At 61.8% G+C, this 55,903-nt stretch carries 52 protein-coding genes, 3 tRNA genes and 3 pseudogenes (1 of these 58 running past the window's edge); 25 read left to right on the top strand and 33 right to left on the bottom strand.

The genetic code is table 11. The features are described 5' to 3' along the window. The first annotated feature begins 82 nt into the window (after positions 1-82). Positions 83-976 carry a LysR family transcriptional regulator gene (locus AC3WJP_RS08780; protein ID WP_493721085.1) on the top strand — a complete coding sequence of 298 codons (894 nt, stop codon included), beginning with the start codon at positions 83-85 and terminating at the stop codon, positions 974-976. Positions 977-979: 3 nt separating this feature from the next. Here the strand turns inward: AC3WJP_RS08780 and AC3WJP_RS08775 are convergent, their stop codons facing one another. The 4 genes from AC3WJP_RS08775 to AC3WJP_RS08760 form a co-directional block, all read right to left on the bottom strand. Further along, positions 980-1,540 (bottom strand): GNAT family N-acetyltransferase, encoded by a 561-nt coding sequence (locus AC3WJP_RS08775; protein WP_493721084.1) that lies wholly within the window; start codon positions 1,538-1,540, stop codon positions 980-982. A gap of 7 nt (positions 1,541-1,547) precedes the next feature. Continuing rightward, positions 1,548-2,297, bottom strand: a complete 750-nt coding sequence (gene dnaQ, locus AC3WJP_RS08770) for a DNA polymerase III subunit epsilon (RefSeq protein ID WP_493721083.1) — start codon at positions 2,295-2,297, stop codon at positions 1,548-1,550. A gap of 94 nt (positions 2,298-2,391) precedes the next feature. Then, positions 2,392-2,847 (bottom strand): ribonuclease HI, encoded by a 456-nt coding sequence (rnhA, locus tag AC3WJP_RS08765; RefSeq protein WP_493721082.1) that lies wholly within the window; start codon positions 2,845-2,847, stop codon positions 2,392-2,394. Positions 2,848-2,886: 39 nt separating this feature from the next. Further along, complete coding sequence (locus AC3WJP_RS08760) at positions 2,887-3,645, bottom strand: class I SAM-dependent methyltransferase (protein ID WP_493721081.1); 759 nt, start codon at positions 3,643-3,645, stop codon at positions 2,887-2,889. Positions 3,646-3,757: 112 nt separating this feature from the next. Here AC3WJP_RS08760 and gloB point away from each other — a divergent pair, with 112 nt between their 5' ends. The 7 genes from gloB (at position 3,758) to AC3WJP_RS08725 (ending at position 11,944) form a co-directional block, all read left to right on the top strand. After that, positions 3,758-4,531 (top strand): hydroxyacylglutathione hydrolase, encoded by a 774-nt coding sequence (gloB, locus tag AC3WJP_RS08755; RefSeq protein WP_493721080.1) that lies wholly within the window; start codon positions 3,758-3,760, stop codon positions 4,529-4,531. A 99-nt stretch (positions 4,532-4,630) separates the two neighbouring features. Then, positions 4,631-6,088, top strand: a complete 1,458-nt coding sequence (locus AC3WJP_RS08750; RefSeq protein WP_493721079.1) for a lytic transglycosylase domain-containing protein — start codon at positions 4,631-4,633, stop codon at positions 6,086-6,088. Positions 6,089-6,108: 20 nt separating this feature from the next. Further along, positions 6,109-6,390, top strand: coding sequence for a hypothetical protein (locus tag AC3WJP_RS08745; protein ID WP_493721078.1), 282 nt, complete (start codon positions 6,109-6,111; stop codon positions 6,388-6,390). Further along, complete coding sequence (locus AC3WJP_RS08740; RefSeq protein ID WP_493721077.1) at positions 6,387-8,231, top strand: extracellular solute-binding protein; 1,845 nt, start codon at positions 6,387-6,389, stop codon at positions 8,229-8,231. The genes AC3WJP_RS08745 and AC3WJP_RS08740 overlap by 4 nt, the downstream gene beginning before the upstream one ends. 3 nt (positions 8,232-8,234) lie before the next feature. Continuing rightward, positions 8,235-9,311: a microcin C ABC transporter permease YejB gene (locus AC3WJP_RS08735; protein ID WP_493721076.1), complete on the top strand. Its 1,077-nt coding sequence runs from the start codon at positions 8,235-8,237 to the stop codon at positions 9,309-9,311. A 1-nt stretch (position 9,312) separates the two neighbouring features. Beyond that, on the top strand, positions 9,313-10,332 hold the full coding sequence (locus AC3WJP_RS08730) for an ABC transporter permease (protein ID WP_493721075.1): 1,020 nt from the start codon (positions 9,313-9,315) through the stop codon (positions 10,330-10,332). A 1-nt stretch (position 10,333) separates the two neighbouring features. Next, on the top strand, positions 10,334-11,944 hold the full coding sequence (locus tag AC3WJP_RS08725; RefSeq protein WP_493721074.1) for an ABC transporter ATP-binding protein: 1,611 nt from the start codon (positions 10,334-10,336) through the stop codon (positions 11,942-11,944). Positions 11,945-12,087: 143 nt separating this feature from the next. On the opposite strand, the gene AC3WJP_RS08720 is transcribed toward AC3WJP_RS08725, so the two are convergent. From AC3WJP_RS08720 to tig, 6 genes are all read right to left on the bottom strand, one after another. Further along, positions 12,088-13,962, bottom strand: coding sequence for a SurA N-terminal domain-containing protein (locus AC3WJP_RS08720; protein WP_493721073.1), 1,875 nt, complete (start codon positions 13,960-13,962; stop codon positions 12,088-12,090). A gap of 221 nt (positions 13,963-14,183) precedes the next feature. Beyond that, positions 14,184-14,456, bottom strand: a complete 273-nt coding sequence (locus AC3WJP_RS08715) for an HU family DNA-binding protein (RefSeq protein WP_493721072.1) — start codon at positions 14,454-14,456, stop codon at positions 14,184-14,186. Positions 14,457-14,608: 152 nt separating this feature from the next. Next, entirely contained in the window at positions 14,609-17,005 is a 2,397-nt protein-coding gene (gene lon, locus AC3WJP_RS08710; RefSeq protein WP_493721071.1) for an endopeptidase La, read from the bottom strand. A 149-nt stretch (positions 17,006-17,154) separates the two neighbouring features. Then, on the bottom strand, positions 17,155-18,438 hold the full coding sequence (clpX, locus tag AC3WJP_RS08705; protein WP_493721070.1) for an ATP-dependent Clp protease ATP-binding subunit ClpX: 1,284 nt from the start codon (positions 18,436-18,438) through the stop codon (positions 17,155-17,157). Between the two features lie 110 nt (positions 18,439-18,548). Continuing rightward, on the bottom strand, positions 18,549-19,184 hold the full coding sequence (gene clpP, locus AC3WJP_RS08700) for an ATP-dependent Clp endopeptidase proteolytic subunit ClpP (RefSeq protein WP_493721069.1): 636 nt from the start codon (positions 19,182-19,184) through the stop codon (positions 18,549-18,551). A 92-nt stretch (positions 19,185-19,276) separates the two neighbouring features. After that, entirely contained in the window at positions 19,277-20,587 is a 1,311-nt protein-coding gene (gene tig / locus AC3WJP_RS08695; RefSeq protein WP_493721068.1) for a trigger factor, read from the bottom strand. Between the two features lie 388 nt (positions 20,588-20,975). Between tig and lpxO the strand changes: the two genes are divergently transcribed. From lpxO to AC3WJP_RS08680, 3 genes are all read left to right on the top strand, one after another. Further along, positions 20,976-21,875, top strand: coding sequence for a lipid A hydroxylase LpxO (gene lpxO / locus AC3WJP_RS08690; protein WP_493721067.1), 900 nt, complete (start codon positions 20,976-20,978; stop codon positions 21,873-21,875). A 142-nt stretch (positions 21,876-22,017) separates the two neighbouring features. Further along, positions 22,018-22,218, top strand: coding sequence for a lipid II-degrading bacteriocin (locus AC3WJP_RS08685; RefSeq protein ID WP_493721066.1), 201 nt, complete (start codon positions 22,018-22,020; stop codon positions 22,216-22,218). 89 nt (positions 22,219-22,307) lie between these two features. Beyond that, positions 22,308-22,607 carry a hypothetical protein gene (locus tag AC3WJP_RS08680; protein ID WP_493721065.1) on the top strand — a complete coding sequence of 100 codons (300 nt, stop codon included), beginning with the start codon at positions 22,308-22,310 and terminating at the stop codon, positions 22,605-22,607. Between the two features lie 156 nt (positions 22,608-22,763). On the opposite strand, the gene AC3WJP_RS08675 is transcribed toward AC3WJP_RS08680, so the two are convergent. The 3 genes from AC3WJP_RS08675 to AC3WJP_RS08665 form a co-directional block, all read right to left on the bottom strand. Further along, positions 22,764-22,848: transfer RNA gene (locus tag AC3WJP_RS08675), tRNA-Leu, on the bottom strand. A gap of 61 nt (positions 22,849-22,909) precedes the next feature. Beyond that, positions 22,910-22,985 (bottom strand) — tRNA-His (locus AC3WJP_RS08670). A 33-nt stretch (positions 22,986-23,018) separates the two neighbouring features. After that, a tRNA-Arg gene (locus AC3WJP_RS08665) sits at positions 23,019-23,095 on the bottom strand. A gap of 283 nt (positions 23,096-23,378) precedes the next feature. Between AC3WJP_RS08665 and folD the strand changes: the two genes are divergently transcribed. Next, the gene (folD, locus tag AC3WJP_RS08660) at positions 23,379-24,236 is read left to right on the top strand and encodes a bifunctional methylenetetrahydrofolate dehydrogenase/methenyltetrahydrofolate cyclohydrolase FolD (protein WP_493721064.1); all 858 of its coding nucleotides are present in this window, start codon (positions 23,379-23,381) and stop codon (positions 24,234-24,236) included. 64 nt (positions 24,237-24,300) lie between these two features. Here folD and AC3WJP_RS08655 read toward each other — a convergent pair whose 3' ends face one another. The 8 genes and pseudogenes from AC3WJP_RS08655 to AC3WJP_RS08620 form a co-directional block, all read right to left on the bottom strand. Continuing rightward, positions 24,301-26,043 carry an ABC transporter substrate-binding protein gene (locus AC3WJP_RS08655; protein ID WP_493721063.1) on the bottom strand — a complete coding sequence of 581 codons (1,743 nt, stop codon included), beginning with the start codon at positions 26,041-26,043 and terminating at the stop codon, positions 24,301-24,303. A 43-nt stretch (positions 26,044-26,086) separates the two neighbouring features. Continuing rightward, entirely contained in the window at positions 26,087-26,359 is a 273-nt protein-coding gene (locus AC3WJP_RS08650) for a DUF2160 domain-containing protein (protein ID WP_493721062.1), read from the bottom strand. A gap of 13 nt (positions 26,360-26,372) precedes the next feature. Then, positions 26,373-27,173, bottom strand: coding sequence for a carbohydrate ABC transporter permease (locus AC3WJP_RS08645; protein WP_493721061.1), 801 nt, complete (start codon positions 27,171-27,173; stop codon positions 26,373-26,375). Positions 27,174-27,182: 9 nt separating this feature from the next. Beyond that, positions 27,183-28,049, bottom strand: a complete 867-nt coding sequence (locus AC3WJP_RS08640) for a carbohydrate ABC transporter permease (RefSeq protein ID WP_493721060.1) — start codon at positions 28,047-28,049, stop codon at positions 27,183-27,185. Then, positions 28,046-28,297 (bottom strand): annotated as a pseudogene (locus tag AC3WJP_RS08635) (TOBE domain-containing protein); the annotation flags it as partial. The pseudogene AC3WJP_RS08635 and the gene AC3WJP_RS08640, both read right to left, overlap by 4 nt. Positions 28,298-28,333: 36 nt before the next feature. Beyond that, a pseudogene (locus tag AC3WJP_RS08630) lies at positions 28,334-28,408 on the bottom strand (hypothetical protein); the annotation flags it as partial. Next, positions 28,387-29,131, bottom strand: a pseudogene (locus AC3WJP_RS08625) (ABC transporter ATP-binding protein); the annotation flags it as partial. The pseudogenes AC3WJP_RS08625 and AC3WJP_RS08630, both read right to left, overlap by 22 nt. After that, the gene (locus AC3WJP_RS08620; protein ID WP_493721059.1) at positions 29,131-30,225 is read right to left on the bottom strand and encodes an ABC transporter ATP-binding protein; all 1,095 of its coding nucleotides are present in this window, start codon (positions 30,223-30,225) and stop codon (positions 29,131-29,133) included. The gene AC3WJP_RS08620 and the pseudogene AC3WJP_RS08625, both read right to left, overlap by 1 nt. A 271-nt stretch (positions 30,226-30,496) precedes the next feature. Here AC3WJP_RS08620 and AC3WJP_RS08615 point away from each other — a divergent pair, with 271 nt between their 5' ends. Next, the gene (locus AC3WJP_RS08615) at positions 30,497-32,284 is read left to right on the top strand and encodes a sigma-54-dependent Fis family transcriptional regulator (protein ID WP_493721058.1); all 1,788 of its coding nucleotides are present in this window, start codon (positions 30,497-30,499) and stop codon (positions 32,282-32,284) included. Between the two features lie 101 nt (positions 32,285-32,385). On the opposite strand, the gene cysS is transcribed toward AC3WJP_RS08615, so the two are convergent. Together cysS and AC3WJP_RS08605 are read right to left on the bottom strand one after the other, a co-directional pair. Next, on the bottom strand, positions 32,386-33,768 hold the full coding sequence (gene cysS, locus AC3WJP_RS08610; RefSeq protein WP_493721057.1) for a cysteine--tRNA ligase: 1,383 nt from the start codon (positions 33,766-33,768) through the stop codon (positions 32,386-32,388). Positions 33,769-33,777: 9 nt separating this feature from the next. Then, positions 33,778-35,484 (bottom strand): glutamine--tRNA ligase/YqeY domain fusion protein, encoded by a 1,707-nt coding sequence (locus tag AC3WJP_RS08605; RefSeq protein WP_493721056.1) that lies wholly within the window; start codon positions 35,482-35,484, stop codon positions 33,778-33,780. Between the two features lie 213 nt (positions 35,485-35,697). Here AC3WJP_RS08605 and AC3WJP_RS08600 point away from each other — a divergent pair, with 213 nt between their 5' ends. Continuing rightward, positions 35,698-36,201 carry a peptidylprolyl isomerase gene (locus tag AC3WJP_RS08600; RefSeq protein ID WP_493721055.1) on the top strand — a complete coding sequence of 168 codons (504 nt, stop codon included), beginning with the start codon at positions 35,698-35,700 and terminating at the stop codon, positions 36,199-36,201. After that, positions 36,198-36,977 (top strand): UDP-2,3-diacylglucosamine diphosphatase, encoded by a 780-nt coding sequence (lpxH, locus tag AC3WJP_RS08595; RefSeq protein ID WP_493721054.1) that lies wholly within the window; start codon positions 36,198-36,200, stop codon positions 36,975-36,977. The genes AC3WJP_RS08600 and lpxH overlap by 4 nt, the downstream gene beginning before the upstream one ends. Here lpxH and AC3WJP_RS08590 read toward each other — a convergent pair. Continuing rightward, complete coding sequence (locus tag AC3WJP_RS08590; protein ID WP_493721053.1) at positions 36,890-37,732, bottom strand: substrate-binding periplasmic protein; 843 nt, start codon at positions 37,730-37,732, stop codon at positions 36,890-36,892. The genes lpxH and AC3WJP_RS08590 overlap by 88 nt on opposite strands. A gap of 267 nt (positions 37,733-37,999) precedes the next feature. On the opposite strand from AC3WJP_RS08590, the gene AC3WJP_RS08585 reads away from it, so the two are divergent. Beyond that, complete coding sequence (locus AC3WJP_RS08585; RefSeq protein ID WP_493721052.1) at positions 38,000-38,557, top strand: 3'-5' exonuclease; 558 nt, start codon at positions 38,000-38,002, stop codon at positions 38,555-38,557. 63 nt (positions 38,558-38,620) lie between these two features. After that, on the top strand, positions 38,621-38,905 hold the full coding sequence (ppnP, locus tag AC3WJP_RS08580) for a pyrimidine/purine nucleoside phosphorylase (RefSeq protein WP_493721051.1): 285 nt from the start codon (positions 38,621-38,623) through the stop codon (positions 38,903-38,905). A 104-nt stretch (positions 38,906-39,009) separates the two neighbouring features. Here ppnP and AC3WJP_RS08575 read toward each other — a convergent pair whose 3' ends face one another. Further along, positions 39,010-40,785, bottom strand: a complete 1,776-nt coding sequence (locus AC3WJP_RS08575; protein WP_493721050.1) for an ABC transporter transmembrane domain-containing protein — start codon at positions 40,783-40,785, stop codon at positions 39,010-39,012. Between the two features lie 279 nt (positions 40,786-41,064). Between AC3WJP_RS08575 and AC3WJP_RS08570 the strand changes: the two genes are divergently transcribed. After that, a complete protein-coding gene (locus AC3WJP_RS08570) occupies positions 41,065-41,238 on the top strand; it encodes a PA1571 family protein (RefSeq protein ID WP_493721049.1) in 174 nt (57 codons plus the stop codon). A 180-nt stretch (positions 41,239-41,418) separates the two neighbouring features. Here the strand turns inward: AC3WJP_RS08570 and pdxB are convergent, their stop codons facing one another. The 3 genes from pdxB to rlmM form a co-directional block, all read right to left on the bottom strand. Beyond that, positions 41,419-42,561, bottom strand: a complete 1,143-nt coding sequence (pdxB, locus tag AC3WJP_RS08565) for a 4-phosphoerythronate dehydrogenase PdxB (protein ID WP_493721048.1) — start codon at positions 42,559-42,561, stop codon at positions 41,419-41,421. A gap of 65 nt (positions 42,562-42,626) precedes the next feature. After that, on the bottom strand, positions 42,627-42,884 hold the full coding sequence (tusA, locus tag AC3WJP_RS08560) for a sulfurtransferase TusA (protein ID WP_493721047.1): 258 nt from the start codon (positions 42,882-42,884) through the stop codon (positions 42,627-42,629). Positions 42,885-42,898: 14 nt separating this feature from the next. Then, positions 42,899-43,963 (bottom strand): 23S rRNA (cytidine(2498)-2'-O)-methyltransferase RlmM, encoded by a 1,065-nt coding sequence (gene rlmM, locus AC3WJP_RS08555; RefSeq protein ID WP_493721046.1) that lies wholly within the window; start codon positions 43,961-43,963, stop codon positions 42,899-42,901. Between the two features lie 177 nt (positions 43,964-44,140). Between rlmM and acnA the strand changes: the two genes are divergently transcribed. The 3 genes from acnA (at position 44,141) to AC3WJP_RS08540 (ending at position 49,198) form a co-directional block, all read left to right on the top strand. Continuing rightward, positions 44,141-46,882: an aconitate hydratase AcnA gene (gene acnA, locus AC3WJP_RS08550; protein ID WP_493721045.1), complete on the top strand. Its 2,742-nt coding sequence runs from the start codon at positions 44,141-44,143 to the stop codon at positions 46,880-46,882. Positions 46,883-47,032: 150 nt separating this feature from the next. Next, positions 47,033-48,598 carry a methyl-accepting chemotaxis protein gene (locus AC3WJP_RS08545; protein WP_493721044.1) on the top strand — a complete coding sequence of 522 codons (1,566 nt, stop codon included), beginning with the start codon at positions 47,033-47,035 and terminating at the stop codon, positions 48,596-48,598. Between the two features lie 129 nt (positions 48,599-48,727). Then, a complete protein-coding gene (locus tag AC3WJP_RS08540) occupies positions 48,728-49,198 on the top strand; it encodes a hypothetical protein (protein WP_493721043.1) in 471 nt (156 codons plus the stop codon). A gap of 34 nt (positions 49,199-49,232) precedes the next feature. On the opposite strand, the gene AC3WJP_RS08535 is transcribed toward AC3WJP_RS08540, so the two are convergent. Continuing rightward, entirely contained in the window at positions 49,233-49,904 is a 672-nt protein-coding gene (locus AC3WJP_RS08535; protein WP_493721042.1) for an alpha/beta family hydrolase, read from the bottom strand. 111 nt (positions 49,905-50,015) lie between these two features. Here AC3WJP_RS08535 and AC3WJP_RS08530 point away from each other — a divergent pair, with 111 nt between their 5' ends. The 4 genes from AC3WJP_RS08530 to fnr all read left to right on the top strand — a co-directional run bounded on the left by AC3WJP_RS08530 (position 50,016) and on the right by fnr (position 53,008). Next, on the top strand, positions 50,016-50,270 hold the full coding sequence (locus AC3WJP_RS08530; protein WP_493721041.1) for a type II toxin-antitoxin system prevent-host-death family antitoxin: 255 nt from the start codon (positions 50,016-50,018) through the stop codon (positions 50,268-50,270). Next, a complete protein-coding gene (locus AC3WJP_RS08525) occupies positions 50,270-50,680 on the top strand; it encodes a type II toxin-antitoxin system VapC family toxin (protein ID WP_493721040.1) in 411 nt (136 codons plus the stop codon). Before AC3WJP_RS08530 ends, AC3WJP_RS08525 begins: the two co-directional genes overlap by 1 nt. 90 nt (positions 50,681-50,770) lie before the next feature. Next, on the top strand, positions 50,771-52,153 hold the full coding sequence (hemN, locus tag AC3WJP_RS08520) for an oxygen-independent coproporphyrinogen III oxidase (protein ID WP_493721039.1): 1,383 nt from the start codon (positions 50,771-50,773) through the stop codon (positions 52,151-52,153). A gap of 75 nt (positions 52,154-52,228) precedes the next feature. Next, positions 52,229-53,008 carry a fumarate/nitrate reduction transcriptional regulator Fnr gene (gene fnr / locus AC3WJP_RS08515; protein ID WP_493721038.1) on the top strand — a complete coding sequence of 260 codons (780 nt, stop codon included), beginning with the start codon at positions 52,229-52,231 and terminating at the stop codon, positions 53,006-53,008. 98 nt (positions 53,009-53,106) lie between these two features. Here fnr and recR read toward each other — a convergent pair whose 3' ends face one another. The 4 genes from recR to dnaX form a co-directional block, all read right to left on the bottom strand. Then, positions 53,107-53,709 carry a recombination mediator RecR gene (gene recR / locus AC3WJP_RS08510; protein ID WP_493721037.1) on the bottom strand — a complete coding sequence of 201 codons (603 nt, stop codon included), beginning with the start codon at positions 53,707-53,709 and terminating at the stop codon, positions 53,107-53,109. A 66-nt stretch (positions 53,710-53,775) separates the two neighbouring features. Further along, entirely contained in the window at positions 53,776-54,810 is a 1,035-nt protein-coding gene (gene curA, locus AC3WJP_RS08505) for an NADPH-dependent curcumin/dihydrocurcumin reductase (RefSeq protein ID WP_493721036.1), read from the bottom strand. Positions 54,811-54,944: 134 nt separating this feature from the next. Then, positions 54,945-55,271, bottom strand: a complete 327-nt coding sequence (locus AC3WJP_RS08500; RefSeq protein ID WP_226503529.1) for a YbaB/EbfC family nucleoid-associated protein — start codon at positions 55,269-55,271, stop codon at positions 54,945-54,947. A 63-nt stretch (positions 55,272-55,334) separates the two neighbouring features. Then, positions 55,335-55,903, bottom strand: partial view of a DNA polymerase III subunit gamma/tau gene (gene dnaX / locus AC3WJP_RS08495; RefSeq protein WP_493721035.1) — the 3' portion only. The gene runs 1,663 nt beyond the window's last position; the window shows 569 of its 2,232 coding nt (coding positions 1,664-2,232); its start codon lies beyond the right edge, outside the window — the gene reads right to left on this strand; the stop codon is at positions 55,335-55,337.

Genomic DNA, 55,903 nt, shown 5'->3' with positions numbered 1-55,903 from the left:
CCTGCTGGCACCTTGCTACTTGAGCCTGCGTTTGCGTTAGGATGCGTCTCGGGCACTCACCTGCTGGAGATGGACGTCACCTATGCGACTACGGCATATCGAAGTGATCGACGCGATCGTGCAGACCGGCAACCTCAACGCCGCTGCCGAATTGCTGCGCCTGCCGCTGGAGACCGTGGCCGCGACCCTGCAAGAGGCCGAGCAACAGCTGGGGTTTCTGCTGTTCGCCAAAGTCCGCGGGCGCTTGCAGGCCACGCGCGAAACCCGCGCGCTACAGCCCGAATTCGCCACGCTGCAGGACAGTGTCGAACGCCTGCGCCGCTTGGCCCACAGCATGCGCCTGCATCAGGAACCGCCGCTGCGTGTCGATTGCACGCCACCACTGGCACAACAGCTGGTGCCCCAGGCAATCGCCGCTCTGCGCCGGCGCTTTCAGGACACCACCTGCAGTCTGGCCGCGCACACCAGCCATGAGATGGTCCGACGGCTGTTGCTGCATGAAAGCGACCTGGGCCTCAGCCTGCACAACCCGGATCACCCGCAGATCACCTGCACGTCCCTGCTCGAAGGCAAAGTGCAGTTGCTTGCGCCGCACGGCTGGCTCGCGCCCCGGCAGAAGTACATCGCCCTGCAAGAGACGGCCGGGCAAAGCATGATCGGCCTCGAACGGCAGGATCCCCTCAGCCAGAATCTGGAAAATCGCCTACAGGGTGTGCGGCCAAGCCCGCGCATTCAAACGCGCGTGCAAACCTATCAGATGATGCGCAGCATGGTCGAAGCGGGCGAAGGCCTGGCGCTGGTCGATCCCTTTACCGCGGCGGGCTCCCAAGCCAGTGGCATCGATCGCTGCCCGGTCTCCCCTGCCATTGCCGTGACGCTCTATTGCCTCACGCTCAATGACCACAAGCCCTCGGCGGCGCAGAAGACATTTCTGGAAATTCTCCAGGAAAAGGCCGAAGCGATGCTCGCGCTGTAGCGCTCAGGAAAACAGCAGGTACCAGAAGATCGCCGCTTCCTGGGTCTGCGGGTCGATGGCCCGGTAACGCCAGTGATCGACCCCGCCCATCACGAAGCCGTATCGCTCGTATAACCGGCAGGCTGCAAGGTTGTTGCTTTGGGTTTCGAGCATGATGCCCGGCAGGTTGTGCTTGCGAGCCCAGAATCCGGCGACATCGATCAACTGCCGTGCCACACCGCGACGGCGGGCGCTGGCATCCACTACCAGCTCCTCGATATGGCCGAACCCATTCCACTTGATGTTGACCACCACGTGACCAACCGCCTGCTCGCCCTGCCAAGCCACGAAGATCGCGCCTCGGGCTGGGTCTTCGCGCAAACCACTGAACTCGTCCGGGTCGATGCCATAGCATTTGCGATAGGGTTCGACGGGGCGCCGCGGCCAGTGCTCGACGCTGACGCCGAACTGCGGATCGGCGTAGGCACTGACGATAAAGCCGAAATCGCCAGCTGCCACGTACGCAGCGAACGCTTCATCCGCCACGCGAATGCAGAGCGCGCCCACCGCTGCTGCGCTGGACAAAATGCGCTTAGCTGGCCGCAGCGCTGTCGAGCAGCTGCGTCCACAGCGCCGGGGCACCGGCTGACTTGCCGATGATTTCCAGGCGCGCGGCGTGGGCCGCCAGTTCATCATCGCTGGCGAGAATGACCCGACTGCGCTCGCGCGTCTGCGGCAGGCGGCGGATCTCGCTGCCTTGATCACCACCTGAGCTTTCACCATCGCTGGCGTTGCCGGCCAGTGAGAGGCTGGTCTGGCCACCGGTCATCGCCAGATAGACGTCTGCCAGCAACTCGGAGTCGAGCAAGGCGCCGTGCAGGTCACGGCCGCTGAGGTCGATACCATAGCGTTTGCACAACGCGTCGAGGCTATTGCGCTGGCCCGGGTGACGGGCACGCGCCATCGCCAGCGAGTCGAGGATCGTGCAGTACTGGCTAAGGTCGGCACGCTCGGGCTGACCGATCAGAGCGAACTCGTTGTTGAGGAAGCCCACGTCGAACGCGGCGTTGTGGATGATCAGCTCGGCGCCCTGGATGAATTCGTAGAACTCATCCGCCACCTCGGCGAACCGCGGCTTGTCGATCAGGAACTCGGTGGTGATACCGTGAACGCCGATGGCACCCTCGTCGCTTTCGCGGTCGGGCTGCAGATAAACGTGAAAATTGCGCCCGGTCAGGCGCCGACCGAGTACCTCGACGCAACCGATCTCGATGACGCGGTGGCCATCGGTGACGGGCATACCGGTGGTTTCAGTGTCGAGGACGACGTACCGTTGAACCATGCTTCGTAAATTTCCGACTGTCGTGTTGATTGTCGCAGCCTAACACAGCCCCTCTAGGGAAGCCTGTCGGGCTATGTCTGTGTTCTGTAACCGATCAGCCGCGCTTGAGCGCACGGACTTCGTCGACACCGCGGTTGGCCAGGTCATCGGCGCGTTCGTTGCCGGCGTGACCATTGTGGCCACGAACCCATTCCCATTTGACCTGATGGCGGTTGACCTGCTCGTCGAGCTGCTGCCACAGATCGGCGTTCTTGACTGGTTGCTTGGCGGCGGTTTTCCAACCGCGTTTCTTCCAGTTGACCATCCATTCCTGGATGCCCTTCATGACATATTCAGAGTCGGTGACCAGCAACACGTTGCATGACCGCTTGAGCTCCTGCAGGCCGCGGATGGCTGCGGTCAGCTCCATGCGATTGTTGGTGGTAGCCGTTTCGCCGCCCCACAATTCCTTTTCAACGCCCTTGCACACCAGCAAGGCACCCCAGCCCCCCGGGCCCGGATTGCCCTTGCAGGCGCCATCGGTGAAGATCTCGACGCTTTCATCGCTCATATCGGTTTTCCGTCAAAGTGCCCGGCCAGAGGCGGGAGGCTAATCCTGGCTGTTGCGCCGATTGACCTTGGCCAGCGGCAACGGCAGCAACTTGCCCATAGGCTCGCGTCGCGCCTCGCGCAACGGCCGCAGACCGACCACCATCTTGCGCGCCACCAACACATAGACGCCACCGCCGATCAACTGCCTGGCACCGGCCAGCCGCTCCCACCCCGCCATACGCGCCTGCCAGGCAGGCGCTTGAAGCGGCGGACAATAGCACCCGTATCGGCGTTTCTCCAGCGCGAAGCCCAGCAGGTTGAGCCAGTCACCGACTCGCGAGGCCGAAATGCAGCGCGCCTTGTTCAGGGCATCCTTGGTGAATGCATGGCGCAGCCCCCACAAGCTCCACGGGTTGATGCCGACCACCAGCAAGTGACCGCCCGGCCGTACGCTGCGCGCCGCCTCCCGCAACAGGCCATGGGGCGACAGGCTGAAATCCAGCCCGTGCTGCAGCACCACGACGTCCGCGGCGTGCTCGCTCAACGGCCACGCCTGCTCTTCGCAGATGATCTCGACGCCCGGCAGCGGCGCCCCCAGACGCACATTGCGCTGCACCTGAGCGGCGACGGGCGGAGCGTCGGCGCCTGGTCCGTAGTGAACCAGATAACCGCCGAAGAAGCGTCCGAGCTCTTCCTCGAGCAAGTGCTGCTCTTCCCGCAGCAACAGTTGCCCCAACGGGCCACTGAACCAGTCTCGGGCCTGATCGATCAGCTCCAGCCATTGCGGATCGGCCTGGGCCACGACTTTTTCGATCATTGCGCTCTCCTGCAGTAAGGTTGGCCAATGGACCGGTGATGTACCGGCGACGCACCTCTTCACTCAGACATGTAAGATGCGGTCATCGACTACAAGTTTAGCGAATCCGACCATGATACAGATCGATGCCCTGCCCGCGTTCACCGATAACTACCTCTGGTTGTTACAAGACACTGCAAACCACCGCTGCGCCGTGGTCGATCCGGGGGATGCCGCGCCAGTGCTGGCCTGGCTGGCGGCCAATCCCGGCTGGCAATTGACCGACATTCTGGTCACCCACCACCACAATGACCATGTCGGCGGTGTCGCCGAACTGAAGCAGGCCACCGGTGCGAAGGTCTACGGGCCGGCAACGGAAAACATTCCCGCGCGCGATATCGCCTTGGGCGACAACGCCAGCATTGAAGTGCTAGGCCTTGAGCTGGCCGTATTGACGGTACCCGGCCACACGCTCGGGCACATTGCTTATTATCAGGAATCGCTAGGACTGCTCTTCTGCGGCGACACCCTGTTCGCCGCTGGTTGCGGTCGCCTGTTCGAGGGCACGCCCGCACAGATGCATTATTCGCTATCGCGCTTCGTCGCGCTGCCCGATGCGACGCTGGTCTACTGTGCACATGAATACACCCTCGGCAATCTGCGTTTCGCCCTGGCAGTGGAGCCCGATAACCAGGATATTGCCCAACGAATGGCGGATGCCCAAGAGCTGCGCGCGCAAAATATCCCCACTGTGCCCTCTACCATCGCGCTGGAAAAGCGTACTAACCCGTTTTTAAGGGTTGATGAAACATCCGTTAAACAAAAAGCGGACGAACGGGATCTAGGTGCCAGCGCCTCTCCAGTGGGCGTGTTCGCTGCCCTGCGGGCTTGGAAAGATAAGTTCTAAACAGCGGCTGGTTGTGTCGAAAAATTCTGAAAGGTTGACCCGCCACCGGTCAGTTTTTAGAATCGCCCGACATTTTCGTGCGGAACTCACCTCCAGCCAATGTCGTCATCTATAAACAGAACCGTAAATTGCGACGCATTGACGCGATTGGCGCAGGCAATCGCGATTGCCGTATCAGCCACGCTTGCCGGTTGCCAGACGTCTGGGCAGCTCCCGGACACCAATACCCAGGCGCAACCACACAACCTTACCGCGCGTATCAAACAGAAGCCGATCTTCCTCAGCGCCAGCCAACGTCACCAGGCACCGCAGGATGTGTGGGAGCGCATGCGCGAAGGGTTCCAGATGCAGGACGGCATCGACGTCAATCCCCGCGTCGAGCAACAACGCCTGTGGTTCGTCAGCAACCCCGCATTCCTTGAAACCGCCGCCGACCGCGGTAGCCTGTACATGCATTACATCGTCGAGCGTCTCGAAGAGCGCGACATGCCGCTGGAACTGGCCCTGCTGCCGGTCATCGAGAGCGCCTACAACCCGATGGCCTACTCCCGGGCCAACGCTACCGGATTGTGGCAGTTCATTCCGTCCACGGGGCGCTACTTCAATCTGCGCCAGACCAACCTCTACGATGGCCGCCGCGACGTCACTGCCTCGACCACCGCAGCGCTGGATTACCTGAGTCGCCTGCACGACATGTTCAACGGCGACTGGCTGCTGGCGCTGGCAGCCTACAATGCTGGCGAGGGCACAGTCACCCGGGCCATCGAACGCAACGTGCGGCTGGGGCTGCCGACCGACTACTGGAACCTGTCCTTGCCGCAAGAGACACGCGACTACGTGCCCAAGTTGCTGGCGTTGTCCGAAGTCGTGGCATCACCCGAGGCGTACGGCGTCAACCTGACGCCCATCGAGAACAAACCTTACTTTCAAGTCGTCGAAGTCAACCAGCGTGTGGACCTGTCCCGCGTCGCGGCGCTGGCCAATATCGACGAAGACGAGATGTACCAGCTCAACCCGGCATTCAAGCAGCGCGTCACTACCGTCGATGGCCCTCAGCGTTTGCTGGTCCCGACGGCCAAGGCGCAACTGCTGACCGCCAGCCTGTCCAGCATGAAGCCTGAAGAACTGCTCAGCCTGCGCCCCACCCGCGCCGTTACCGAGCAGGCCGTAGCAGACGTCACGCCGAGCCAGCGCAAGTCCTATCGCGTGCGCAAAGGCGACAACCTGGCGATGATCGCCAAGGCCAACCGGGTCAGCACCCGCGACCTGCAGCTCTGGAACAAGCTCTCCGGACAACGTTTGAAGGTCGGCCAGACGCTGGTGATGCAGGACACCAGGCGCGCTTCCGTGGCTGCGGCCAGAAACGAAAAACGCGGCACCGTGACCGTAGCCAAGAACGACGCACGCACCACGCGTTACAAGGTGCAAAAGGGTGACTCGCTGTACATCGTTGCCAAGCGCTTCAATGTCGAGATGCAACATCTCAAGAGCTGGAATCCGCGCACCGGCAAGGCACTCAAGCCCGGTCAGACGCTGATCGTCTATCGCGATCGTTGATCCTGTGGGGGAACGGGCAGATGCGTTATCGCATGCAGCCCCTTCCCGCCTGCCGCCAAAGCCGATTTTCCCCCGCCGCGCTGGCCCTTTTTCCTGCGGATACAAGCTGTTACTGTTACGGCAGTAATTTCCATGCCGCCGGGATCGAATTTCTGTCTAGATGTGCCATCTGTGCAATCGGTTTTGCCGGGCATGTCGGCGGCAATCTCCCGGCACGCGTTGAATTCGTCCGGGCCACCGCGCCACGCGGCCAGCAAGCCGTGTACGCCGAGGCCACGCAGTTTTCGGAGACCGCTTCATGATCCCTCTGCGCGCCCTGCTCACGCAGACCAGCGGCCTGTTGTTGGCAGGGTTTGCCTGCCTTGCCAACGCAACACCGCAACACGCTATTACTTTGTATGGCGAGCCGCCCAAGTATCCCGCCAGCTTCCAGTCCTTCGACTACGTCAATCCCGAGGCCCCCAAGGGCGGCACCTTGCGTCTGTCCGACGCGGGCGGCTTCGACAGCCTCAACCCGTTCATCAGCAAGGGGGTGCCCGCCGGCCAGGTCAGCCTGGTCTACGACACGCTGTTGACCCAGAGCCTTGACGAGCCGATGACCGAGTACGGCCTGGTGGCCAGCGGCATCGAGCGCGCGCCGGACAACACCTGGGTGCGCTTCACCCTGCGCCCCGAGGCACGTTTCAACGATGGCCATCCGTTGCGCGCCGAAGACGTGGTGTTCACCTTCCAGACCCTGATCAAGGACGGCTCGCCGTTCTTTCGCAGCTACTACGCCGACGTCGACAAGGTCGTGGCCGAAGACCCGTTGCACGTGCTCTTCACCTTCAAGAGCGGCGGCAACCGCGAGCTGCCGCTGATTCTTGGCCAGTTGCCGGTCCTGCCCAAGCACTGGTGGGCAACCCGCGACTTCACCAAGGGCAATCTGGAAATCCCGCTGGGCAGCGGGCCGTACAAGGTCGCCTCGGTGCAGGCCGGGCGCTCCATCCGCATGGAGCGGGTCAAGGATTACTGGGCCAAGGACCTGCCGGTCAATCGGGGCTTCTACAACTTCGACGCCATCACCAGTGACTCCTACCGGGACAACGGTGTCGCCCTCGAGGCGCTCAAGGCCGGGCAGTTCGACTACTGGCTCGAGACCAGCGCGAAAAACTGGGCCACCGCCTACAACGTCGCCGCGGTGAAGGACGGGCGCCTGATCCGCGAAGAAATCCCCAACGGCAACCCCACCGGCATGCAGGGTTTCGTCTTCAACGAGCGCCGTCCGCTGTTCCAGGACGTGCGGGTGCGTGAGGGCCTGAGCCTGCTGTTCGACTTCGAGTGGACCAACAAGCAGCTGTTCAACAGCGCCTATTCGCGGGTCGGCAGCTTTTTCGAGAACTCCGACATGGCGGCCCACGGCCTGCCCAGCGCAGACGAGCTGAAGATTCTCGAACCCCTGCGCGGCAAGATTCCCGATCGAGTGTTCACCAGCGAATTCAAGAACCCGAAGACCGACGGCAGCGGCATCATCCGCGAGCAACAGCGCCAGGCCTACAAGCTGTTCCTGCAGGCCGGCTGGAAGGTGGTCGATGACCGCATGGTCGACGCCAACGGCAAACCGGTGTCCATCGAGTTTCTGGTGGCGCAGCCGGAGTTCGAACGCATCCTCTTGCCATTCAAGCGCAACCTCGCCGATCTCGGCATCGAACTGGTACTGCGCCGGGTCGACACCTCGCAGTACGTCAACCGCAGGCGTTCGCGGGACTTCGACATGATCATCGCCACGCTGTCGCAGTCCTCCTCGCCGGGCAACGAGCAGCGCGGTTACTGGACCAGCGCCGCGGCGGACAACCCAGGCAGCTTCAACTACATGGGCCTCAAGGACCCGGCCGTGGATACACTAGTCGATGGCCTTATCGGCGCCGATTCGCGCCAGAGTCTGATCAATCATGCCCAGGCGCTGGATCGGGTATTGCTGTGGAATTTCATCGTCATCCCCAACTGGTACATCGCGACCTGGCGCACCGCCTATTCCTCGCGCCTCGGCCACCCGGCGGTACCGCCTAAATACGACCCCGGCCTCTACACCTGGTGGGTCAAGCCTGACGCCGTCGCCGAGCCGGTCGCCGCGCCCCTTCCAGTCGACAAGACGGAGCATTGACCGATGGCGGCTTATATCCTGCGGCGCTTGCTGCTGATCATTCCCACGCTGCTTGGCATCATCATCATCAATTTCGTGATCATCCAGGCCGCGCCCGGCGGACCGGTGGAACAAGCCATCGCCAGGATCGAAGGCTTCAAGGGCGCCACCAGCCGTATCGGCGGCGGTGCCAGTGAGGCGGCCAGCGGCAGCGCCTCGAGCTACCGCGGCGCACAGGGCCTGGACCCGGAACTGGTGAAGGAAATCGAGCACATGTACGGCTTCGACAAATCGGCGCCGGAACGCTTGTGGATCATGATCAAGAACTACGCGCACCTGGATTTCGGCAACAGCTTCTTCCGTGACGCCAAGGTCATCGACCTGATCGCCGAAAAGCTGCCGGTGTCGATCTCGCTGGGGCTGTGGAGCACCTTGATCATGTACCTGGTGTCGATCCCGCTGGGCATCGCCAAGGCCACACGCCACGGCAGCGCGTTCGACGTGTGGACCAGTTCGGCGATCATCGTCGGCTACGCCATTCCGGCCTTCCTGTTCGCCATCCTGCTGATCGTGGTGTTCGCCGGCGGTAGTTACTGGGACTGGTTCCCGCTGCGCGGCCTGACCTCCGACAACTTCGCGCAGCTGAGCTGGGCCGGCAAGGTCGGCGATTACTTCTGGCACCTGGCGTTGCCGATCACGGCGTTGGTGATCGGCAACTTCGCGACCATGACGCTGCTGACCAAGAACAGCTTCCTCGACGAGATCGGCAAGCAATATGTGATCACTGCCAAGGCCAAGGGCCTGAGCAACCGTCGGGTGCTCTACGGCCATGTATTTCGCAATGCCATGTTGCTGGTGATCGCCGGTTTTCCTTCGGCGTTCATCAGCATCTTCTTCACCGGCTCCTTGCTGGTGGAGGTGATCTTCTCGCTCGATGGCCTGGGCCTGATGAGCTTCGAATCGGCGATGAACCGCGATTATCCCGTGGTGTTCGGCAGCCTGTTCATCTTTACCCTGATCGGCCTGCTGGTGAAGCTGATTGGCGACCTCACCTACTCGCTGGTCGACCCCCGCATCGACTTCGACAGCAGGAAGCATTGAGATGACGCTCTCCCCTCTTAATCGCCGCCGCTTCGATCGCTTCAAGGCGCACAAGCGCGGCTGGTGGTCGCTGTGGATCTTCCTGGTGCTGTTCGCGCTCAGCATGGGCGCCGAACTCATCGCCAACGACAAGCCGCTGGCCGTGCACTACGACGGCCAATGGTACTTCCCGGCCCTCAAGCGCTATCCGGAGACCGCCTTCGGTGGCGAATTCCCGCTGGAGCCCAACTACAAGAGCCCGTACATCCAGTCGTTGCTCAAGGCGAAAAACAGCTGGCAGTTGTGGGCACCGGTGCCGTTCAGTTACCAGAGCATCAACTACGACCTGCGCGTACCGGCGCCGGCGCCCCCTTCAGCGGACAACTGGCTGGGCACTGACGACCAGGGCCGCGATGTGCTCGCGCGGGTGATCTATGGCTTCCGGATTTCGGTGCTGTTCGCACTGACGTTGACGGTGGCGAGTTCGATCATCGGTGTCATCGCGGGCGCCTTGCAGGGCTTCTATGGCGGCTGGGTGGACCTGGCCGGGCAGCGATTTCTGGAGATCTGGTCAGGCCTGCCGGTGCTTTATCTGCTGATCATCCTCGGCAGTTTCGTGCAGCCCAACTTCTGGTGGCTGCTGGGCATCATGCTGTTGTTTTCCTGGATGAGCCTGGTGGATGTCGTACGCGCCGAGTTCCTGCGCGGGCGCAACCTGGAATACGTGCGGGCCGCTCGCGCGCTGGGCATGCAGGACGGCGGCATCATGTTCAGGCACATTCTGCCCAACGCCATGGTGTCGACCATGACGTTCATGCCATTCATCCTCACTGGCGCCATCGGCACCCTCACGGCGCTGGACTTTCTAGGCTTCGGCTTGCCGGCCGGAGCACCCTCCCTGGGCGAGCTGGTGGCCCAGGCCAAAGACAACCTGCAAGCCCCTTGGCTGGGCATCAGTGCCTTTACCGTGCTGGCCGTGATGCTGAGCCTGCTGGTATTCATCGGCGAGGCTGCCCGTGACGCCTTCGACCCGAGGAAATGACATGAGCCAGGACAATCTGCTGGAAATACGCGACCTGGCGGTAGAGTTCGTCAACGGCGACGACTGCCATCGAGCCGTCGAGGGCATCAGTTTCGATATCCGTCGCGGCGAAACCCTGGCACTGGTAGGCGAAAGCGGCTCGGGCAAGTCCGTGACCGCACACTCGATCCTGCGCCTGCTGCCCTATCCCCAGGCCCGTCACCCCACGGGCAGCATTCGTTACGCGGGCCAGGACCTGCTGACGCTGGATGAAAAGAAGCTGCAGCACATCCGCGGCAACCGCATCGCCATGATCTTTCAGGAGCCGATGACCTCGCTCAACCCACTGCACACGATCGAAAAGCAGATTGGCGAAGTGCTGGCCTTGCACAAGGGCATCGTTGGCAAGGCAGCCCTGCCACGCACCCTGGAGCTGCTGGAACTGGTGGGCATCGCCGAACCGCATACACGCCTCAAGGCCCTGCCCCACCAGCTGTCCGGTGGTCAGCGGCAGCGGGTGATGATCGCCATGGCGCTGGCCAACGAACCGGAACTGCTGATCGCCGACGAGCCGACCACGGCGCTGGATGTCACCGTGCAGCTGAAGATTCTCGAACTGCTCAAGTCCTTGCAGGCGCGGCTGGGCATGGCCCTGCTGTTGATCAGCCATGACCTCAATCTGGTTCGGCGCGTGGCCCAGCGGGTGTGCGTGATGCAGCGCGGGCACATCGTCGAACAGGCGGAGTGCGAAACGCTGTTCCGCACCCCGCAGCATCCTTACACCTGCGAGCTGCTGGGCGCCGAACCGCGGGGCGAGCCGGCACACAATCCGGTCGGCGCGCCGCTGTTGCAGGTGCGGGATCTGCGGGTGTGGTTCCCGGTCAAGAAAGGCTTTTTCGGTCGCACTACCGAGCATCTCAAGGCCGTGGACGGTATCGATTTCACCCTTAAGCAAGGCCAGACACTGGGTATCGTCGGCGAAAGCGGCTCGGGCAAATCGACTTTGGGCCTGGCGATCCTGCGGCTGATCGCCAGCCAGGGCAGCATTCGCTTCAAGGGCGAGGCGATCGACGGCTTTGACCGGGCGCAGGTACGGCCACTGCGCCGGCAGATTCAGGTGGTCTTCCAAGACCCGTACGGCAGCCTGAGCCCGCGTATGAGCGTGGGGCAGATCGTCGGTGAGGGATTGCGCATCCATGGCGTGGGAACCCCCGAGGAGCAGCAGAAGGCCATTATCGACGTGCTGCGCGAGGTGGGGCTCGACCCTGAGACCCGGCATCGCTATCCCCATGAGTTTTCCGGAGGCCAGCGCCAACGGATTGCCATCGCTCGAGCACTGGTGCTCAAGCCGGAATTGATCTTGCTGGATGAACCGACCTCGGCCCTCGATCGTACCGTGCAACGCCAGGTGGTGGAGTTGCTGCGCAGCCTACAGCAGCGGCACAACCTCACCTACCTGTTCATCAGCCATGACCTGGCGGTGGTCAAGGCGTTGAGCCACCAATTGATGGTGGTCAAGCATGGCAAGGTGGTGGAGCAAGGGGATGCCGAGGCGGTGTTCAGCAACCCGCAACACGCCTATACCCAGCAGTTGCTGGAAGCCGCGTTTTTGTGCGGCCACACCACGCTGTAGCGAGATGGCTTGGCGCCGAATTGCAATGAAGCGTGCGCAACAGAGGGGTAGGAGACCTTTCGCAGGCAAGCCCCTCGCCAGAGGGACGAAAAAAAACCGCCAGGCTTACACCCGGCGGTTTTTTCGTGCGCAGCTGACCGCGCTTAGTAGCGCTTCACGTCAGCCTTGCTTTCCAGCAACTTGCGGTAGGCAGCGAAGTCTTCCTGACCGGCACGGGAGGCGAGGAAGCGACGATACGAGGCTTTCTCTTCATCCGACGGTGCTGCACCCTGGTTGACGCCGCTGAGGCGCAAGACCACGACGCTGCCGTCTGACAGAGTCACGCTGCTGTACACAGGCTTGTCCTTGTCCTTGGGCTTGACCATGCGGAACACCGCCTGCAACTCGACCGGATCGACACCGTCTTGGCTGCGGCTCGCCGCCTCGACGACCCTCCAGGATTGACCATCCTGGGCAGCGTTGGCAGCGATCTTGCCGTCACGCAGACCGGCAATCAGCGCGTCGCTCTTGGCTTTCAGTGCCTCGGTGGCCTGCTGCTTGGCCAGCTCGGCACGAATGCCAGCGGCCACTGCGCTCAGCGGCAGTTGCTCAGGCTTGTGGTGCTCCTTGACGCGGACCACCACGGTGGTTTCCGGATCAAGTTCGATCGCGCTGCTGTTGGCGCCTTCGTCCAGGACTTCCTGGCTGAACGCGGCCTGCATCACCTGACGGCTGGCAGTCACACCTTCACTGCCACCTTCACGCCCTACCGGTTGCGACGTCTGTACCTTCAGACCGAGGTCCGACGCAGGCTGCGCCAGATCGGAGGCTTCATAGGTCGAGTCCTGCAACTTCTTGCTGGCATCGACGTACAGCTGCTCGACCTGCTGGGATTTCAGTTCGTTGGTGAGCTTGTCCTTGAGGCTGGCGAACGTCGGAACATCCGGCGCCTGCACGCCCAGCAACTTGATCAAGTGCCAGCCGAACTGAGTCTTGACCGGTGCCGAGACCTCACCCTGCTTGAGCGAATACAACGACTGCTCGAACGCTGGATCGTAGACACCCTCACCAGCAAAGCCCAGATCGCCACCGTTTTTCGCCGAACCTGGGTCCTGCGAGAACTCCTTGGCCAGTGCGGCGAAATCTTCACCCTTGGCCAGGCGCGCCTGGATATCTTCGATCTTGGCCTTGGCCTGAGCATCAGTCGTCTTGCTGTTGACTTCGATCAGGATGTGCGCGGCGCGGCGCTGTTCGGCCAGATTGGCGGTTTCTTTCTGGTACTGGGCCTGCAACGCACTGTCGTCGACCTTGACCTGATCGAAGAACGCCGACTTCTTCAGCTCCACGTAGTCCAGAACCACTTGATCGGGGCTCATGAACTGCTTGGTGTGCTGATCGTACTGCGCCTTGATTTCATCATCGGTGACCTTGGCGGTCGCCGGGTCTGCCTTGAAGGTCAGGGAAGCGAAATCGCGGGTCTGTTTCTCCAGACGGGCGAACGCCAGTACCTGATCATCGGTGACGAAGCTGCTGCCCGCCAGACCGGCGCGCACCTGACCAATCAGCATCTCGTCGGCCAGCATCTGGCGGAATTGCAGACGGCCGAAGCCCATCTGACGAATCACCTGATCGAAGCGATCAGCGCTGAATTTCCCATCCACCTGAAATTCCGGTGTCTGCAGCATGACCTGGTCAATCGCCGCCTCAGAGAAGGCGAACTTGGAATCAGCGGCACCTTGCAGCAACAGCTTGCGGTCGATCAGGCCTTTGAGGGCCGATTCGCGAAGCATTTTTTCGTCCAGCATCGCTGGGTCGAAATCCTTGCCGAGCTGTTGCAGCAGCTGGCGCCGTTGCATCTCTACGGCCTGGTTGAGGTCTGCGGTGGTGATCGCGTCGCCATTGACCTTGGCCGCATCTTCACTATGACTAGTGGCGCGGAAGATGGCATCGAAGCCCGTCAATGCCATGAGGCAAACGATGACACCGATGATAGTTTTGGCAATCCAGCCTTGTGAATTGTCCCTGATGTTTTGCAGCATGCGTCCCCCAGAAACGGTCGTGCACTATAACCAACCGCGGAGCGTGGGTAGAATCCGGATAGAAGAAAGGCGCATCCGAGGATGCGCCTTCTCGTAACTGGCGAAGCGGATGGTTCAACTGCGAACCCCGGTGTCCGTTGGATCTCACGATCCGCCGACCTACCGCTCCGCTGCCAGGACGGGACTGATCCCGCCCTGGCCAGGCAAGGCGATGAAAAAGCTTAGTTGACGGCTTCTTTCAGTGCTTTACCGGCTTTGAAGCCTGGCTTTTTGGCCGCGGCGATCTGCAGCGTCTTACCGGTTTGCGGGTTACGGCCAGTACGAGCTGGGCGATCGGTTACAGAGAAAGTACCGAAACCAACCAGAACCACCGAGTCGCCACTTTTCAGGGCACCAGTGACGGATTCGATGACTGCATCCAGCGCACGGCCGGCAGCAGCTTTCGGGATATCAGCGGATGCAGCGATAGCATCAATCAGTTCCGACTTGTTCACTCTAAGTCCCCTTATATCTCTATTAAGTTATTTCTAAGTATGTATTCGACACAGAAAAACCGGGTGCCGGGCGGACTCCCCGACACAATAAGAGCCGCTTTATATCAAGGGCTCTAAAAATCTGTCAAGGAAGCCTCCCGGACAAATGCGTGCTAGTGCGTACTGATTCTTTCCTTGGCATCAGAATCGCGCTTTTCATCCTTTGCAACTATCTCGGGAGCCACATCGGGCAAGGGCTCCGGCGCGTATTGCAGCGCAATTTGCAGGACTTCGTCAATCCATTTAACCGGTTTGATCTGAAGATCCTGCTTGATGTTGTCGGGAATCTCTTTCAAGTCGCGCACATTCTCTTCCGGAATGATCACAGTCTTGATGCCGCCACGATGCGCCGCCAGAAGTTTTTCCTTTAGTCCACCGATCGCCAATACCTGCCCGCGCAAAGTGATTTCACCGGTCATCGCCACATCGGCGCGCACCGGGATCTGGGTCAGGGCCGAGACCAGGGCCGTGCACATGCCTACGCCTGCGCTAGGGCCATCTTTGGGCGTCGCCCCTTCCGGCATATGGATGTGCACGTCACGCTTCTCGTGGAAGTCCGCAGGGATGCCCAGGCTGCGGGCACGACTGCGAACCACGGTCAGCGCGGCGGTGATGGATTCGACCATCACATCGCCCAGCGAACCGGTCTTGATCAACTGGCCCTTGCCAGGCACCACCGCTGACTCGATGGTCAGCAATTCACCGCCGACCTGGGTCCAGGCCAGGCCCGTCACCTGTCCGATCTGATCCTGCTGCTCGGCCAGGCCGTAGCGGAATTTACGCACACCGAGCAGGGCTTCCAGCGAGGCGGCACCGACGGTCACGGAGAACTTCCTGGTATTGGAGTGCTCCTTGACCACCTTGCGGCACACCTTGGCGATCTGCCGCTCCAGCCCACGCACGCCGGCTTCGCGGGTGTAGTAGCGGATGATGTCGCGAATCGCCTCGACCTCGATCTCCAGCTCGCCCTTCTTCAGGCCGTTGGTCTGGATCTGCTTGGGCGTCAGGTACTTGGTAGCGATGTTGATCTTTTCGTCTTCGGTATAACCGGGCAGGCGAATCACTTCCATCCGGTCCAGCAGCGCTGGCGGGATGTTCATGGAGTTCGAGGTGCACAGGAACATCACGTCCGACAGGTCGTAGTCGACCTCGAGGTAGTGGTCGTTGAAGTTGTGGTTCTGCTCCGGGTCGAGCACCTCCAGCAACGCCGACGCCGGGTCGCCACGCATGTCGCTGCCCATCTTGTCGATTTCATCGAGCAGGAACAGTGGGTTGCGTACACCCACCTTTGTCATCTTTTGAATCAGTCTTCCCGGCATCGAACCGATGTAGGTCCGGCGATGGCCACGAATTTCAGCCTCATCACGCACACCGCCCAAGGCCATGCGCACAAATTTACGGTTGGTAGCGCTGGCGATCGACTCCGCCAGCGAGGTTTTACCCACACCAGGAGGACCGACAAGGCACAACACCGGGCCGCGAATCTTTTTCACGCGTTTTTGCACGGCGAGGTATTCGAGGATGCGCTCCTTGACCTCTTCCAGACCGTAGTGATCCGAGTCGAGGATCTCTTCGGCCCGGGCCAGATCCAGACGCACCTTGCTCTGTGCCTTCCACGGCACCTGCACAAGCCAGTCGATGTAGGTCCGCACCACGGTGGCCTCGGCCGACATCGGCGACATCTGCTTGAGCTTGTTCAGCTCGGCATTGGCCTTGGTCAGGGCATCCTTGGGCAGGCCGGCGGCGTCGATGCGCTTTTTCAGCTCCTCGACTTCGTTATGACCTTCGTCGCTGTCGCCGAGCTCCTTCTGAATGGCCTTCATCTGCTCATTCAGGTAGTACTCGCGCTGGCTGCGCTCCATTTGTTTCTTGACCCGGCCGCGGATGCGTTTTTCGACCTGCAGCAGGTCGATCTCGCCATCGAGCAACGCCAGAACGTGCTCTACCCGGGCGGGCAGATCGATGATTTCGAGGATTTCCTGCTTCTGCTCGATCTTCAGCGCCATATGCGCCGCCATGGTGTCGACCAGGCGACCCGGCTCATCGATGCTGTTGAGGGAGGACAGGACTTCAGCCGGGACCTTTTTGCCCAGCTGCACATACTGCTCGAACTGCGAGAGCAGGCTGCGTACAAAGACTTCGGATTCGCGGTCAGCGGCGACGGTTTCGTCGATCAGCGCCACTTCGGCGCGGCAATGGCCGTCGACCTCCATGTAACGCTCGACGGTGCCGCGCTGCTCGCCTTCGACCAGCACCTTGACGGTGCCATCGGGCAGCTTGAGCAGTTGCAGGACGGTGGCAACGGTGCCCACGCGATACAGGGCGTCTTCACCCGGATCGTCATCCGCAGGATTGCGCTGTGCCAGCAGCAAAATCTGCTTCTCGCCGGTCATCGCGGCTTCCAGCGCCTCGATCGACTTCTCGCGCCCCACGAACAGTGGGATAACCATATGCGGATATACCACGACATCACGCAACGGCAAGAGAGGCAATTCAATGGTTGTCTTCATGATTTCGCCTCTTCAGCGGCTCAGGGCCGCACACAGATGGAATTGGGTCTGAAACCAATGTGGGGGCATGCCCCAAAAAAAACAAGCGCCGGGAACAGGAAAACGAAAGGGGCCCGAAGGCCCCTTCTGTTTTCCACGCTGTACTGCAGTTACGCGTCAGGTGCTGCCTTGGCGGGCGGCTCACTGTTTTCGTAGATCAGCAGTGGCTTGGAAGTACCGGCGATCACGCTTTCGTCAATGACCACCTTGCTGACGTCGGTTTGCGACGGAATCTCGTACATGGTGTCGAGCAGCACACCTTCGAGAATCGAGCGCAGGCCGCGCGCACCGGTCTTGCGCTCCAGCGCGCGGCGAGCCACGGACTTGAGTGCGTCGGTACGAAACTCGAGGTCGACGCCTTCCATTTCGAACAGCTTGCCGTACTGCTTGGTGAGCGCGTTCTTCGGCTCGGTGAGGATCTGCATCAGCGCAGCCTCATCGAGTTCGTCCAGCGTCGCCAATACTGGCAGACGGCCAACGAATTCCGGGATCAGACCGAACTTGACCAGATCGTCAGGCTCGACTTCACGCAGGGACTCGCCCACCTTCTTACCCTCCTCCTTGCTGCGAACTTCGGCGCCGAAGCCGATGCCGCCCTTGGTGGAGCGATTCTGGATGACCTTTTCGAGGCCCGAGAAGGCGCCACCGCAGATGAACAGGATGTTACGGGTGTCGACCTGCAGGAATTCCTGCTGAGGATGCTTGCGACCGCCTTGTGGAGGCACGGAAGCTACGGTCCCTTCGATCAACTTGAGCAACGCCTGCTGCACGCCTTCGCCCGATACGTCACGGGTGATGGACGGGTTGTCCGATTTGCGCGAGATCTTGTCGATTTCGTCGATGTAGACGATGCCCATCTGGGCTTTCTCGACGTCGTAATCGCACTTCTGCAGCAGCTTCTGAATGATGTTCTCGACGTCCTCACCGACGTAACCTGCCTCTGTAAGCGTAGTGGCGTCAGCAATGGTGAAAGGCACGTTGAGCAGACGAGCGAGGGTTTCGGCCAGCAGAGTCTTGCCCGAACCAGTAGGTCCGATCAGCAGAATGTTGCTCTTGCCAAGCTCGACGTCGTCGTTTTTCTTGTCACGCTGATTGAGGCGCTTGTAGTGGTTGTAGACAGCCACCGCCAGGACCTTCTTCGCGCGCTCCTGACCAATCACGTACTGGTCGAGGATGCCGCTGATTTCCTTGGGGGACGGCAGTTTGTGCGCGCTGCTCTCAGCCTGTGCTTCTTGCACCTCCTCACGGATGATGTCGTTGCACAGGTCGACGCACTCGTCGCAGATAAAGACGGAGGGGCCAGCAATCAATTTGCGCACTTCATGCTGGCTTTTGCCACAGAAGGAGCAATAGAGCAGCTTGCCGTTGTCCTCGCCGTTGCGGGTGTCAGTCATTCGTTCGATCCAAATCCGATAGGCTTGCAACACAAGATGAAGGCTATTGCGAGCTTTTTCAAGCCCGCAGGCGGTCGGAGTCGCCGACCGGCCTGTTTGAGCTGCTTATTTTAAGCGGGGCGCTTTTCAATCACTTCGTCGATCAACCCGTATGCACGCGCGGCTTCGGCACTCATGAAATTGTCGCGGTTGGTATCGCGCTCGATTTCTTCCAGGGTTTTCCCACTGTGCTTGGCCATCAGCGAATTGAGACGCTCGCGGATAAAGAGGATTTCCTTGGCATGGATTTCGATATCCGACGCCTGGCCCTGAAAACCGCCCAGCGGCTGGTGAATCATCACGCGCGAGTTAGGCAGGCAGTAGCGCTTGCCCTCGGCACCGGCGGTAAGCAGGAATGCACCCATGCTGCACGCCTGACCGATACAGGTGGTCGACACGTTTGGCTTGATGAACTGCATGGTGTCGTAGATCGACATGCCTGCGGTCACCGAACCACCCGGGGAGTTGATGTAGAGATGGATGTCCTTGTCCGGGTTTTCCGCTTCAAGGAACAGCAGTTGCGCACAGATCAGGTTGGCCATGTAGTCCTCTACGGGCCCCACCAGAAAGATCACTCGCTCCTTGAGCAGGCGCGAGTAGATGTCGTAAGCGCGTTCGCCACGAGCAGATTGCTCGACAACCATCGGGACCAGGCCGCCAGCGGCCTGGGTATCAGAGTTCTGCTGAATATAAGAATTACGGAACATGCTCTGCAGTTACTCCCAAATAGTCATGTCTTGAATACGCATAAGCCAGCGCGAGGCTGGCTTATGGGTGTATTTTCAAACGAGTGAAACGATCAGGCGGCTTGTGCTGCTTCTGCCGGCTTGACCGCATCTTCGTAAGAGACCGCTTTGTCGGTCACCTTAGCCTTCTGCAGAACAGTATCCACAACTTGCTCTTCCAGCACAACCGAACGCACTTCGTTCAGCTGCTGGTCGTTTTTGTAGTACCAGGCTACAACCTGCTCAGGCTCCTGATAGGCAGAGGCCATTTCCTGGATCAGCTCGCGAACGCGGGCTTCGTCAGGCTTGAGGTCGTGCTGCTTGACCACTTCGGCGACGATCAGACCCAGCACCACACGGCGCTTGGCTTGCTCTTCGAACAGTTCGGCCGGCAGCTGATCAGGCTTGATGTTGCCACCGAACTGCTGAACGGCCTGCACGCGCAGACGATCGACTTCGTTGGACAGCAGCGCCTTTGGCACTTCGATCGGGTTGCCCTCGACCAGACCGTCCATGACCTGGTTCTTGACCTTGGTCTTGATCGCCTGGCGCAGCTCGCGCTCCATGTTCTTGCGAACTTCGGTGCGGAACCCGTCGATACCCGTTTCCTTGATGCCGAACTGATTGAAGAAGGCTTCGTTCAGTTCTGGCAGGGTCGGAGCGGCCACGGCGGTAACGGTCACGGTGAACTCGGCGGCCTTGTTGGCCAGGTCGAGGTTCTGGTAGTTTTCCGGGAAGGTCAGGTTAAGAACGCGTTCTTCACCGGCCTTGGCGCCGACCAGACCTTCTTCGAAGCCAGGAATCATGCGGCCCGAACCCAGTACCAGCTGAGTACCAGTAGCGGAACCGCCAGCGAAGGCTTCACCGTCAACTTTGCCGACGAAGTCGATGGTGACCTGGTCGTCGTTGGCGGCAGCGCGATCGGCTGCTTCATAACGAACGTTCTGCTTGCGCAGGATCTCGAGCATGTTGTCGAGGTCGGTGTCCTGCACGTCAGCGCTCAGGCGCTCGACGGCGATCGATTCAAAGCCGGCCACGGCGAATTCCGGGAACACTTCGAAAGTCGCGATGTATTCCAGGTCCTTGCCTTTTTCGAACACTTTAGGCTCTACCGCAGGAGCGCCAGCCGGGTTCAGCTTCTGCTCGACCACGGCTTCATAGAACGAAGCCTGGATGACGTTACCCAATGCTTCCTGGCGTGCGTCGGCCTCATAGCGCTGACGGATGACGCTCATTGGCACCTTGCCAGGACGAAAGCCCGCGATTTTTGCATTGCGGGCGGTCTGTTGCAGACGCTTGTTGACTTCGGCCTCAATGCGCTCGGCAGGCACGCTAATGGTCATGCGGCGCTCGAGAGCGGAAGTGTTTTCAACAGAAACTTGCATGGATTTTCCTCGTTGCACAGACGTTAGCCGGCCATTTCCGACCCCAGATCAAGGGCAAGCATTCTAGTGGGTCAATCGCAAGAAGTCACCCTGCCCGACAAAGACGGCGCGCGGTTCCGCCAAGGCGGCCTCTGCAATCGGGTAAAAAGACTTCGACATCCCGCACTGCAGGCCATTATCCTGCGTCAAGTCATTGTTACATAAGCAGTAACGCTACCTTACGGGATGACGGCTGGCGCGCAGCCGGGCGATTTTGTTATCGTCCAAAAGGCAACGCTACTCAGACCAGACGTCTGCGCCCCAGCAAAACGCTTACTCACGGCAGCACACGCGGCTCTCTTTCTCGATGTCTCCTGCCTCAGGACGGCTACAGCCCGAACCCCCCTACATGAAAGCCATTATCGTCATCGCCTTCGCTCTGTCGGTCGCCTACATTCATTTTCGTGGGCGCGTCAGACACAAATTGAGTCGCCAGTTGAGTGACCACTCGACCGTGCTCGCTCCCATCAACAGCTTCCTTTATCTGTTCTCGCGCCTCCCCAACCGCCCCTATCTGAGCACTGCGGACTTCCCCGAGCTCGCGCCACTGCAGACGCACTGGGAAGAAATTCGCGCCGAGGGCCTGGCCCTGATGCGCCAAGGGGAAATCAAGCGCTCGGACCAGTTCAACGATGTCGGCTTCAACTCGTTCTTCAAGACGGGCTGGAAGCGCTTCTACCTGAAATGGTACGGCGACCATCACCCTTCAGCGACAAAACTGTGCCCTCGCACCACTGAGCTGCTGCAGCAGATCGGCTCGGTAAAGGCGGCGATGTTCGCCGAATTGCCGCCAGGCTCACGCCTGGTCCGGCATCGCGATCCCTACGCAGGCTCCTATCGCTATCACCTGGGCCTGGACACTCCGAACGATCCGGGCTGCCATATAAATGTCGACGGCGAGAGCTACTTCTGGCGTGATGGCGAAGCGGTGATGTTCGACGAGACTTACATTCATTACGCCGAGAACACCACTGATCGCAATCGACTGATTCTTTTCTGCGACATCGAGCGGCCATTGAAATACCGTTGGGCAGCCGCCTTCAATCGCTGGTTCAGCCGCAACGTAATGTCAGCCGCAGCCGCACCGAACTCCAGCGAAGACAGCACCGGCGCCATCAACCGTTTGTTCAGCCGCATCTATAAGGTCCGCCTGCGCGGCAAGGCCATGAAAAAGACCAACCGCACCCGCTACTACCTCGAGAAGTGGGCAGTGGTGGCGGTGCTGATCGGCTTTTTTATCTGGATTTAAGTATCGTTTCCTGCAAGGGAGGCCGACCTGTGTGTCGGCTTTTTTCGTGCCTGAAATTTTGGCGGGACATGCTGGGCAAGGCTTCCATGTCGAATTCACAACGCTGGTATCGCCCTTCCCACCCTCCTGAACAGCCGCCGTGATGAAGGCGCCCGACGGTAGCCTATCTTTCAGCGGTACCGCCCGCTCATACGACGATATTTACGATGCCCATCCCGGCACGTGGCGCAGCTGGATGGACGAGAAAGCAACCGCTGCATTGGCGGCCATTCAAAGGCACCTTGGTGCTCAGCCATACCCAATTCAAATACGGGGCACCATTGCGATCGATATCCGCCGCTGACCGAGGCAATTCTGTCAGGCCGAAGAATTGGTGGGCCCAACTGGCTACACATCGCCCAATCAGGAGTTGTTCACCTTTCGGATAAAATGATGATAAATAGCAAATTTGCCTACTGCGCCCTTGTTGCCGTCATGGGCTCTATGACCGGGTGCGGCAGCCCAGAGCCGGTAGACTGCGGCGAAAAAGGAGAGAGGTTTTTCCTGAAATCGCTGGACTCGTACTATGCCCGCTACGACACGGAAAAGACGAATTACAAGCTTGTGGCTGGCGCCAGATATGATAGCGGGAACCATATGTGGCAGGTTCCCTTCGATCTGAAAAACAAGCACTACCTTGCATTGCTGAAATGCAACGGTGAGCTGGAGCTTAGCGTTCTGGGGCCCTACTGAAATCGAGTGGACAGCGCCCGATGTCGAGCACTGCCATCCACCACCACTTCTGACGGCTGGCACCCTGCCCGCATACTTGAAATCAAGACGAAAAAAAGCCCCGAACCCTTTTGCCATATGGCTTTGAAGGTATTCGAGGCTTTCTTCTACAACGACTGGTGCGGACGGAGAGACTCGAACTCTCACACCTTTCGGCGCTGGAACCTAAATCCAGTGTGTCTACCAATTCCACCACATCCGCGATAAAGCTTTTAAAACAAAGGCGCCGGATTCGTTAAAATCAGGCGCCTTCTTTTCGAATATGGGGTGGACGATGGGGATCGAACCCACGACAACAGGAGTCACAATCCTGTGCTCTACCAACTGAGCTACGCCCACCATATTGCATTTACTTGTGCCTAAGCTGCCTAATGGCGCACCCGGCAGGACTCGAACCTGCGACCATCCGCTTAGAAGGCGGATGCTCTATCCAGCTGAGCTACGGGCGCTTATTTGATCAACGTTCCGAAGAGCGAAAATCAAGAGCTTTAGCAAACCTGATCGAGCTGTTGAAGCCTCAACCCTGTCGACCTGTTTAACCAGTGCTAGGCCCTGCCCGACAAGTGCGACGAATGTTATAGGCGAGCCGAAAGGTCGTCAACTCTTTTTTAAAAAAAACTGATTTTATTTAAGGGGTTAGCGGAATATGCAGACCAAGCGCCTTTGCCCTCGGCCTGTGACATGCGAGAATGCGCGCACATTTTTCTCCCTCTTCATGGTTAATCACGCGTCATGACTGCACAACTTATCGACGGCAAGGCAATCGCCGCCAGCCTGCGCCAGCAGATCGCTCATCGTGTCGACGAGCGTCGCCAGCAAGGGCTGCGCACTCCGGGCCTGGCAGTGATACTGGTGGGCACCGACCCGGCTTCTCAGGTCTACGTGTCGCACAAGCGCAAGGATTGCGAAGAGGTCGGCTTCCTGTCCCAGGCCTACGACCTGCCCAGCGAGACGACTCAGCAGGCCCTGACCGAACTGATCGACCGCCTCAACGACGATGCCAATATAGATGGCATCCTGCTGCAGTTGCCGCTGCCGGCCCATCTGGATGCCTCGCTGCTGCTCGAACGCATTCGCCCGGACAAGGACGTCGACGGCTTCCACCCGTATAACGTCGGCCGCCTGGCCCAGCGCATTCCGCTGCTGCGCCCGTGCACTCCGAAAGGCATCATGACCCTGCTCGAGAGCACCGGCCAGGATCTTTATGGCATGAATGCCGTGGTCGTGGGCGCGTCCAATATCGTTGGTCGGCCGATGGCCATGGAATTGCTGCTGGCCGGCTGCACCGTCACCGTGACCCATCGCTTCACCCAAGACCTGGCCGGCCATGTCGGTCGCGCCGACCTGGTGGTGGTCGCCGCCGGCAAGCCGGGGCTGGTCAAAGGGGAATGGATCAAGCAAGGCGCGATCGTCATTGATGTCGGCATCAATCGCCAGGACGACGGCAAGCTGGTGGGTGACGTGGTGTACGAAACCGCCCTGCCCCGCGCCGGCTGGATCACACCAGTGCCGGGCGGCGTCGGGCCAATGACCCGTGCCTGCCTGCTCGAGAACACGCTCTACGCCGCAGAAACCCTGCACGCAAAATAACCTGTAGCGAGGGGGCTTGCCCCCGATAGGCCAGCCCGCCCCCTCGCTACACGTGCACTTGCGCTTACTTGCGCGCCGCCTCCCAAGACTTCAGCAACTCCTGGTAATTGACCGTCTGCCCCTGCGGCTTCTCATTGGCCAGCTTGGGTTTCGGTGCGCCCGGCTGATCGAACCAGTACTGCGCGTCCCGCTCCGGATTCATTTTCGGCCCGCACACCGGCTGCACTTTCGAGCGTTCCATGCGCGTCATGATCGCGTCCTGATCCTTGGCCAACCCATCAAGCGCCTGCTGCGGAGTTTTCTCGCCGCTGGCCGCTTCGGCAATATGGCTCCACCACAGCTGGGCCAACCGTGGATAGTCGGGCACGTTGGTGCCGGTCGGCGTCCATTGCACCCGCGCCGGGCTGCGATAGAACTCCACCAGGCCGCCCAACTTGGGCGCCAGATCGGTCATTGCCTGGGAATTGAGGTCCGACTCGCGGATCGGCGTCAGGCCGACGATGGTCTTTTTCAGCGACACGGTCTTGGAGGTGACGAACTGCGCATATAGCCACGCCGCCAGCTTTTGTTTTTCCGGAGTCGACTTCATGAAGGTCCAGGACCCCACATCCTGATAGCCGAGCTTCATGCCCTGCTCCCAGTAAGGCCCACGGGGCGACGGGGCCATGCGCCACTTCGGCGTACCATCGGCATTCATCACCGGCAATCCGGGCTTGGTCATGTCGGCGGTAAAAGCGGTGTACCAGAAGATCTGCTGAGCGATATTGCCTTGCGCCGGCACCGGCCCGGACTCGGAGAAAGTCATGCCCTGAGCTTCCGGCGGCGCATAGGCACGCATCCAGTCGACATACTTCTGCGTCGCATAGACCGCCGCCGGGCCGTTGGTATCGCCGCCACGGGTAACGCTGGAGCCCACCGGATGGCAGTCCTCTACACGAATGCCCCACTCGTCTACCGGCAAGCCGTTCGGCAGGCCCTTGTCGCCGCCGCCGGCCATGGAGAACCAGGCATCGGTGAAACGCCAGCCCAGGGACGGGTCTTTCTTGCCGTAATCCATGTGGCCGTAGATGCGTTTGCCGTCGATGGTCTTGACGTCCTCGCTGAAGAACTTGGCGATGTCTTCATAAGCGGACCAGTTCACCGGCACCCCCAGCTCATAGCCATACTTCTCCTTGAATTTGGCTTTGAGGTCCGGACGCTCGAACCAGTCGGCGCGGAACCAGTAGAGGTTGGCGAACTGCTGGTCCGGCAACTGGTAGATCTTGCCGTCCGGCGCCGTGGTGAAGGAGATGCCTATGAAGTCCTTGATGTCCAGGGTCGGCGAGGTGAAGTCCTTGCCCTCGTTGGCCATCAGGTCGGTGATGGCCTCGGTCTTGCCGTAGCGAAAGTGAGTGCCGATCAGGTCCGAGTCATTGACCCAGCCGTCGTAGATGTTCTTGTCGGACTGCATCTGCGTCTGCAGTTTTTCCACCACGTCGCCTTCCTGCAGCAGGTCATGGGTCAGCTGGATGCCGGTGATTTCGGTGAACGCCTTGGCCAGCGTCTTGGACTCATATTCGTGCGTGGTGAGGGTTTCCGACACCACGTTGATTTTCATGCCGCGAAACGGCTCGGACGCCTTGATGAACCACTTGAGTTCGGCCAGTTGCTGCTCGGGCGTGAGGGTCGAGGGCTTGAACTCGCTGTCGATCCATTTTTTAGCCGCGTCTTCATAGGCATCCGCCCAGACCGAGGCGCTCAGACTGCCGAGCACCAGCAATGCGGCCAAGGTAAAGCTATGTCGGGCCTTGTTGTTTTTGTCGAACATAGTGACCTCCGGGTTTTGAATTTCGATGAGGTGCGCTCCGGCGCTAGCCCCACCGCATTACCGCCAACAGCCACACCAGGGACAGCACAGAGGCGACCCAGGTGCTCCAGTCGGTGACGCCGATCACCAGCAAATGCAGGTAGGCGCTGCCGAGAAGACCAATGAACAAACGATCGCCGCGAGTGGTGACGATCGGCAGGAATCCGCGCCGGGCGATGTTCGGCACCCGCAGTTCGTACGCCGTCATCAGCGTCAGCAAGACCCCGATCGCGATAAAAAAGGCCGCGGTGGGCCAGGTCCAGGCCATCCATTCCATAGCGCTTACCCCCTCAGACCCGACCCAGGGCGAAGCCCTTGGCCACGTGGTTGCGGACGAACCAGATCACCAGCATGCCGGGCAGGATGGTCAACACCCCGGCGGCCGCCAGCACCCCCCAGTCGATACCCGAGGCCGACACCGTGCGGGTCATCACCGCTGCGATGGGCTTGGCGTTGACCGATGTCAGGGTGCGGGCCAGCAGCAGCTCGACCCAAGAGAACATGAAGCAGAAAAACGCCGTGACGCCGATGCCCGAGCCGATCAACGGGAGGAAGATCTTGCTGAAGAATTTCACGAAGCTGTAGCCATCGATGTAGGCGGTTTCGTCGATCTCCTTGGGCACCCCGGACATGAAGCCTTCGAGAATCCACACCGCCAGCGGCACATTGAACAAGCAATGCGCCAGTGCCACCGCGATGGGCGTATCGAACAGGCCGATGGACGAATACAGCTGGAAGAACGGCAACAGAAACACTGCCGGTGGCGCCATGCGATTGGTCAGCAGCCAGAAGAACAGGTGCTTGTCACCGAGAAACCGATAGCGCGAAAACGCATAGGCGGCCGGCAGTGCCACCGTCAGCGAAATCACCGTGTTGAGGCTTACGTAATACAGCGAATTGAGGTAGCCGTTGTACCAACTTGGGTCGGTGAAGATCACCCGGTAGTTGGCCCAGGTGAAATCCTGCGGCCACAGCGTCAGGCTGCCGAGGATTTCGGTATTGCTCTTGAACGACATGTTCAGCAACCAGTAGATAGGCACCAGCAGGAACAGGATGTACAGCAACAGCGGCACGCGTTTGCGCAGGCTCATGGCGATACCTCAGCGATTGCCATCGTCGTGGGTCATGGCGGTGTAGAACAGCCATGACACCAACAGGATGATCAGGAAATAGATCAGCGAGAACGCCGCCGCCGGGCCCAGATCGAACTGGCCCACGGCCATTTGCGTGAGGGTCTGGCTGAGGAAGGTGGTGGCATTGCCGGGCCCGCCGCCGGTGAGCACGAACGGCTCGGTGTAGATCATGAAGCTGTCCATGAAGCGCAGCATCACCGCGATCAACAGCACGCTCTTGAGCTTGGGCAGCTGGATGAACCGAAACACCGCCCAGGCCGAAGCGCGGTCGATACGCGCCGCCTGGTAATACACGTCGGGGATCGCCCGCAGCCCGGAGTAGCACAGCAGCGCCACCAGCGATGTCCAGTGCCAGACATCCATCACCAGCACCGTCACCCAGGCATCCAGGGTGTTGCCGGCGTAGTTGTAACTGATGCCCAGGTGATTGAGGCTCCAACCCAGCAGGCCGATATCACCGCGGCCGAAAATCTGCCAGATGGTGCCGACCACATTCCATGGGATCAGCAACGGAATGGCCATGACGATCAGGCACAGCGAGGCCCAGCGGCCCTTGCCCGGCATGGTCAGGGCGATACCGATGCCCAGCGGGATCTCGATCGCCAGCACACAGGCGGAGTAGATGAACTGACGCAGCAGCGAGTCGTGCAGACGCGGATCCTGCAGCACCTGGCGATACCAGTCGGCGCCGACGAAGTAGCGGCTGGACTGGTCGAAGATATCCTGCAGCGAATAGTTGACCACGGTCATCATCGGGATGATCGCGCTGAACGCCACCAGGGCGAACACCGGCAGCACCAGCCACCAGGCTTTGTTGTTCTGGACCTTGTTCACAGATGTGCCTCCACCAGGATGTCGTCTGCATAGAGCATCAGCCAAGGCTCGGGAAAGCTGATGCCGATGGTGCCCTGGGGTACCTCGCGATCCTCGGGCAGGCGCACTTTGAGGTGCTGGCCGGCCAGGCTGAGGGTGAGGATCTTGTAGGTGCCCAGGTCTTCGAGATCGACCCGCTGGGCCGGCAGGGCTTCGTCACTGGGCGCGTCCCAGACGCGCACGAACTCCGGACGAATCCCCAGTTGCAGACGTTGGGGTGCCAGGGCTCGCACGCGCTGCAGCAGGGGTAGCGGCACGGCCTGGGAACAGTCGCCGAACACCAGCCGGTCGTCCACCAGGCGCACGTCGATCAGGTTCATGCCCGGGCTGCCGATGAAGTACCCGACGAAGGTGTGCCGTGGCCGCTCGAACAACTCGCGCGGGGTGCCGAACTGGACGATCTGACCGCCGTACATCACGGCGATCTTGTCGGCGAAGGTCGAGGCCTCGAGCTGGTCATGGGTGACGTAGACCATGGTGATATTGAACTGCTCGTGGATCTGCTTGAGCTTGCGCCGCAGTTTCCACTTCAGATGCGGGTCGATCACGGTCAGCGGCTCGTCGAAGAGAATCGCCGAGACGTCATCGCGCACCAGGCCACGGCCCATCGACACCTTTTGCTTTTCATCGGCGCTGAGGTTGCGCGCCTTCTTGTGCAGCAAGGTGCCCAGCTCGAGCACCTCGGCGATTTCCTCGACCTTGCTCCGCACGGCGGCGGCGGCCATGCCTTGATTGCGCAGCGGGAAGGCCAGGTTGTCGAACACCGTCATGGTGTCGTACACCACTGGGAACTGGAAGACCTGGGCGATGTTGCGCCGCTCGGGGGTCAGCTCGTTGACCACCTGGCCATCGAACAGCACCTGCCCTTCGGAGGGGCTGAGCAGCCCGGAAATGATATTGAGCAAGGTCGATTTGCCGCAGCCCGAGGGGCCCAACAGCGCATAGGCGCCACCCTGGGCCCAGATATGATCCATTTCGCGGATAGCATATTCGCCCTCGGCGCCATAGCGATGGGCCAGGTGTTGCAAGCGGATTTCAGCCATCAGCCAGCCCTCAGCGCGCGTTGACCGGGGGCCTGCAGCAGGCGCCCGGCAGGATCGAAGACAAACAGTTTGTGGGTGGGGATATAGATGCGCACCGGCGTATCGACGTCATGCTCATGCACGCCGGGCAAATGCAGCACCCACTGCAAGCCTTCACTACGCACATGCAGGAAGGTTTCCGAGCCGCTGATCTCGGCCAGCTCCACGGTCACTGCCAGTTCCAGATCATCGTCGTTCGAAGGCACCAGGCTGATGTGGCTGGGGCGCACGCCAAACTGGAAGTCGCCCTCGCCGAGCGGGCGCAGGTCAGCGTTGACGGCAAAATGCGCGAAGTTGGCGAAACTCACCTCACTGGCCTGGATGCGCCCAGGCAGCAGATTGATCGGTGGCTCGCAGAACAGCTCGGCTGCCAGCACGCTGCGTGGCTGGTGATAGACCTCGGAGGTCGGCCCGCTCTGGATCACCCGCCCCTCGTGCACCAGGGTCGTGGTGCCGCCCAGCGCCAGCGCCTCGTTGGGCTCAGTGGTGGCGTACACGGCGATGGTCTGGCGGGTGGCGAACAGCTGGCGCATTTCCTGACGCAGCTCTTCGCGCAGCTTGTAATCGAGGTTGACCAGCGGCTCGTCAAAGAGGATCAGCTCGGCATCCTTGACCAGCGCCCGGGCCATGGCGGTGCGCTGCTGCTGGCCGCCGGACAGCTCCAGCGGATAGCGCTTGAGGAAGGGCTCGATGCGCAGCATGCGCGCTGTCTGCTCGACCCGTGCGTGGATCTCCTCCTTCGCCATGCCGGCCTGGCGCAGTGGCGAGGCAATATTGTCGAAGACCGTGAGGGTCGGGTAATTGATGAACTGCTGATAGACCATCGACACGTTGCGCTTGCGCACCGAGGTATGGGTCACGTCCTTGTCGAACATGAGGATGCGGCCCGAGTCCGGCCTATCCAGCCCGGCCATCAGCCGCATCAGGCTGGTCTTGCCGGCCAGGGTGCGGCCCAGCAGAACGTTGAAGGAGCCAGGTTCGAAGCGCAGGGAGGCCTCGATGATATAGGGCACGCCTTCGTGGGCGCGGCTGACGCTTTCCAGCACTAGAGACATGACACGCCCTTGTTGTTGTTTTTGGGGTCGGTGCGCAGAGCTGTCTCAGAGATAGCGACAAACGTGCCATCGGCTGCGAACGCCGGACAAACGCTTACAAGTCACTAATTTATAAATAAATATTCAGTTACCGAAGTTGCCGAATGTTCGCTAGTGAACATAAATGAACGCTCAAGCCTGAACAATTGAACACTGCCAGCATTGACAATGAACAATCCTCGGCAACACTGCACTGACAAAAACAATAAAGGCTCAGGCCGGGACACCCCTTATGTCCGCTCCTCACCTCGCTGCACCTACCCACCTGCTGGTCGAACAATCCTGGCTGCGTTGTCGCGAATTTGGCTTGGAACACCAGAGCCCGCCGCGCTTCGACGTGCTCCAGAGCAGCGCCTTGCAAGATTGCCTGGCGCGTCACCACAACCTGCTGCAGGTCGCCCAGCCCCTGGCCCAGGCCAGCCTCGACAGCCGCCGTGGCCGCGGTCATTGCCTGATTCGCCTGGCGGACCCGCAGGCGCGGGTGCTCGCCAGCTGGGGCCAACTGCCGGTGCTCGATCAAGGCCGTGCCCAGGGTATGGTGCCGGGAGCCTGCTGGTCGGAGCGTGCGGCGGGCACCAATGCCCTGGGCACCGCGCTGGCCTGCGCCCAGGCGCTGCACATCGATCACGATCAGCATTACCTCAAGGCCAACCGCTTCATCAACGGCTCGGCAGCGCCGGTGCTGGATGCCGAACGCCGGGTGGTGGGCGTGCTGGATGTCTCCAGCGACAGCTACCTGCCCCCCGCACACACGCTGGGGTTGGTGCGGGTGCTGAGCCAGAGCATCGAGAATCGACTGATTCTCGACCGCCATGGGCCGGCCTGCTGGAAGCTGGTGTTCAACGCCGGCAGGGACAATCTCGACAGCCAGTGGGCCGGGCTGCTGATGTTCGACGAACGCGGCAGGGTGATAGCCGCCAACCGTCGCGCCGACAGCCTGCTAGGCCTGGACCCGGTGGGCGTGGCCCTGGAAACCCTGTTCAAGACCAGCCTCGCCGGCTTGTTCGAGCAAGCCGCGCAGCGCCCCTTCGCCCTGCAAGCGTTCGCACGCAACCGCTTCCATTGCCTGTTGCAAGCGCCGACTCAGGGTTACTGCGGCCCATCTCCTCAGCCAGCGCCGCTAGCGCCTGCGGGCGCCCCTGCCGCGCTCGACAAGCAGCTGAACCAGGCCGCGCGCTTGCTGGAAAAGAACATTCCGCTGCTTATCCAGGGGGAAACCGGGGTCGGCAAGGAGTACTTCGTCAAGGCGCTGCACCGCGCCAGCAGCCGCGCCGCGGGGCCCTTGGTGGCGGTCAACTGCGCGGCGATCCCGGCAGAACTGGTCGAGTCAGAGCTCTTCGGCTACGAGCGCGGCGCTTTTACCGGCGCCCACAGCAAGGGCAACCCGGGGCTGATTCGCAAGGCCGACCAGGGCGTGTTGTTTCTGGACGAGATCGGCGACATGCCACTGGCCACACAGGCGCGATTGCTGCGAGTGCTGCAGGAGCGCTGCATTCAGCCACTGGGCAGCGGCGACCCGATCGCGGTGGATATTCGCGTGGTGTGCGCCTCGCACCAGAACCTGCAGGCACTGATGGCCGCCGGACGCTTTCGCGAGGACCTGTATTACCGCATCAATGGCATGCGCCTGGTGCTGCCGCCGCTGCGCGACCGCCATGACAAGCGTGAGGTCATCGAGCAGATCTGGCGCGAATGCCGGGAGCCGCAGCAATCGGCGGTAATTCCCGAGACCGTGATGAGAGTACTGCTGGCCCATGCCTGGCCGGGGAATCTGCGCCAGTTGCATAACGTCATGCAGGTCGGGGCGGCGATGGCCCAGGACGGCCTGTTGGGACTGGAGGATCTGCCAGCGGATTTCGTCGAGCAAGCGCCAATGGTTCCGCTGCCGGTAGCGCAGCCGGTGAATGAGACCGATCTGGATGCCTTGCTGGAGGCGTATTCAGGCAATATTTCTCAGGTCGCCAGGCAACTGGGCTTGAGCCGCAACACGGTGTACAAGCGCCTGCGCGAGCGCCCGTGAACCCCTGTAGCGGGGGGGCTTGCCCCCGACAGGCGTGTCAGTCACATCAATGCGCCTGACACCCCGAGTCGGGGGCAAGCCCCCTCGCCACAGGATCGAGGTCAGTCGGCCAAGCGCCAGGTCGTGCCGCCCTTGCCGTCTTCCAGCACCACACCCAATGCCGTCAACTCGTCGCGGATACGGTCCGATTCAGCCCAGTTCTTGCCGGCACGGGCGGCCAGACGCGCCTCGATCAGCGCCTCGACCTGTGCGGCATCGACGCGTCCTTCGGCACCGGCCTTGAGGAAGTCCTCGGCGTCCATCTGCAGCACGCCCAGCACCCCCGCCAGCTCGCGCAGACGCGCTGCCAGCCCCGCTGCCGCCAGCTCGTCGCCTTCACGCAGACGGTTGATCTCGCGGACCATGTCAAACAGCACCGCACAGGCTTCCGGCGTACCGAAGTCGTCGTTCATGGCCTGGGTGAAGCGCTCGATGTACGCCTGCCCGCCCACTGGCTCGACCCGGGGCAAGCCGCGCAGCGCATGGTAGAAACGCTCCAGGGCGCCTTTGGATTCCTTCAGGCTGTCCTCGGAATAGTTGATCGAACTGCGGTAGTGGCTCGATACCAGCAGGTAGCGCACCACTTCCGGGTGGTACTTTTCCAGCACGTCGCGGATGGTGAAGAAGTTGTTCAACGACTTGGACATCTTCTCGCCGTTGATACGGATCATCCCGCAATGCATCCAGGCGTTGGCGTACGGCTTGCCGGTGGCCGCCTCGCTCTGGGCGATCTCGTTCTCGTGGTGCGGGAATTCCAGGTCGTTGCCGCCGCCGTGGATGTCGAAAGTGTCACCCAGGCAGCAGGTGGACATCACCGAGCATTCGATATGCCAGCCCGGACGGCCCGGGCCCCATGGCGATTGCCAGCTCGGCTCGCCAGGCTTGACGCCTTTCCAGAGGACGAAATCCAGCGGATCGTGCTTGGCCTCGTCGACCTCGATACGCGCACCGATGCGCAGGTCTTCGATCTTCTTGCGCGACAGCTTGCCGTAACCAGCGAACTTGCCGACGCGGTAATAGACGTCGCCATTGCCCGGAGCATAGGCGTAGTCCTTGTCGATCAGGGTCTGGATCATCGCGTGCATGCCGGCGATATGGTCGGTGGCACGGGGCTCCAGGTCCGGGGGCAGAATGTTCAGGCGCGCTTCGTCCTCGTGCATCGCATCGATCATGCGTGCGGTCAGGGCGTCGAACGATTCGCCGTTGTCCCGGGCGCGATTGATGATCTTGTCATCGATGTCGGTGATGTTGCGCACGTACGTCAGGTCGTAGCCGCTGAAACGCAGCCAGCGGGTGACCAGGTCGAAGGCGACCATGCTGCGACCGTGGCCCAGGTGGCAGAAGTCGTAAACGGTCATGCCGCACACGTACATCCGCACCTTGTTGCCATCCAGCGGTTTGAAGACTTCTTTGCTCTTGGTGAGCGTGTTGTAAATGGTCAGCACGACGAATCCTTAGCTCTGGCCCCACGAATCACGCAGGGTAACGGTACGGTTGAATACCGGACGACCGGGTTGCGAGTCTTTCAGGTCGGCACAGAAATAACCTTCACGCTCGAACTGGAAGCGGTCTTCCGGCGCGGCCTGGGCCAGCGACGGCTCGGCGCGACAACCGCTGAGCACCAGCAGGGATTCGGGGTTGATGTTGTCCAGGAAGGTCTGGCCTTCGGCGGCCTTCTCCGGGTTCGGCGAGCGGAACAGGCGCTCGTACAGACGCACTTCGCACTCGACGCTGGCCGCGGCCGGCACCCAGTGGATCACGCCCTTGACCTTGCGGCCTTCGGGGTTCTTGCCCAGAGTGTCGGGATCATAAGAGCAGCGCAGCTCGACGATATTGCCGTCCGCGTCCTTGATGGCCTCGTCGGCGCGGATCACGTAGCTACCCCGCAGGCGCACTTCACCACCTGGTTCGAGGCGCTTGTAGCCCTTGGGCGGTGCTTCCATGAAGTCGTCGCGGTCGATGTAGATTTCCCGTTCGAAAGGCAACGCACGGACCCCCATGTCTTCCTTGGGGTGACGCGGCAACTCGAGGTTTTCGACCTCGCCTTCGGGGTAGTTGCTAATCACTACCTTGAGCGGACGCAGCACGCACATGGCGCGCGGGGCGTTACGGTCGAGGTCGTCACGGATGCTGAACTCGAGCATGGCGAAATCCACCACGCCGTCGGAGCGATTGGTGCCGATCATCTCGCAGAAGCTGCGAATCGCCTCGGGGGTGTAGCCACGACGACGGAAACCGCTGAGCGTGGACATGCGCGGATCGTCCCAACCGCTGACGTGCTTCTCGTCCACCAGCTGCTTGAGCTTGCGCTTGCTGGTCACGGTGTAGCTCAGGTTGAGACGCGAGAATTCGTACTGGCGCGGCTTGGACGGCACCGACAGGTTGTCGAGGAACCAGTCGTACAGCGGGCGATGGCCTTCGAACTCCAGGGTGCAGATCGAGTGGGTGATGCCTTCGATGGCATCCGACTGCCCGTGGGTGAAGTCATAGTTGGGGTAGATGCACCACTTGTCGCCGGTCTGGTGGTGATGGGCGTGGCGGATGCGGTACAGGATCGGGTCGCGCAGGTTCATGTTCGGCGAGGCCATGTCGATCTTGGCGCGCAGCACGCGGGCGCCGTCTTCGAATTCGCCGGCTTTCATGCGCGCGAACAGGTCCAGGCTCTCTTCGACCGAACGCTCGCGGAACGGGCTGTTCTTGCCCGGTTCGGTGAGGCTGCCGCGGTATTCGCGGGCCTGCTCGGGGGTGAGGTCGTCGACATAGGCCAGGCCGGCCTTGATCAGCTCCACCGCCCAGTCGTGCAACTGGTCGAAATACTGCGAGGCATAACGCTCTTCACCGGCCCACTGGAAACCCAGCCACTGGATATCGGCCTTGATGGAGTCGATGTACTCCTGGTCTTCCTTGGCCGGGTTGGTGTCGTCGAAGCGCAGGTTGCATTGACCGCCGAACTCCTGGGCAAGGCCGAAGTTCACGCAGATCGACTTGGCGTGGCCGATGTGCAGGTAGCCGTTGGGCTCGGGCGGAAAGCGCGTGACGATGCCGGTGTGCTTGCCCGAATCCAGGTCGGCCTGCACGATCGGGCGCAGGAAGTTGGTCGGTACGGCAGGGCCAGCCTTGGCGGCGGCGTTGGGAGCGGTGTCGGCAGTAGGCTTGCTCATGGGATCCTTGAACGATGCGAGTGCGCGGCCAGGGTAGGCCGGCCAAATCAAAGCCCGTATCATAGCCCAAGCGCTCCGGCGCCTGACAGGCCGCGGCCGACAATCTGACGCCTTATTGCGCGACAAGCTGAAAAAACCGCCGCCAAAAGCGTATCTCGAACGCTAGACTGCGCGTCAGCAGTACTGAATTCTTCAACAAGAGCGAATTTCCCCATGACTCAAGTCAAGCTGAACACCAACCACGGCGCCATCGTTATCGAGCTGGATACCGAAAAAGCTCCGATCACCACCGCCAACTTCATCGAATACGTGAAGGCCGGTCACTACAGCAACACCGTGTTCCACCGCGTCATCGGCAACTTCATGATCCAGGGCGGCGGTTTCGAGCCTGGCATGCAGGAAAAGAAAGACAAGCGCCCGAGCATCCAGAACGAAGCCGACAACGGCCTGAGCAACAACAAGTACACCGTCGCCATGGCCCGTACCATGGAGCCGCATTCGGCTTCGGCGCAGTTCTTCATCAACGTTGCCGACAACAGCTTCCTCAACCACACCGCCAAGACCACCCAGGGCTGGGGTTATGCGGTGTTCGGTAAAGTCACCGAAGGCACCGACGTGGTCGACGCCATCAAAGGCGTGAAAACCGCTGGCAAAGCTGGCCACCAGGACGTGCCGGTCGAAGACGTCATCATCGAAAGCGCCGAGATCGTTGAGTGATACTGCTGATCTCCGATCTGCACCTGCAAGAAGAACGCCCGGACATCACCCGGGCGTTTCTTGACTTCCTCGCTGGCCACGCGCGCGCGGCCAGCGCGTTGTATATCCTCGGCGACTTTTTCGAAGCCTGGATCGGCGACGACGCCATGACGCCCTATCAACGGTCCATCTGTGCCGCACTGCGGTCGCTGGCCGATAGCGGCGTGGCCATTTTCCTCATGCACGGCAACCGCGACTTTCTGCTGGGCAAGGCGTTCTGCAAGGCGGCGGGCTGCACGCTGCTGGACGACCCGACCCGGGTCGACTTCTATGGCCTGCCGGTGCTGTTGATGCACGGCGACAGCCTGTGCACCCGCGACGAGGCCTATATGCGCCTGCGCCGCTATTTGCGCCATCCCATCACCCTGTGGGTGTTACGCCACCTGCCGCTGAGCACCCGCCATAAGCTGGCGCGCAAGCTGCGTAGCGAAAGCAAGGCGCAGACACGCATGAAAGCCAATGACATCGTCGATGTCACCCCTGAAGAAGTGCCGCGGATCATGCAGCAATACGGTGTCGACACGCTGATTCACGGCCACACCCACCGTCCGGCGATTCACAAGCTGACGGTGGCCGAACAGCCCGCCCGGCGCATCGTGCTGGGGGACTGGGATTGGCAAGGTTGGGCGTTGCAGATCGACGAGCAAGGCTATTCGCTGGCGGCCTTCGACTTCACCGAAGACGGGTCCGGCGGTGACAGGCTGGGCGTCGGCAATACCGAAATGCGCAACGGCTGAAAGATCCGCTGCAGGTCGCCGTTGTCATGCAGCTGGCGGAAATACCCGCGCAAGGCTTCGGCACTGATCGGTGCGCCCGGGCGCAGGATCGCATAGTGGTGATACACCTGATCGACTCGCTCGGACATCATCAGCTTGTCCGCTGCCTCGGGGTTATGCGCCAGGTAGTCGCTCAGGTATGAGCGGGTGATCGGTGCGATGTCGGCGCGATCACGCAGCACCATCTGCAGATTGCTGTCATGGGAATAGGTCAGCGTGGCGTCGAAATGGCTGGCCAGCCAGGCAGGGTCGGCATCGAAGCCGGCAAAGGCGTAATGGTAACCGCTGAACAGCGCCAGGCGCTTGCCGTCCAGGCTGTCGAAATACGCCTGGCCACGGCCGTTTTTGCGCAGCGCCACGAAGACTTCGGCATCTTCCAGACCCAGGTCGACACTGACGTGGTCAATCTCCTGCCAGCCCCATTGGGGATTCTCGAAGATGGCCAGGTCGATGCGCCCCTGCTTCAAATCCTGAAAGCGCCGCGGCAAGGCGGTCGGCACCACGACGAAACGGTAGGCGCTCTGCAGTTGATTGAGCGCGGCCACCAGTTCCGGCAGCAAGCCGGTGTCGGAGCCCTTCTCCGGGCGCACGGTATAAGGCGGAAAATGCGCGGCGCCGATACGCACCTCTTGCTGCGCCACGGCGGGCAGATTGAAGAGAGTCGCCGACAACCAGAACAGCGCAACTTGGGCGACACGCAGGGGGTTGAGCTGCACGGGAAAAACCTGGGACTAGAGTGAGGGCACTAAATCTAGACGTTTTTCTGACGCCAGACAATATCAAAACGCCATACAGCAGGCGTTTACCAAGCACTGTAGCAGTTGTTTGACGGACGGCCGCCGGAATCCATTACGCCTCGCGCGAGTACCAGCACCTTCACCGCCGCAGGCATTCGCCACGCGCCGCAGGGAACTGCCGCCCTGGGCTAGGCTCTACGCTCAAGCAAGCCTTATGATCCATCAGCCCCCGACTTGGAGTGTGCCATGCCGTACTGGCTGGTTATCGATCTGGAAGCCACCACCGATGAAGGAGGCTGGCCGGTCGCCGAAATGGAAATCATCGAGTTGGGTGCCAGCCTGGTCAACCGTGACGGCCGCGAACTGGATCATTTCCAGCGTTTCGTGAAACCCCAGCGAAGGCCGCATCTGACCAGCTTCTGCCGCGAATTGACGCATATCTCCCAAGCCAATATCGATTCGGCGGCCACCCTGCAAGAGGTCTGGCCGGCGTTCGAGCGCTGGTTGCAACGCTTCGCCGGCGAGATCGAAGCCTGGGTGAGCTGGGGTGATTACGACCGCCAGCAATTGCTGCTGGCCTGGCAGCAGCACGGCATCGACAGCCTGCTGGCCGCTGTCGCCCATATCAACCTCAAGCAACGCTTCGCCAAGGCCCGCAAACTGCAGCGGCCCACGGGCCTCAACGCCGCATTGCAGCTGGCCGGGCTGCACTTCAACGGCCAGCAGCATCGCGCCCTGGAAGATGCCCGCAACACCGCCCGACTGGTGCCGCTGGCGCTGCCGGACCTGTTCAAAAGCGGATGACGGCCCCCGTTGCGTTGGGCATACTGGCCACCCTTTTTCGCCCCTCTATCCGGAGATGCCCCCATGTTCAAAGTCAACGAATACTTCGATGGCACCGTGAAATCGATCGCTTTCGGTACCGCTGAGGGTCCGGCCACTGTTGGCGTGATGGCTCCTGGTGAATACGAATTCGGTACCGCTCAGCGGGAAATCATGCACGTGGTGTCCGGCGCCCTGACCGTCCTGCTGCCCGAGGGCAACGACTGGGAAGTGTTCGAGGCCGGCAGCAAGTTCAACGTCCCTGCCAACAGCAAGTTCAAGCTCAAAGTGGCCGTCGATACCGCTTATCTGTGTGAATATCGCGACTGATCCACTGCGGCGACCGGCCCCTTCGCGGGCAAGCCTCGCTCCCACCGGTTTACCACGCGGGGCAGCTCGCTCTGTGGGAGCAACGCTTGCGCGCGAAGCGGTCGTCAGCCTCCCTGAACGTTCCCCGCCGTAAACTGCAACGCCGCCAACCGCGCGTACAGCTCGCTGCTGTCCAGCAGTTGCCGATGAGTTCCCACCGCCACTAGCCGCCCCCGATCGATCACCGCAATGCGGTCCGCATTCTGTACCGTGGCCAGCCGATGGGCGATCACCAAAGTGGTACGGCCCTGCATCAACGTGGGCAGAGCCTGCTGAATCAGGTACTCGCTCTGCGCGTCCAGGGCGCTGGTGGCTTCATCGAGCAACAGGATCGGCGCATCCACCAACAACGCCCGAGCAATCGCCAAACGCTGCCGCTGGCCGCCCGACAACCCCTGCCCGCCCTCGCCCAACAGCGTCTGATAGCCCTGGGGCAAGTCCTCGATGAATTCATGGGCATGAGCCGCGCGCGCCGCTTGCTGGATCTGCGCCAACGAAGCGGCGCCCTGGCCGTAGCGGATGTTTTCCTCCACCGTGCCGACGAACAGCGCCGGGTTCTGCGACACCAGAGCGAAGTGGCGGCGCAGGTCCTGCGGATCGAGCGCCGGCAGCGGTATGCCCTCGATCAGCAATTGCCCTCGCTGCGGATCGTAGAAGCGCAGCAGCAGGTCGAACAAGGTCGACTTGCCCGCGCCTGAAGGCCCGACCAGCGCCAAGGTCTCACCCGCCTGCACGCTCAGGCTGATGCCATCCACCGCAGGCTTGTCGAGCCGGGTCGGATAGGCAAAGTGCACGTCTTGCAACTCCAGCCGGCCGCTGACCCGTGGCGGCAGCTGCTGCAGGCCGCTGGCGGGGGCATGGATCTCGTTGCGTGCCTGCAGCAGCTCACCGATGCGCTCGGCGGCACCGGCGGCGCGCTGCAGTTCGCCGATCACCTCGCTGAGGGTGCCGAACGCGGTGCCGACGATCAGGCTGTAGAACACGAACGCCGCCAGCTCGCCACCGCTGATGCGTCCGGCCATGACGTCCATGCCGCCGACCCAGAGCATCACCGCCACCGCCCCCAGCACCAGCACGATCACCAGGGTGATCAACCACGAGCGCTGGAGGATACGTTTGACCGCGGTATCGAAGGCGCCTTCCACCGTCGCGGCGAAGCGCTCGCGGTCCAGCGCCTGGTGGTTGTAGGCCTGCACGGTCTTGATCTGACCCAGGGTTTCGGCGACGTAGCTGCCGACATCGGCGATACGATCCTGGCTCTGGCGCGACAACCCGCGCACCCGGCGACCGAAAATCAGGATCGGCGCCAGCACCAGCGGCAAGGCGATGACCACGATGCTGGTGAGCTTTGGATTGGTGATGAACAACAGGACGATGCCGCCGATGACCATCAAGGCGTTGCGCAGGAACAGCGACAGCGATGAGCCGATCACCGATTGCAGCAAGGTAGTGTCGGCGGTCAGGCGTGACTGGATTTCCGAACTGCGGGCGTTTTCATAGAACCCCGGGTGCAGATCGATCAGGTGATCGAACACCCGGCGGCGCAAGTCGGCGACTACCCGCTCGCCGATCCACGACACCAGATAGAAGCGGGTAAAGGTCCCGACCGCCAGGGCCAGCACCAGCAGCAGGAAGACTTCGATCGCATGACCGAGGCGCTCCGGCGAACCGGTGACGAAGCCCTGATCGACCAGCAGGCGCACGCCCTGGCCCATGGACAGGGCAATGGCGGCGGTGACGATCAGAGCGATCAAGGCGCCCACGCTCTGCCAGCGGTAAGGCCGCACAAAGGCCAGGGTGAGGCGCAGAGCGCGGCGATGTCGGGAAGTCAGTAAGGTCATGGCCACGCCGTTGCACAGGTTCGGGCGGCCAGCCTACACCTTGTCGCAAGGTTTGCGACAGCTGCGCCCCGCCGGAACTTCGCCCGCCATGGTCAGTCAGCTAAAACAGGACAGCCAGAATGACGGGTCATTCGCGGGCAGAACCCGGCAACGCTCTACGTCGCCGCCCGCAGGGCTGTACCCGGCCCCAGTACAGAACGTGCCAGCGTCGGTGACCGGTGTAATGCCACGGTCATGACAGGGTCTTACGCTACGCGCAACCTGATGAGGAGAGACACTATGAGCCTGCAATCGCAACCGAGCGAAACGCTGCCAGTCAAACGCGTTCAGCCACACCAAGCCGTCGGGGGCTCGATCATCGATGCCCAGGGCCGCGAAGTACCGATCACTGAAGACATGATCCAGGCGGCCTGCCGCGAACTGGAAAAACGTCTGGTGGCGCCCAGGAAGTGAATATTCACAAGCACCTCGATAACAAGAATTCCTGAACCCGGCGCCCTTGCCGGGTTTTTTCTGCCCCCCGACCGACCCGACAACCTGTAGCGAGGGGGCTTGCCCCCGAAGGGCGCCAACCTGTGAAATTACCCTGGCGGGAGCATTTTCGGGGGCGAGCCCCCTCGCTACAGGGTTGCGTCAGGCCAGTTGAATGCCCAGAGCATGCATCTGTTGACGCAGCAGCGGCGCCTCGCCCTCGATACGCACCTTGAGCGCATCGATCTCGCGCCGTGGCGGGTAGTGCTTGCGCAGCGCATCGAACGCCGCTCGCTGTACCGCATCGTCTTCGTCGAGGCTGCGGCGAAAGTCCGCATCGTCACGGCGCGGGTCGTACACCGCGCGGCAGACCATGGCAAGCGCCCACGCCGGGTCGCTGTCGGCATGCAGCTCCAGACCCGCCAGCCAGGCGTTGGGCAGAAAATCCGCCAGACGCAGTGCCGGCGCCTGCGCCTGCCAGGCGCAAAACGCCTGATAGATCTGCTCGGTGCCGCGCTGCCGACCGTCAAGGCTGTAGCCGGCGATATGCGGGGTAGCCAGCACGCAGAGATCGGCCAGGGCCAGGTCGACACTGGGTTCGTGTTCCCAGACGTCGAGCACCGCCTGCACGTCGTCGCGCTCGCTGAGCAACGCCCGCAGTGCCAGGTTATCGACGATCGGGCCACGGGCGGCGTTGATCAGCCAGGCGCCAGGGCGCAGGCGCGCCAGGCGCTCGGCGTCGAGCAAATGCCAGGTGGGCGCCGATCCGCTGCGGGTCAATGGCGTATGCAGACTGATGACGTCGCATTCAGCGAGGATCTCGTCGAGGCTGACATGCACCTCTCCCGCCGCCGGCTCGCGCAGCGGATCGCACACACGCACGTCCCAGCCGAGGCCACGCAAGGCATCGATCAAACGCCCGCCGACCTGCCCGGCACCGACCACGCCGTAGGTCCGGCGGCTGAGGTCGACGCCATCGAGATCGGCCAGGGTGCACAGGCTGCTCAGCACGTAATCCACTACCCCACGGGCGTTGCAGCCCGGGGCGCTGGACCACTGGATGCCATGCTGGTTGAAGTATTCGAGGTCGAGGTGATCGGTACCGATGGTGCAAGTGCCGACGAACTTCACCGGGCTGCCGGCGAGCATGTCGCGGGTGACCTTGGTGACCGAACGCACCAGCAGCACATCGGCTTCGGCCACGGCCGCGCTATCGATGCTGCGCCCCGGCAAGCGGCGTATCTCCCCCGCGCCCTGGAAGAACTCGGTCAGCAGGGGGATGTTTTCGTCGGCTACGATCAGCATGGCAGGCTCCTTGGGCGGAGCCGCAGTTTAGGCGTTCGAGCGCCGTGTAGCGAGGGGAGCGTGCATCAACCGTTGTTCTTGCGAATCCAGTACAGATAGGTACCGCCCGCTTCTTCCTGATGCACCAGCTGGTGATCCAGAAACACGCAGAACTTGGGAATGTCGCGGCGCGTCGACGGATCGGTGGCGATAACCTTGAGCAGTCCACCGCCAGCCAGATCGCGGATGTGCTGGTGCAGCATCATCACCGGCTCAGGGCAGTTCAGACCGCTGGCATCGAGCACGGCGTCGACGGGGCTGGCGGCGGTAAAGGCTTGGGACATGGGCAACTCCTGAATCAAGGCTTTTTCGTATCGAGACGGCGCAGGTGGCACGTCACTTCTTCACGGTCGTGGTACAGCTGCTTGCAGCCGATGGCCACTTTGATGCCGCGGGCCTTGAAGCCTTCTGCGATGCGGTCGAGCAAGCGCCGCACCTCGGCATAGCGTTGTTTCATGGGCAACTTGAGATTGACCACGGCTTCGCGACAAAGTCCCTCGCCCAGCCAGGTTTCCAGCAAGGCGGCATTGCGCGCGGGTTTTTCGACGATGTCGCAGACCATCCAGTCTACCGGCGGCTTGGGCTTGTAGGTGAAGCCGTCGGTCATCAAGTGCTTCACCAGGCCGGTGTCCATCAGGCTTTCAGCCATCGGCCCGTTGTCGATGGCGGTGACCAGCATGCCGCGGCGCACCAATTGATAGGTCCAGCCGCCCGGCGCCGCGCCGAGGTCGACACCGGTCATGTCGCTGTGCAGGCGCTCGTCCCATTGGTCTCGCGGGATGAAATGGTGCCAGGCTTCTTCAAGTTTGAGGGTCGAGCGGCTCGGCGCCTCGCGCGGGAACTTCAAGCGCGGGATGCCCATGGGCCACATCGCCTGATTATCGGCCTCGGCCATGCCAACGAAGACCTCGCGGCCAGTCTTGAAGGTCAGCAGCAGGCGCGGCAGGGTCGGATCGTCCTGCAGGCGGCCGGCCTTGATCAGCGCCTTGCGCAGCGGCACCTCGAATTTGCGACAGAAAGTCGAAAGCTCCTTGCCATCGTTGGTATCGACGACTTCCAGCCACAGGCTGCCGAACACCGGATAATCGGCCAAGGTTGCCAGCAACACGCTGATGCGGTCGGTCTCCGGCAACTCGACGAAGCTGCCCCGGGCCCACTGGCGCAGGAAGATCAGCTCGGCAAAACGCAGTTGGCGCATCAACCGCGCGGGGCCCTCGGGCGAATGACAGATGAATTCGACACAGGCACTGGCCGGCTTCGCCTTGGCATAGCTCGGGACGTCCAGGCGAGCGGCGTGCTCGGCGATTTCCGAGCAGACTTCACCTTCGAAGCCCGGCCGACAGTGCATAAACAGCGTATTCATTGATCACTCCAGGGTGCCGTGGGCGCGGGCCGTTGGCCGGCATCAGGGTTTCATCCCGCTGCCTCGAAAAGCGCGCATGATAAAGGAACTCCGGAACCCGCGACACACTCGCGCAGTCCAGTGCATAGAAACCGAACCCATGGGCCCTGACCGTGAGGCCCGACAAGGAGTTTGTTCATGCCCTCTCTCGATAGCCTGAAAACCCTCAAGACGCTGCAAGTCGGCGACCGTCAGTATCACTACTTCAGCCTCCCGGACGCCGCTGCCACCCTGGGCGATCTGCAAAAACTGCCGATGTCGCTCAAGGTGCTGCTGGAAAATCTGCTGCGCTGGGAAGACAACCACACCGTCACCGCCACTGACATCCACGCCCTGGCCGACTGGCTCAAGGAGCGCCGCTCCGACCGGGAAATCCAGTACCGTCCGGCGCGGGTGCTGATGCAGGACTTCACCGGTGTGCCGGCGGTGGTCGATCTGGCCGCCATGCGCGCCGCCGTGGCCAAGGCCGGTGCCGATCCGCAACGCATCAACCCGCTGTCGCCGGTGGACCTGGTGATCGACCACTCGGTGATGGTCGACAAATTCGGCGATGACCAGGCCTTCAGCCAGAACGTCGACATCGAAATGCACCGCAACGGCGAGCGCTATGCGTTTTTGCGCTGGGGCCAGAGCGCCTTCGACAACTTCAGCGTGGTGCCCCCGGGCACCGGCATCTGCCACCAGGTCAACCTCGAGTACCTGGGCCGCACCGTGTGGACCAAGGACGAGGACGGCCGCACCTATGCCTTCCCCGACACTCTGGTAGGCACCGACTCGCACACCACCATGATCAACGGCCTCGGCGTGCTCGGCTGGGGCGTGGGCGGGATCGAGGCCGAGGCCGCCATGCTCGGCCAGCCGGTGTCGATGCTGATCCCGGAAGTCATCGGCTTCAAGCTGATCGGCAAGCTCAATGAAGGCATCACCGCCACCGACCTGGTGCTCACCGTCACGCAAATGCTGCGCAAGAAGGGCGTGGTCGGTAAATTCGTCGAATTCTATGGCGACGGCCTGGCCCAACTGCCACTGGCCGACCGCGCCACCATCGCCAACATGGCGCCGGAATACGGCGCCACCTGCGGGTTCTTCCCGGTGGATGACGTGACCCTGGATTATCTGCGCCTGTCCGGCCGCCCCGACGCCACGGTGGCGCTGGTCGAGGCCTACTGCAAGGCCCAGGGCCTGTGGCGCCTGCCCGGCCAGGAGCCGGCCTTCAGCGCCACGCTGGAGTTGGACATGGGCGAAGTAGTCGCCAGCCTGGCCGGGCCCAAACGCCCACAGGATCGCGTGCCGTTGCCCAAGGTGCCGGGCGCTTTCGAGGACTTCCTCGGCCTGCAGTTCAAGCCGCCCAGCAAGGAGGAAGGCCGCCTGGAAAGTGAAGGCGGTGGCGGTGTCGCCGTCGGTAACGCCGAACAGGCCGGCGAGGCGCAGTACACCTACAACGGCGAAACCTACAACCTGCAGAACGGTGCCGTGGTGATCGCCGCGATCACCTCCTGCACCAATACCTCCAACCCGAGCGTGATGATGGCCGCCGGGCTGGTGGCGAAGAAGGCCGTAGAGAAGGGCCTGAAACGCAAGCCTTGGGTAAAAAGCTCGCTGGCGCCCGGCTCCAAGGTGGTCACCGACTACTATCATGCCGCTGGCCTGACCGAGTATCTGGATGCCTTGGGCTTCGATCTGGTGGGCTACGGCTGCACCACCTGCATCGGCAACTCCGGGCCGCTGGCCGATCCGATCGAAAAAGCCATTCAGCAGTCCGACCTGACGGTCGCCTCGGTGCTGTCCGGCAACCGCAACTTCGAAGGCCGCGTGCATCCGCTGGTGAAGACCAACTGGCTGGCCTCGCCGCCGCTGGTGGTCGCCTATGCCCTGGCCGGCAACGTGCGCATCGATATCAGCAGCGAACCTTTGGGGCTGGGCAGCGACGGCCATCCGGTGTACCTGCGTGATATCTGGCCGAGCCAGCAGGAGATCGCTGCGGCGGTGGCCAAGGTCGACACCGCCATGTTCCACAAGGAGTACGCCGAGGTCTTCGCCGGTGACGCGCAGTGGCAGGCGATCGAGGTGCCGCAGGCCGCCACCTATGTGTGGCAGCAGGACTCTACCTACATCCAGCATCCGCCGTTCTTCGACGACATCGCCGGGCCGCTGCCGCAGATCAAGGACGTGATCGGCGCGCGAGCGTTGGCGATCCTCGGCGACTCGGTGACTACCGACCACATTTCCCCCGCCGGCAATATCAAGGCCGACAGCCCTGCCGGGCGCTATCTGCGCGACAAAGGCGTGGAGTCCCGGGACTTCAACTCCTACGGCTCGCGCCGGGGCAACCATGAAGTGATGATGCGTGGCACCTTCGCCAACATCCGCATCCGCAACGAGATGCTCGGTGGCGAGGAAGGCGGCAATACGCTGTTCGTGCCGACCGGTGAAAAAATGCCGATCTATGACGCCGCCATGCAATACCAGAGCGCCGGCACCCCGCTGGTGGTGATCGCCGGCCAGGAATACGGCACCGGTTCGAGCCGTGACTGGGCGGCCAAGGGCACCAATCTGCTGGGCGTCAAGGCAGTGGTGGCGGAGAGTTTCGAGCGTATCCACCGCTCCAACCTGGTGGGCATGGGGGTGTTGCCGCTGCAGTTTCTGTCGGAGCAGAACCGCAAATCGCTGCAACTGACCGGGCGCGAAACCTTTGATGTACTGGGCCTGACCGATGCGCAACTGAAGCCGCAACTGCATCTGGATCTACGCATCACCCGCGAGAACGGCGAGCAGCAGACGGTGCAGGTGCTGTGCCGCATCGATACCCTCAACGAGGTCGAGTACTTCAAGGCCGGCGGGATTCTGCATTACGTGCTGCGCCAGCTGATCGCGTCCTGATCACAACGTGGTCGCGCCCGGTGGTTGCCATCAGCCACCGGGCGTTTTTTATTGATCCAGCTCAATGCGCCGTCACGAGCGCGAGTTTTTTCTCAACTCCTCCGTCGCGCTGCCGATAACCGCGCAAAGCCTATGCGGAAAGACTCTGCCATGCGAAACAACCAGCCCATCACTCAGCGCGAACGGACTTTCCCGGCCCAGCAGCGGCTGATCTCCACCACGGATGCCAAGGGCGTCATTACCTACTGCAACGATGCCTTCATCGAGATCAGTGGTTTTTCCAGCGAAGAGTTGGTCCGTGCACCCCATAACACCGTGCGTCACCCCGATGTCCCGGCGGCGGTGTTCGAGCATATGTGGCAGACGCTCAAGCAAGGTTTGCCATGGATGGGGATCGTCAAGAACCGCTGCAAGAATGGCGACTTCTATTGGGTCAACGCCTACGTGACACCGATTTTCGACGGCACTCAGGTGGTGGGCTACGAATCGGTACGCATCAAGCCGACCGCCGAGCAGGTCCGCCGTGCGCAAGCGCTGTACGAGCGCCTGAACCGTGGCAAGGCGGCGGTGCCGCAGCGCGATCACTGGCTGCCGGTGATCGAGAACTGGCTGCCGTTCATCCTGATCAGCCAGATCGGCTTTCTGATCGGTCTGTGGCTGGACTCCGGCTGGGGCTTCGCCTTGGCGGCCGGTTTGTCGATTCCGTTGGGGTTGCTGGGCCTGAGCTGGCAGCAGCGGGGGCTCAAACGCCTGCTGCGTCTGGCCGAGCAGACCACCTCCGATCCGTTGATAGCGCAGATGTACACCGACAGCCGTGGTGCCCAGGCACGCCTGGAAATGTCCATTCTCAGCCAGGAGGCCCGGCTGAAAACCTGCCTGACCCGCTTGCAGGACACCGCCGAGCACCTGAGCGATCAAGCCCGGCAATCCGACGTGCTGGCGCACAACAGCTCCACGGGTCTGGAGCGCCAGCGCGTCGAAACCGAGCAAGTGGCCGCCGCCGTGAACCAGATGGCCGCGACTACGGTCGAGGTCGCCAACCATGTGCACCGAACCGCCGAGGCCACTCAGCAAGCCAACACTCTCACTGGCAAAGGCCGGGCGATCGCCGGCGAGACCCGTGACGCCATCCAGCGACTGTCGGTGGTGGTGGGCGAAACCGGCCAGACCGTGCTGCAACTGGCCAAGGACAGCAACGAGATTGGCGGCGTGGTGGATGTCATCAAAGGCATCGCCGACCAGACCAACCTGCTGGCCCTGAACGCCGCCATCGAGGCCGCCCGCGCCGGTGAAATGGGCCGCGGTTTCGCCGTGGTCGCCGACGAGGTGCGCCAGCTGGCGCAGCGTACCAGCGAGTCGACCGGGCAGATCCACGCCCTGATCGCCAAGCTGCAAGGCACCGCCAGCAACGCGGTGAACACCATGGAAGCGGGTAACCGTCAGGCTGAAGAAGGAGTGGCGCGGGTCATGGAGGCCGATCAGGCACTGGTGGGCATCAGCGAAGCCATGGCCAATATCACCGACATGACCGCGCAGATCGCTGCCGCTACCGAGCAGCAAAGCGCGGTGGCCGAAGAAGTCAGCCGCAACATCGGCACCATCGCCGACCTCGCCGACGTGACCGCCGAACAGGCGCAAAGCTCGGCCGACCTGAGCACCGAGCTGACCCGCACAGCGCAGAGCCAATACTCGCTGGTAGAGCGGTTCAATCGGTGAGTCGAAGTGCGCTTACGCCGGATTCATTGCGAACGTAACTGTCAGTTCTGTCAGTGATGCGTTTTCAGCCCGATGGATAAGGTGGTGGCTCAACCACCACCGCGCCCATCGGCGCCATGAGAGAGCATCATGACCTTAACCACCCCCTCCCCCGTCGACACCCATGCCAGCGGCATCCTGCGCTGGAACCTGAGCGGTCAGGACTATACCGGCGTTGCCAGTTTCGAATGGAGCGAGCAGCAATCGAGCTGGTTCATGAATGGCTCCGTCGGCAGCCCCTTTACCCCGAACTATCAAAGCATCCGCGTTAAATTGCCGGCCATGCGCAGCGACGAAGTCATCCGTAAACGCTTCGAACCGGGTGACGCCGGTTATTACAGCCGTTACACCCGGATGCTGCCTGGCGGTCTCTGGGACCAGGGTATGCGTGGCGGCGCCAACGTCGATATCGATTGGAACAACCGCAAGCTTTCAATCGAATTCGACGGCCAGGTACACATCGAGTTGGAAGGGGCATTGCTGCCAGTCAGCGGCACCTTCACCGCCACGGATCTGGTCCCGCTGCTGTCGATGGAAGCTACGCCGCCTGCTCAAGCCTGATGCATCACGCGCGGTGGTGATCACCGCGCCACGATCAATAGAGAAACGCCGCCACTCGGTCGGCGGCGCTTTCCAGGTGTTGCTGATGGGTGAACCCGGACGACTTCAGCGGTTTGAGATCATGGTCCGCGGCCGGCAGCCAGTAGAGCTCGATCTGCTCCGACAGTTCATAGCCCGCCACCGTCGCCTGGTTGCCCAGGGTATCGCGCTCGCCCTGGACGATCAGGGCGCGGGTCTGCAGCTCGGCAAGGTGCGCCACTCGCGGTTTTTCCGGCTTGCCGGCGGCATAGAATGGATAGCCGAGGCACACCAGGGCATCGGCCCCCAACTCGTCCGCCAGCAAGCTGGCCATGCGCCCGCCCATGGACTTGCCGCCAATCGCCAGCCGCCCCACCACTTGGGTGCGCACCAGCGCATAGACCTCTCGCCATTTCTCCAGCAAGCGCGCTTGCGGGTTGGGTGGGCGTTTGCTGCCGTCGATACGGCGCTGCGCCATGTAGGGGAATTCGAACCGCAGGACGTCGATACCGCGCTGCGCCAGGTGCTCGGCCATGGTGTTCATGAACGCGCTGTCCATCGGCGCGCCCGCACCATGGGCGAGGATCAGGCACAGCGGCTCGCCCTCCGCCGATTGGCTCTGCGCCGAATTCCACAGCCAGCCGTTATCGCTGACGCGTTGCGCCCATGGATCTTGTTCAGCGCTCATGAGGGTGCTCCGTGAGGGAATGGCAAAGTTGCCAGGCCGCTATGGTCGCGCGCTTGGACACTTCAAGACAATAGTAGTAACGTGACTACATTGTTGCCGGAGGATACGCTGATGAACATCACCACCCTGTCCAGTCGTGAATTCAATCAGGACACCAGTGGCGCGAAGAAGGCCGCTTGCCGCGGTCCGGTGTTCATCACCAACCGCGGTCGACCCGAGCACGTGCTGTTGTCCATCGCGGAGTACGAAAAATTGACCTCCGAGCCTAAAAGTATCGTCGAACAGCTGGCCATGCCCGGCAGCGACGATATCGAATTCGAGACTGAGCGCGCCGTCATCACCCCGCGACAGGTAGACCTGTCCTGATGTACCTGCTGGATACCAACGTCGTCTCGGAGCTGCGCAAAAGTCAAGCAGACCCCAACGTCAAGGCCTGGGCCAACCGAGTCCTGCCGTCCAGCCTGTTCATCTCGGCCATCAGCCTGATGGAAATCGAAACCGGCATCCTGCGTATCGAGCGACGTGATCCGGCACAAGCCAGTGTGCTGCGACAGTGGTTCGAGGGCCGCGTGATACCGGCCTTCTACGGCAGAGTACTGGCCGTCGACAGTGCCGTGGCATTGCGTTGTGCCCGCCTGCACGTGCCCGATCCCGGTAGCGAATGCGACTCCCTGATTGCCGCGACGGCTCTGGTCCATAACCTGACACTGGTCACCCGCAACATCGGCGATTTCGACGCCAGTGGCGTTCGTCTGTTTAATCCCTGGCTGGGATAAGCGAGCGGCGCACTATTGATCTGGGTCAATTTTCCCGCAGGCGTCGGCGCCTAAAATGCTGCATTCGCCCCGCCACCGGAAAACTCCTCCATGCACGATGCCCCCTGCTGGGATGCCGAGCTGATCAAGCGCTACGACCTGTCCGGCCCGCGCTACACCTCCTACCCCACCGCCGTGCAGTTTCATAGCCAGGTCGGCAGCTTCGACCTGATGCAGGCCCTGCGCGACAGCCGCAAGACGCTGCGTGCGCTGTCGCTGTACGTGCATCTGCCGTTCTGCGCCAACATTTGCTACTACTGCGCCTGCAACAAGGTCATCACCAAGGACCGTGGCCGGGCCCAGCCTTACCTGCAGCGCCTGGAACAGGAGATTCAGCAACTGGGCTGCCACGCCGATCAGCTGCAGGTGGTCGAGCAACTGCACCTGGGCGGCGGCACCCCGACCTTTCTCAGCCACGGCGAATTGCGCCGGCTGATGAACAGCCTGCGCGAAAACTTCTCGCTCAAGGACGATGATTCCGGCGACTACAGCATCGAAATCGACCCACGGGAGGCCGATTGGTCGACCATGGGTCTGCTGCGTGAACTGGGTTTCAACCGTATCAGCCTCGGCGTACAGGACCTCGACCCCGCCGTGCAGCGAGCGGTCAATCGCCTGCAGAGCCTGGGCGAAACCCGCACCTTGGTGGAAGCCGCGCGCACCCTGCAATTTCGCTCGGTGAACATCGACCTGATCTACGGCCTGCCGCAGCAGACCGTCGCCAGCTTTGCCGACACTGTGGCGCAAGTCATCGAGCTGCAACCGGATCGCCTGTCGGTGTTCAATTACGCGCATTTGCCCGAGCGCTTTCTGCCCCAGCGCCGCATCGAGCGTCAGGACCTGCCGCCACCGGGGCAAAAATTGGAAATGCTGCAGCGCACCATCGAACAGTTATCGGCCGCCGGCTATCGCCATATCGGCATGGACCATTTTGCCCTGCCCGATGACGACCTCGCCTGCGCCCAGGAAGAAGGCCGCCTGCACCGCAACTTTCAGGGCTACACCACCCACGGTCATTGCGACCTGATCGGCCTCGGCGTTTCAGCCATCAGCCATGTGGGCGATCTGTATTGCCAGAACACCAGCGACATCAACGACTACCAGCAGCGTCTGGCCAGCGGTCAGCTCGCCACGTTGCGCGGGGTGCTGAGCGATGCCGACGATCGGTTGCGTGCGGCGATCATCGGGCAGGTCATCTGCCATTTCGAGCTGGACTTCGCCCAGATCGAGGCGGCCTACGGCATCGATTTCCGCGCCTATTTCGCTGCCCAATGGCCGGCGCTGCTGGCACTCGCGGCAGACGGCCTGATCGGCCTGAAGCCCAACGGCTTCACGGTATTACCGGCCGGTCGGCTACTGGTCAGGGCCATCTGCGCCGTGTTTGATCGCTACACCGCAGCCTACCAGCCACAGCGTTTCTCACAGGTCATCTGAACCCGCCACGATGGCCCGAAGACCATCAGTGGGTTAACCTTGCCTTTCATGCGTGTTTGTCAAAGGAATCAAACCATGTCAGATCCAGCGTCCTTCACCGTGCGCAACGTATCGCCAGTCACGGCGGTGCGCGCCACGTCGCGAGGTCACAATCAGACACACTGCAAGGATTGCAGCCTCGCGCCCCTGTGCTTGCCATTGTCCCTCGACCTGGCAGACATGGACGCCCTGGACGATATCGTCCGCCGCGGCCGCCCGCTGAAAAAAGGCGAGTACCTGTTTCGCCAGGGCGACAGCTTCGATGCGGTGTATGCCGTACGTTCCGGGGCCCTGAAGACCTTCAGCGTCAGCGACAGCGGCGCCGAACAGATCACCGGTTTTCACCTGCCCAGCGAGCTGGTCGGGCTGTCGGGCATGGACACCGAGCGCCATCCGGTTTCGGCCCAGGCGCAGGAAACCACTTCAGTGTGCGAGATCCCGTTCGAGCGCCTCGATGAACTGGCCATGCAATTGCCGCAGTTGCGTCGGCAACTGATGCGCGTCATGAGCCGAGAGATTCGCGACGATCAGCAGATGATGCTGTTGCTGTCGAAAAAGACCGCGGACGAGCGCATCGCCACCTTTTTGGTCAACCTCTCGGCGCGTTTCCGCGCGCGCGGCTATTCGGCCAATCAGTTCCGCTTGAGCATGTCGCGCAATGAGATGGGCAACTACCTGGGGCTGGCCGTGGAGACGGTGTCGCGGGTGTTCACGCGGTTTCAGCAAAACGGCTTGCTGGATGCCCAGGGCAAGGAAGTGCACATCCTCGACCCGATCCAGCTGTGCGCCCTGGCGGGTGGCACGCTGGAGTCCTGATCCGTCCCTGTAGCGGGGGGGCTTGCCCCCGATAAGGCGGCATCTCCACATTGCTAGGTGCCAATGCCATTTTTCGGGGGCAAGCCCCCTCGCTACAGTTACAGGGAGATCGGCTTGCGCCCGGCGAACGAGTGGGCGAGCGTGCCGCCATCGACCATTTCAAGCTCGCCACCCAGCGGTACGCCATGGGCGATGCGCGAGGTCACCAGGCCCTTGCCATTGAGCAGTTGCGCGATGTAGTGAGCCGTGGCCTCGCCTTCGACCGTCGGGTTGGTGGCCAGGATCACTTCGCCAAAGCTGCCCTGCTCTTCGATACGCGCCATCAATTGTGGAATGCCTATGGCCTCCGGCCCCAGCCCGTCGAGGGGCGACAAATGCCCCTTGAGGACAAAATAACGACCACGGTAGCCGGTCTGTTCGACCGCATAGACATCCATCGGCCCTTCGACCACGCACAGCAAGGTCTCGTCCCGACGCGTGTCGGCGCACTGCGGGCAGAGCGTTTCCTCGGTCAAGGTGCGGCATTTCTGACAGTGCCCGACCCCCTCCATGGCCTGCGCCAGCGACTGCGCCAACCGCGTCCCACCGCTGCGATCGCGCTCGAGCAGTTGCAGCGCCATGCGCTGGGCGGATTTCTGACCAACACCGGGCAAGATGCGCAAGGAGTCGATCAGTTGACGAATCAAGGGGCTGAAGCTCATGGCGAAGAAACCTGCAATGACAACGAGACGCGGTTTATACCGACGCCGAAGGCCAGCGTCAAATGCTCAGACCTCGCCGACCTTGACCACCAGCTTGCCGAAGTTGTGCCCTTGCAGCAGACCGATAAAGGCCTCAGGCGCATTCTCCAGGCCATCGACCACATGTTCGCGGAAACGAATCTTGCCGTCCCGCACCCACGGCACCATGGCCGAATAGAACTCGGCATGGCGATCACCGAAGTCATCGAACACGATGAAACCTTGCATGCGGATACGCTTGGTCAGCAGCAGCCGCGGCAACAAGGTGAAGCGGTCCGGCCCTTCCGGCAGCGCGGTGGCGTTGTATTGAGCGATCAAGCCGCATACCGGAATGCGCGCACGGGCATTGAGCAGCGGCATCACCGCATCGAATACGTGACCGCCGACGTTCTCGAAGTAGATATCGATACCCTCACTGCAGGCCGCCGCCAGGTCTTCGGCGAAGGTCTCGCTCTTGTGATCGATGCAGGCATCGAAGCCCAGTTCGTCCACCACATAGCGGCACTTGTCGGCACCACCCGCCACACCGACCACCTTGAGACCCTTGAGCTTGGCCACTTGACCGACCACCGAGCCGACCGCACCGGATGCTGCCGCCACCACCAGGGTCTCGCCTTCCTTGGGCTGGCCAATGTGCATCAGGCCCATGTAGGCGGTCATGCCGGGCATGCCCAGCACGCCGAGGGCCATGGAGGGTGAAGGGATGCCCGCCGGCAAGGGGATGATGCCACTGCCGTCACTGATGCTGTGGGTCTGCCAGCCCGTGGCGCCTACGACCAGATCGCCTTGCTGAAATTTCGGATTGCGCGAGGCCGTCACCTGGCTCACGGCGCCGGCGGTCATCACTTCATTGATCGCGACCGGTGCCGCGTAGGACGGCGCGTCACTCATGCGCCCGCGCATATAGGGGTCCAGAGACATGAACAGCGTGCGCAATTGCACCTCGCCGTCCTGCAGTTCGGGGAGGGCCACGCGCTCCAGGCGAAAATTCTCGGGCGTCGGTGCGCCCTTGGGCCGCGAGGCAAGCACGAAACGCTGGTTGAGGGTCAGTTCGGTGGACATGAAAATGGGCTCCCTAAAATTGAATGCTACTTACAGCAGACCGGTACGCCCGGTGCGCGTTCCCATGATCGCCGACCGCCACAATGCAAAAAGCCAGGCACGCGGGCCTGGCTTTTGGTGGGCGCCGTTCGGGCTTAGAACGGCATCTTGAAGCCTGGCGGCAGTTGCATGCCAGCGGTCATGCCAGACATCTTGTCCTGGCTGTTGGCTTCGATCTTGCGCACGGCATCATTGACCGCCGCAGCGATCAGGTCTTCGAGCACTTCCTTGTCTTCCTGCATCAGGCTGTCATCGAGGCTGATGCGCTTGACGTCGTGACGCCCGGTCATCACCACGCTGACCAGGCCAGCACCGGCCTGGCCGGTGACTTCGGCGTTGGCCAGTTCTTCCTGCGCCTTGGCCATTTTTTCCTGCATCTGCTGCGCCTGCTTCATCAGGCCGGCCATGCCACCTTTCATCATGGGAATTCACCTCGAAAGTAGTGTTGTAGTAAGCGTCACCTGTGGGGCAACGCCGTTGACGGGTTATACGTTCTGGCTTACCGGAACGTCGACAGGTTCAATAGTATCGTTTCGCACGGTCGCACCGAACTGCTGCATCATCTGCTGGATGAACGGATCGGACTGGATCGACGCCTCGGCCTCGTGCTGCCGCTCGGTACGCCGACGGGACGAGGCCTGAGCTGGGGTTTCCTGCTCGGGGCGTACCAGCTCGATCTTCAGCGCGATGGTCCGCCCATGATGCTGGTTGAGGGCGTCGTTCAGGCGCCGCTGCTGAGTGGCGTTGAACAGTGCGCTCTGGGCTGGATCGAGGTGCAGCAACCAGTCGTCGCCGTCGATGGCCATCAGGCTGCAGTTGGCGGCGATGCTGGCCGTAAGCCCGGAGATCGGCAGTTTCGGGAACAGCTCCAGCCATTGCAGGGCCAGCCCGGTGGCCGGCTGCGAGGCCGGTAACGGCTCGGGTTCAGCGGGCGCAGGCTCGGGTGTGGCGCTGGCCAGGTCGTCGAGGAAACTGTAGCTCGAGGCATCGATATCCGCCTCATAGTAGTCCTCGTCCAACGGCGGCTCGTCGTCGCGGTCCATGCCCGCAGGGA

Source organism: Pseudomonas sp. GW821-FHT01A09, assembly GCF_058986725.1.
Note: the sequence above shows the minus strand (reverse complement) of the source record. Positions and strands in the feature narration are given on the sequence as shown.

Coding starts and splice junctions, on each gene's coding strand:
- AC3WJP_RS08780 (WP_493721085.1), top strand. CDS start 83: ATGCGACTACGGCATATCGAAGTGATCGACGCGATCGTGCAGACCGGC.
- dnaQ (WP_493721083.1), bottom strand. CDS start 2,297: ATGGTTCAACGGTACGTCGTCCTCGACACTGAAACCACCGGTATGCCC.
- rnhA (WP_493721082.1), bottom strand. CDS start 2,847: ATGAGCGATGAAAGCGTCGAGATCTTCACCGATGGCGCCTGCAAGGGC.
- AC3WJP_RS08760 (WP_493721081.1), bottom strand. CDS start 3,645: ATGATCGAAAAAGTCGTGGCCCAGGCCGATCCGCAATGGCTGGAGCTG.
- gloB (WP_493721080.1), top strand. CDS start 3,758: ATGATACAGATCGATGCCCTGCCCGCGTTCACCGATAACTACCTCTGG.
- AC3WJP_RS08750 (WP_493721079.1), top strand. CDS start 4,631: ATGTCGTCATCTATAAACAGAACCGTAAATTGCGACGCATTGACGCGA.
- AC3WJP_RS08745 (WP_493721078.1), top strand. CDS start 6,109: ATGCGTTATCGCATGCAGCCCCTTCCCGCCTGCCGCCAAAGCCGATTT.
- AC3WJP_RS08740 (WP_493721077.1), top strand. CDS start 6,387: ATGATCCCTCTGCGCGCCCTGCTCACGCAGACCAGCGGCCTGTTGTTG.
- AC3WJP_RS08735 (WP_493721076.1), top strand. CDS start 8,235: ATGGCGGCTTATATCCTGCGGCGCTTGCTGCTGATCATTCCCACGCTG.
- AC3WJP_RS08730 (WP_493721075.1), top strand. CDS start 9,313: ATGACGCTCTCCCCTCTTAATCGCCGCCGCTTCGATCGCTTCAAGGCG.
- AC3WJP_RS08725 (WP_493721074.1), top strand. CDS start 10,334: ATGAGCCAGGACAATCTGCTGGAAATACGCGACCTGGCGGTAGAGTTC.
- AC3WJP_RS08720 (WP_493721073.1), bottom strand. CDS start 13,962: ATGCTGCAAAACATCAGGGACAATTCACAAGGCTGGATTGCCAAAACT.
- lon (WP_493721071.1), bottom strand. CDS start 17,005: ATGAAGACAACCATTGAATTGCCTCTCTTGCCGTTGCGTGATGTCGTG.
- clpX (WP_493721070.1), bottom strand. CDS start 18,438: ATGACTGACACCCGCAACGGCGAGGACAACGGCAAGCTGCTCTATTGC.
- clpP (WP_493721069.1), bottom strand. CDS start 19,184: ATGTTCCGTAATTCTTATATTCAGCAGAACTCTGATACCCAGGCCGCT.
- tig (WP_493721068.1), bottom strand. CDS start 20,587: ATGCAAGTTTCTGTTGAAAACACTTCCGCTCTCGAGCGCCGCATGACC.
- lpxO (WP_493721067.1), top strand. CDS start 20,976: ATGAAAGCCATTATCGTCATCGCCTTCGCTCTGTCGGTCGCCTACATT.
- AC3WJP_RS08685 (WP_493721066.1), top strand. CDS start 22,018: ATGAAGGCGCCCGACGGTAGCCTATCTTTCAGCGGTACCGCCCGCTCA.
- AC3WJP_RS08680 (WP_493721065.1), top strand. CDS start 22,308: ATGATAAATAGCAAATTTGCCTACTGCGCCCTTGTTGCCGTCATGGGC.
- folD (WP_493721064.1), top strand. CDS start 23,379: ATGACTGCACAACTTATCGACGGCAAGGCAATCGCCGCCAGCCTGCGC.
- AC3WJP_RS08655 (WP_493721063.1), bottom strand. CDS start 26,043: ATGTTCGACAAAAACAACAAGGCCCGACATAGCTTTACCTTGGCCGCA.
- AC3WJP_RS08650 (WP_493721062.1), bottom strand. CDS start 26,359: ATGGAATGGATGGCCTGGACCTGGCCCACCGCGGCCTTTTTTATCGCG.
- AC3WJP_RS08645 (WP_493721061.1), bottom strand. CDS start 27,173: ATGAGCCTGCGCAAACGCGTGCCGCTGTTGCTGTACATCCTGTTCCTG.
- AC3WJP_RS08620 (WP_493721059.1), bottom strand. CDS start 30,225: ATGTCTCTAGTGCTGGAAAGCGTCAGCCGCGCCCACGAAGGCGTGCCC.
- AC3WJP_RS08615 (WP_493721058.1), top strand. CDS start 30,497: ATGTCCGCTCCTCACCTCGCTGCACCTACCCACCTGCTGGTCGAACAA.
- AC3WJP_RS08605 (WP_493721056.1), bottom strand. CDS start 35,484: ATGAGCAAGCCTACTGCCGACACCGCTCCCAACGCCGCCGCCAAGGCT.
- AC3WJP_RS08600 (WP_493721055.1), top strand. CDS start 35,698: ATGACTCAAGTCAAGCTGAACACCAACCACGGCGCCATCGTTATCGAG.
- AC3WJP_RS08585 (WP_493721052.1), top strand. CDS start 38,000: ATGCCGTACTGGCTGGTTATCGATCTGGAAGCCACCACCGATGAAGGA.
- ppnP (WP_493721051.1), top strand. CDS start 38,621: ATGTTCAAAGTCAACGAATACTTCGATGGCACCGTGAAATCGATCGCT.
- AC3WJP_RS08575 (WP_493721050.1), bottom strand. CDS start 40,785: ATGACCTTACTGACTTCCCGACATCGCCGCGCTCTGCGCCTCACCCTG.
- AC3WJP_RS08570 (WP_493721049.1), top strand. CDS start 41,065: ATGAGCCTGCAATCGCAACCGAGCGAAACGCTGCCAGTCAAACGCGTT.
- pdxB (WP_493721048.1), bottom strand. CDS start 42,561: ATGCTGATCGTAGCCGACGAAAACATCCCCCTGCTGACCGAGTTCTTC.
- tusA (WP_493721047.1), bottom strand. CDS start 42,884: ATGTCCCAAGCCTTTACCGCCGCCAGCCCCGTCGACGCCGTGCTCGAT.
- rlmM (WP_493721046.1), bottom strand. CDS start 43,963: ATGAATACGCTGTTTATGCACTGTCGGCCGGGCTTCGAAGGTGAAGTC.
- acnA (WP_493721045.1), top strand. CDS start 44,141: ATGCCCTCTCTCGATAGCCTGAAAACCCTCAAGACGCTGCAAGTCGGC.
- AC3WJP_RS08545 (WP_493721044.1), top strand. CDS start 47,033: ATGCGAAACAACCAGCCCATCACTCAGCGCGAACGGACTTTCCCGGCC.
- AC3WJP_RS08540 (WP_493721043.1), top strand. CDS start 48,728: ATGACCTTAACCACCCCCTCCCCCGTCGACACCCATGCCAGCGGCATC.
- AC3WJP_RS08535 (WP_493721042.1), bottom strand. CDS start 49,904: ATGAGCGCTGAACAAGATCCATGGGCGCAACGCGTCAGCGATAACGGC.
- AC3WJP_RS08530 (WP_493721041.1), top strand. CDS start 50,016: ATGAACATCACCACCCTGTCCAGTCGTGAATTCAATCAGGACACCAGT.
- AC3WJP_RS08525 (WP_493721040.1), top strand. CDS start 50,270: ATGTACCTGCTGGATACCAACGTCGTCTCGGAGCTGCGCAAAAGTCAA.
- hemN (WP_493721039.1), top strand. CDS start 50,771: ATGCACGATGCCCCCTGCTGGGATGCCGAGCTGATCAAGCGCTACGAC.
- fnr (WP_493721038.1), top strand. CDS start 52,229: ATGTCAGATCCAGCGTCCTTCACCGTGCGCAACGTATCGCCAGTCACG.
- recR (WP_493721037.1), bottom strand. CDS start 53,709: ATGAGCTTCAGCCCCTTGATTCGTCAACTGATCGACTCCTTGCGCATC.
- curA (WP_493721036.1), bottom strand. CDS start 54,810: ATGTCCACCGAACTGACCCTCAACCAGCGTTTCGTGCTTGCCTCGCGG.
- AC3WJP_RS08500 (WP_226503529.1), bottom strand. CDS start 55,271: ATGATGAAAGGTGGCATGGCCGGCCTGATGAAGCAGGCGCAGCAGATG.